This is a genomic window from Olleya sp. KKT75, from assembly GCF_055635485.1.
The window spans coordinates 1,030,244-1,087,914 of record NZ_CM145759.1 but is presented as its reverse complement, the minus strand read 5'-3'; the positions used below and the strand labels follow the sequence as shown (position 1 = coordinate 1,087,914).

Annotated in this window: 56 protein-coding genes (2 of these 56 running past the window's edge); 20 read left to right on the top strand and 36 right to left on the bottom strand. The window is 33.0% G+C overall.

Annotation, left to right across the window (positions count from 1 at the left end; translation table 11 throughout):
- The 4 genes in view from ACZ2G2_RS04890 to ACZ2G2_RS04875 are tightly spaced (at most 58 nt apart) and all read right to left on the bottom strand, a layout consistent with a single transcriptional unit that may run on beyond the window.
- A protein-coding gene (locus ACZ2G2_RS04890; protein WP_470394287.1) for a CHASE3 domain-containing protein crosses the window boundary here: on the bottom strand, nucleotides 1-252 show its beginning. The gene continues 1,533 nt to the left of window position 1, outside the view; the window shows 252 of its 1,785 coding nt (coding positions 1-252); the start codon lies at nucleotides 250-252; its stop codon lies beyond the left edge, outside the window.
- A 3-nt stretch (nucleotides 253-255) separates the two neighbouring features.
- Entirely contained in the window at nucleotides 256-702 is a 447-nt protein-coding gene (locus ACZ2G2_RS04885; protein WP_090841758.1) for a response regulator, read from the bottom strand.
- 1 nt (nucleotide 703) lies between these two features.
- Nucleotides 704-1,273: a helix-turn-helix domain-containing protein gene (locus ACZ2G2_RS04880; RefSeq protein ID WP_101203638.1), complete on the bottom strand. Its 570-nt coding sequence runs from the start codon at nucleotides 1,271-1,273 to the stop codon at nucleotides 704-706.
- Between the two features lie 58 nt (nucleotides 1,274-1,331).
- A complete protein-coding gene (locus ACZ2G2_RS04875; protein WP_282069292.1) occupies nucleotides 1,332-1,694 on the bottom strand; it encodes a hypothetical protein in 363 nt (120 codons plus the stop codon).
- 167 nt (nucleotides 1,695-1,861) lie between these two features.
- Here ACZ2G2_RS04875 and ACZ2G2_RS04870 point away from each other — a divergent pair, with 167 nt between their 5' ends.
- Nucleotides 1,862-3,028 carry a DUF3095 domain-containing protein gene (locus ACZ2G2_RS04870; RefSeq protein ID WP_470394284.1) on the top strand — a complete coding sequence of 389 codons (1,167 nt, stop codon included), beginning with the start codon at nucleotides 1,862-1,864 and terminating at the stop codon, nucleotides 3,026-3,028.
- Here ACZ2G2_RS04870 and ACZ2G2_RS04865 read toward each other — a convergent pair.
- Nucleotides 3,025-3,996, bottom strand: coding sequence for an endonuclease/exonuclease/phosphatase family protein (locus ACZ2G2_RS04865; RefSeq protein ID WP_090841749.1), 972 nt, complete (start codon nucleotides 3,994-3,996; stop codon nucleotides 3,025-3,027). The two genes, ACZ2G2_RS04870 and ACZ2G2_RS04865, sit on opposite strands and share 4 nt — an antisense overlap.
- A 77-nt stretch (nucleotides 3,997-4,073) precedes the next feature.
- On the opposite strand from ACZ2G2_RS04865, the gene hflX reads away from it, so the two are divergent.
- On the top strand, nucleotides 4,074-5,303 hold the full coding sequence (gene hflX / locus ACZ2G2_RS04860; protein ID WP_470394282.1) for a GTPase HflX: 1,230 nt from the start codon (nucleotides 4,074-4,076) through the stop codon (nucleotides 5,301-5,303).
- A gap of 212 nt (nucleotides 5,304-5,515) precedes the next feature.
- Here the strand turns inward: hflX and ACZ2G2_RS04855 are convergent, their stop codons facing one another.
- The 17 genes from ACZ2G2_RS04855 to ACZ2G2_RS04775 form a co-directional block, all read right to left on the bottom strand.
- A complete protein-coding gene (locus tag ACZ2G2_RS04855; RefSeq protein ID WP_470394281.1) occupies nucleotides 5,516-6,421 on the bottom strand; it encodes a DUF3078 domain-containing protein in 906 nt (301 codons plus the stop codon).
- A 117-nt stretch (nucleotides 6,422-6,538) separates the two neighbouring features.
- Nucleotides 6,539-7,042 carry a DUF2480 family protein gene (locus ACZ2G2_RS04850; RefSeq protein ID WP_282069288.1) on the bottom strand — a complete coding sequence of 168 codons (504 nt, stop codon included), beginning with the start codon at nucleotides 7,040-7,042 and terminating at the stop codon, nucleotides 6,539-6,541.
- Between the two features lie 19 nt (nucleotides 7,043-7,061).
- Nucleotides 7,062-8,897 carry an ABC transporter ATP-binding protein gene (locus ACZ2G2_RS04845; RefSeq protein WP_470394279.1) on the bottom strand — a complete coding sequence of 612 codons (1,836 nt, stop codon included), beginning with the start codon at nucleotides 8,895-8,897 and terminating at the stop codon, nucleotides 7,062-7,064.
- A 12-nt stretch (nucleotides 8,898-8,909) separates the two neighbouring features.
- A complete protein-coding gene (locus ACZ2G2_RS04840) occupies nucleotides 8,910-9,236 on the bottom strand; it encodes a DUF59 domain-containing protein (RefSeq protein ID WP_090841737.1) in 327 nt (108 codons plus the stop codon).
- A 61-nt stretch (nucleotides 9,237-9,297) separates the two neighbouring features.
- Nucleotides 9,298-9,723 (bottom strand): SufE family protein, encoded by a 426-nt coding sequence (locus ACZ2G2_RS04835; RefSeq protein WP_090841735.1) that lies wholly within the window; start codon nucleotides 9,721-9,723, stop codon nucleotides 9,298-9,300.
- Between the two features lie 103 nt (nucleotides 9,724-9,826).
- The gene (locus tag ACZ2G2_RS04830; RefSeq protein WP_470394278.1) at nucleotides 9,827-10,624 is read right to left on the bottom strand and encodes an META domain-containing protein; all 798 of its coding nucleotides are present in this window, start codon (nucleotides 10,622-10,624) and stop codon (nucleotides 9,827-9,829) included.
- 53 nt (nucleotides 10,625-10,677) lie between these two features.
- Nucleotides 10,678-11,892 (bottom strand): aminotransferase class V-fold PLP-dependent enzyme, encoded by a 1,215-nt coding sequence (locus ACZ2G2_RS04825; RefSeq protein WP_470394277.1) that lies wholly within the window; start codon nucleotides 11,890-11,892, stop codon nucleotides 10,678-10,680.
- Nucleotides 11,893-11,905: 13 nt separating this feature from the next.
- Nucleotides 11,906-12,220 (bottom strand): hypothetical protein, encoded by a 315-nt coding sequence (locus tag ACZ2G2_RS04820; RefSeq protein ID WP_090841729.1) that lies wholly within the window; start codon nucleotides 12,218-12,220, stop codon nucleotides 11,906-11,908.
- Between the two features lie 5 nt (nucleotides 12,221-12,225).
- Nucleotides 12,226-13,539, bottom strand: coding sequence for a Fe-S cluster assembly protein SufD (sufD, locus tag ACZ2G2_RS04815; protein WP_090841728.1), 1,314 nt, complete (start codon nucleotides 13,537-13,539; stop codon nucleotides 12,226-12,228).
- Between the two features lie 143 nt (nucleotides 13,540-13,682).
- Nucleotides 13,683-14,444: a Fe-S cluster assembly ATPase SufC gene (gene sufC, locus ACZ2G2_RS04810; RefSeq protein WP_090841725.1), complete on the bottom strand. Its 762-nt coding sequence runs from the start codon at nucleotides 14,442-14,444 to the stop codon at nucleotides 13,683-13,685.
- A 5-nt stretch (nucleotides 14,445-14,449) separates the two neighbouring features.
- Nucleotides 14,450-14,797 (bottom strand): hypothetical protein, encoded by a 348-nt coding sequence (locus tag ACZ2G2_RS04805; RefSeq protein WP_101203628.1) that lies wholly within the window; start codon nucleotides 14,795-14,797, stop codon nucleotides 14,450-14,452.
- A gap of 15 nt (nucleotides 14,798-14,812) precedes the next feature.
- On the bottom strand, nucleotides 14,813-16,261 hold the full coding sequence (sufB, locus tag ACZ2G2_RS04800; protein WP_090841721.1) for a Fe-S cluster assembly protein SufB: 1,449 nt from the start codon (nucleotides 16,259-16,261) through the stop codon (nucleotides 14,813-14,815).
- A 19-nt stretch (nucleotides 16,262-16,280) separates the two neighbouring features.
- Nucleotides 16,281-16,610: a HesB/IscA family protein gene (locus tag ACZ2G2_RS04795; RefSeq protein ID WP_090841719.1), complete on the bottom strand. Its 330-nt coding sequence runs from the start codon at nucleotides 16,608-16,610 to the stop codon at nucleotides 16,281-16,283.
- Nucleotides 16,611-16,718: 108 nt separating this feature from the next.
- Nucleotides 16,719-17,789, bottom strand: a complete 1,071-nt coding sequence (locus tag ACZ2G2_RS04790) for a cytochrome-c peroxidase (protein ID WP_470394273.1) — start codon at nucleotides 17,787-17,789, stop codon at nucleotides 16,719-16,721.
- 2 nt (nucleotides 17,790-17,791) lie between these two features.
- Entirely contained in the window at nucleotides 17,792-18,556 is a 765-nt protein-coding gene (locus ACZ2G2_RS04785; RefSeq protein ID WP_470394271.1) for an MbnP family protein, read from the bottom strand.
- Between the two features lie 4 nt (nucleotides 18,557-18,560).
- Entirely contained in the window at nucleotides 18,561-19,916 is a 1,356-nt protein-coding gene (locus ACZ2G2_RS04780) for a hypothetical protein (protein ID WP_470394270.1), read from the bottom strand.
- A gap of 59 nt (nucleotides 19,917-19,975) precedes the next feature.
- Nucleotides 19,976-21,535, bottom strand: coding sequence for a choice-of-anchor B family protein (locus ACZ2G2_RS04775; RefSeq protein WP_470394268.1), 1,560 nt, complete (start codon nucleotides 21,533-21,535; stop codon nucleotides 19,976-19,978).
- A gap of 173 nt (nucleotides 21,536-21,708) precedes the next feature.
- Between ACZ2G2_RS04775 and thiL the strand changes: the two genes are divergently transcribed.
- Complete coding sequence (thiL, locus tag ACZ2G2_RS04770) at nucleotides 21,709-22,758, top strand: thiamine-phosphate kinase (RefSeq protein ID WP_101203623.1); 1,050 nt, start codon at nucleotides 21,709-21,711, stop codon at nucleotides 22,756-22,758.
- Here thiL and ACZ2G2_RS04765 read toward each other — a convergent pair.
- Both ACZ2G2_RS04765 and ACZ2G2_RS04760 read right to left on the bottom strand, forming a co-directional pair.
- Nucleotides 22,755-23,033, bottom strand: coding sequence for a hypothetical protein (locus tag ACZ2G2_RS04765; RefSeq protein WP_470394267.1), 279 nt, complete (start codon nucleotides 23,031-23,033; stop codon nucleotides 22,755-22,757). The genes thiL and ACZ2G2_RS04765 overlap by 4 nt on opposite strands.
- Before the next feature lie 101 nt (nucleotides 23,034-23,134).
- Nucleotides 23,135-23,908 (bottom strand): alpha/beta fold hydrolase, encoded by a 774-nt coding sequence (locus ACZ2G2_RS04760; protein ID WP_470394266.1) that lies wholly within the window; start codon nucleotides 23,906-23,908, stop codon nucleotides 23,135-23,137.
- Nucleotides 23,909-24,001: 93 nt separating this feature from the next.
- On the opposite strand from ACZ2G2_RS04760, the gene ACZ2G2_RS04755 reads away from it, so the two are divergent.
- From ACZ2G2_RS04755 to ACZ2G2_RS04745, 3 genes are all read left to right on the top strand, one after another.
- Nucleotides 24,002-25,549 carry a serine hydrolase gene (locus ACZ2G2_RS04755; RefSeq protein WP_470394265.1) on the top strand — a complete coding sequence of 516 codons (1,548 nt, stop codon included), beginning with the start codon at nucleotides 24,002-24,004 and terminating at the stop codon, nucleotides 25,547-25,549.
- A gap of 2 nt (nucleotides 25,550-25,551) precedes the next feature.
- Entirely contained in the window at nucleotides 25,552-26,853 is a 1,302-nt protein-coding gene (gene brnQ, locus ACZ2G2_RS04750) for a branched-chain amino acid transport system II carrier protein (protein ID WP_470394264.1), read from the top strand.
- A gap of 92 nt (nucleotides 26,854-26,945) precedes the next feature.
- Nucleotides 26,946-27,968 carry an STM3941 family protein gene (locus ACZ2G2_RS04745; protein ID WP_470394263.1) on the top strand — a complete coding sequence of 341 codons (1,023 nt, stop codon included), beginning with the start codon at nucleotides 26,946-26,948 and terminating at the stop codon, nucleotides 27,966-27,968.
- Here ACZ2G2_RS04745 and ACZ2G2_RS04740 read toward each other — a convergent pair.
- Nucleotides 27,965-28,621 carry a hypothetical protein gene (locus ACZ2G2_RS04740; RefSeq protein ID WP_470394262.1) on the bottom strand — a complete coding sequence of 219 codons (657 nt, stop codon included), beginning with the start codon at nucleotides 28,619-28,621 and terminating at the stop codon, nucleotides 27,965-27,967. The two genes, ACZ2G2_RS04745 and ACZ2G2_RS04740, sit on opposite strands and share 4 nt — an antisense overlap.
- Nucleotides 28,622-28,724: 103 nt before the next feature.
- Between ACZ2G2_RS04740 and ACZ2G2_RS04735 the strand changes: the two genes are divergently transcribed.
- The gene (locus ACZ2G2_RS04735) at nucleotides 28,725-30,053 is read left to right on the top strand and encodes an aspartate kinase (protein ID WP_470394261.1); all 1,329 of its coding nucleotides are present in this window, start codon (nucleotides 28,725-28,727) and stop codon (nucleotides 30,051-30,053) included.
- 56 nt (nucleotides 30,054-30,109) lie between these two features.
- Here ACZ2G2_RS04735 and ACZ2G2_RS04730 read toward each other — a convergent pair whose 3' ends face one another.
- The 3 genes from ACZ2G2_RS04730 to ACZ2G2_RS04720 all read right to left on the bottom strand — a co-directional run bounded on the left by ACZ2G2_RS04730 (nucleotide 30,110) and on the right by ACZ2G2_RS04720 (nucleotide 32,776).
- Nucleotides 30,110-30,556: a hypothetical protein gene (locus tag ACZ2G2_RS04730; RefSeq protein WP_470394260.1), complete on the bottom strand. Its 447-nt coding sequence runs from the start codon at nucleotides 30,554-30,556 to the stop codon at nucleotides 30,110-30,112.
- Between the two features lie 188 nt (nucleotides 30,557-30,744).
- Complete coding sequence (locus ACZ2G2_RS04725) at nucleotides 30,745-31,395, bottom strand: peroxiredoxin-like family protein (protein WP_470394259.1); 651 nt, start codon at nucleotides 31,393-31,395, stop codon at nucleotides 30,745-30,747.
- Nucleotides 31,396-31,483: 88 nt separating this feature from the next.
- Nucleotides 31,484-32,776, bottom strand: coding sequence for an aminopeptidase P family protein (locus ACZ2G2_RS04720; protein WP_470394258.1), 1,293 nt, complete (start codon nucleotides 32,774-32,776; stop codon nucleotides 31,484-31,486).
- Between the two features lie 216 nt (nucleotides 32,777-32,992).
- Between ACZ2G2_RS04720 and ACZ2G2_RS04715 the strand changes: the two genes are divergently transcribed.
- The 6 genes from ACZ2G2_RS04715 to ACZ2G2_RS04690 all read left to right on the top strand — a co-directional run bounded on the left by ACZ2G2_RS04715 (nucleotide 32,993) and on the right by ACZ2G2_RS04690 (nucleotide 42,205).
- A complete protein-coding gene (locus ACZ2G2_RS04715) occupies nucleotides 32,993-35,803 on the top strand; it encodes a WD40/YVTN/BNR-like repeat-containing protein (protein ID WP_470394256.1) in 2,811 nt (936 codons plus the stop codon).
- Nucleotides 35,804-35,910: 107 nt separating this feature from the next.
- Nucleotides 35,911-36,597 carry a succinate dehydrogenase cytochrome b subunit gene (locus ACZ2G2_RS04710; RefSeq protein ID WP_272023721.1) on the top strand — a complete coding sequence of 229 codons (687 nt, stop codon included), beginning with the start codon at nucleotides 35,911-35,913 and terminating at the stop codon, nucleotides 36,595-36,597.
- 14 nt (nucleotides 36,598-36,611) lie between these two features.
- Nucleotides 36,612-38,609: a fumarate reductase/succinate dehydrogenase flavoprotein subunit gene (locus ACZ2G2_RS04705; protein WP_272023722.1), complete on the top strand. Its 1,998-nt coding sequence runs from the start codon at nucleotides 36,612-36,614 to the stop codon at nucleotides 38,607-38,609.
- A gap of 9 nt (nucleotides 38,610-38,618) precedes the next feature.
- Entirely contained in the window at nucleotides 38,619-39,365 is a 747-nt protein-coding gene (locus ACZ2G2_RS04700; protein WP_470394254.1) for a succinate dehydrogenase/fumarate reductase iron-sulfur subunit, read from the top strand.
- 108 nt (nucleotides 39,366-39,473) lie between these two features.
- Nucleotides 39,474-40,430: a M28 family peptidase gene (locus ACZ2G2_RS04695; protein ID WP_470394253.1), complete on the top strand. Its 957-nt coding sequence runs from the start codon at nucleotides 39,474-39,476 to the stop codon at nucleotides 40,428-40,430.
- A 5-nt stretch (nucleotides 40,431-40,435) separates the two neighbouring features.
- Nucleotides 40,436-42,205: a MutS-related protein gene (locus ACZ2G2_RS04690; RefSeq protein ID WP_470394251.1), complete on the top strand. Its 1,770-nt coding sequence runs from the start codon at nucleotides 40,436-40,438 to the stop codon at nucleotides 42,203-42,205.
- 50 nt (nucleotides 42,206-42,255) lie between these two features.
- Here ACZ2G2_RS04690 and ACZ2G2_RS04685 read toward each other — a convergent pair whose 3' ends face one another.
- Nucleotides 42,256-42,927, bottom strand: a complete 672-nt coding sequence (locus ACZ2G2_RS04685; RefSeq protein WP_470394249.1) for a hypothetical protein — start codon at nucleotides 42,925-42,927, stop codon at nucleotides 42,256-42,258.
- A gap of 186 nt (nucleotides 42,928-43,113) precedes the next feature.
- On the bottom strand, nucleotides 43,114-44,010 hold the full coding sequence (locus ACZ2G2_RS04680) for a thioredoxin domain-containing protein (RefSeq protein ID WP_470394248.1): 897 nt from the start codon (nucleotides 44,008-44,010) through the stop codon (nucleotides 43,114-43,116).
- 184 nt (nucleotides 44,011-44,194) lie between these two features.
- Between ACZ2G2_RS04680 and ACZ2G2_RS04675 the strand changes: the two genes are divergently transcribed.
- From ACZ2G2_RS04675 to ACZ2G2_RS04665, 3 genes are all read left to right on the top strand, one after another.
- On the top strand, nucleotides 44,195-45,166 hold the full coding sequence (locus ACZ2G2_RS04675) for a sensor histidine kinase (RefSeq protein WP_470394247.1): 972 nt from the start codon (nucleotides 44,195-44,197) through the stop codon (nucleotides 45,164-45,166).
- Nucleotides 45,163-45,867, top strand: a complete 705-nt coding sequence (locus ACZ2G2_RS04670) for a LytR/AlgR family response regulator transcription factor (protein ID WP_470394245.1) — start codon at nucleotides 45,163-45,165, stop codon at nucleotides 45,865-45,867. Before ACZ2G2_RS04675 ends, ACZ2G2_RS04670 begins: the two co-directional genes overlap by 4 nt.
- A gap of 83 nt (nucleotides 45,868-45,950) precedes the next feature.
- Nucleotides 45,951-46,730 carry a nitrilase family protein gene (locus ACZ2G2_RS04665; protein ID WP_470394243.1) on the top strand — a complete coding sequence of 260 codons (780 nt, stop codon included), beginning with the start codon at nucleotides 45,951-45,953 and terminating at the stop codon, nucleotides 46,728-46,730.
- Here the strand turns inward: ACZ2G2_RS04665 and ACZ2G2_RS04660 are convergent.
- Together ACZ2G2_RS04660 and ACZ2G2_RS04655 are read right to left on the bottom strand one after the other, a co-directional pair.
- Nucleotides 46,717-48,330, bottom strand: coding sequence for an Ig-like domain-containing domain (locus ACZ2G2_RS04660; RefSeq protein WP_470394241.1), 1,614 nt, complete (start codon nucleotides 48,328-48,330; stop codon nucleotides 46,717-46,719). The two genes, ACZ2G2_RS04665 and ACZ2G2_RS04660, sit on opposite strands and share 14 nt — an antisense overlap.
- 57 nt (nucleotides 48,331-48,387) lie before the next feature.
- Nucleotides 48,388-49,071 carry a ComF family protein gene (locus tag ACZ2G2_RS04655; RefSeq protein WP_470394239.1) on the bottom strand — a complete coding sequence of 228 codons (684 nt, stop codon included), beginning with the start codon at nucleotides 49,069-49,071 and terminating at the stop codon, nucleotides 48,388-48,390.
- 156 nt (nucleotides 49,072-49,227) lie between these two features.
- On the opposite strand from ACZ2G2_RS04655, the gene ACZ2G2_RS04650 reads away from it, so the two are divergent.
- The 4 genes from ACZ2G2_RS04650 to ACZ2G2_RS04635 all read left to right on the top strand — a co-directional run bounded on the left by ACZ2G2_RS04650 (nucleotide 49,228) and on the right by ACZ2G2_RS04635 (nucleotide 53,466).
- Nucleotides 49,228-50,136, top strand: coding sequence for a hypothetical protein (locus ACZ2G2_RS04650; RefSeq protein WP_470394237.1), 909 nt, complete (start codon nucleotides 49,228-49,230; stop codon nucleotides 50,134-50,136).
- Nucleotides 50,137-50,300: 164 nt separating this feature from the next.
- Nucleotides 50,301-51,206, top strand: a complete 906-nt coding sequence (locus ACZ2G2_RS04645; protein ID WP_470394235.1) for a hypothetical protein — start codon at nucleotides 50,301-50,303, stop codon at nucleotides 51,204-51,206.
- A 112-nt stretch (nucleotides 51,207-51,318) separates the two neighbouring features.
- Nucleotides 51,319-51,876: a class I SAM-dependent methyltransferase gene (locus ACZ2G2_RS04640; RefSeq protein WP_090841659.1), complete on the top strand. Its 558-nt coding sequence runs from the start codon at nucleotides 51,319-51,321 to the stop codon at nucleotides 51,874-51,876.
- 48 nt (nucleotides 51,877-51,924) lie between these two features.
- Complete coding sequence (locus ACZ2G2_RS04635) at nucleotides 51,925-53,466, top strand: glycine--tRNA ligase (protein ID WP_470394233.1); 1,542 nt, start codon at nucleotides 51,925-51,927, stop codon at nucleotides 53,464-53,466.
- A gap of 79 nt (nucleotides 53,467-53,545) precedes the next feature.
- Here ACZ2G2_RS04635 and ACZ2G2_RS04630 read toward each other — a convergent pair whose 3' ends face one another.
- The 4 genes from ACZ2G2_RS04630 to ACZ2G2_RS04615 form a co-directional block, all read right to left on the bottom strand.
- Nucleotides 53,546-54,127, bottom strand: a complete 582-nt coding sequence (locus ACZ2G2_RS04630) for a hypothetical protein (protein ID WP_090841655.1) — start codon at nucleotides 54,125-54,127, stop codon at nucleotides 53,546-53,548.
- 95 nt (nucleotides 54,128-54,222) lie between these two features.
- Nucleotides 54,223-56,199, bottom strand: a complete 1,977-nt coding sequence (locus ACZ2G2_RS04625; RefSeq protein WP_101203604.1) for a heavy metal translocating P-type ATPase — start codon at nucleotides 56,197-56,199, stop codon at nucleotides 54,223-54,225.
- A 21-nt stretch (nucleotides 56,200-56,220) separates the two neighbouring features.
- Nucleotides 56,221-57,366 carry an efflux RND transporter periplasmic adaptor subunit gene (locus ACZ2G2_RS04620; protein ID WP_470394231.1) on the bottom strand — a complete coding sequence of 382 codons (1,146 nt, stop codon included), beginning with the start codon at nucleotides 57,364-57,366 and terminating at the stop codon, nucleotides 56,221-56,223.
- A gap of 4 nt (nucleotides 57,367-57,370) precedes the next feature.
- Nucleotides 57,371-57,671 carry the end of a CusA/CzcA family heavy metal efflux RND transporter gene (locus ACZ2G2_RS04615; RefSeq protein WP_470394229.1) on the bottom strand. The gene runs 4,013 nt beyond the window's last position, so only the last 301 of its 4,314 coding nucleotides appear in the window; the start codon falls outside the window, past its right edge; it ends in the stop codon at nucleotides 57,371-57,373.

Here is a 57,671-nt window from a genome sequence, read left to right as displayed (position 1 = left end):
AATATAAGGTTCTAAAAAAACAGAGTCGTTAGTAATTATATAGCCACGTTGCCCTGTTTCGGCATCTTTTAAATAAGACAAAACCTGTTCTAGCTCGACATTTACCTTATATGTATGGGTAATCATCTCAGAAGATTTTGTAACCTCAGTAATACTTCTGTACGTTAAGGCACCAACAACAAGAATAACCAATGCGCTTATATAAAGCATGGTTCTTAAAAAGGAAATATTATTTGATAATGTTTTAATCATAGTTTAAAAACGAAGTAAAAAGTTGTCTTTATTCATGCTGTTAGTGTGGTATTGCCAGTTAATGGTAACAACTTCGGCTAATACTTTTTTTAGTGTTTTAAAATCACTTGGTTTTTTTATATAAATATTTGCGCCTTGTATAAAAGTGTTTTCAATGTCTTCTTCGGATGCTGAGGTCGAGTAAATTGCAATTGCAATATCTTTAAATTTAGGGTTTTGCTTGATTTCTTTTAAGCATTCTAAACCTGATTTTCTTGGCATATTTAAATCTAAAAACAATACGTTTGGTAGCAAAGCATCGTCACTATTTAAATAGTCCATTAAGTAGACACCGTCATTAAAAGTTTTAACTCTTGTGGTTATTTTAATGTCATCAAATGCATCGGTAAAAAACAACCTATCATCTTCGTCATCATCTGCTAGCGTAATGTTTATATAATCTTCCTGCATATTAGTCTGTCTTATTTTGTTGGTTTAAGGCTCTTCTTTTGGCAATAATTCGCTGAAAAGCGGATGGTGTAATTCCCGTTGTGTTTTTAAACTGTGTGCTTAAATGCGCTACGCTAGAATAGTTAAGTCTGAAAGCAATTTCAGTTAAACTAAATTCTTGTTTAATAATTAATTGTTTTGCGAATTCTATTTTTTGAAGAATTATAAAATTCTCAATAGAAGTATAGGTAACTTCAGAAAACAAGTTACTAAGATAGCCATAGCTATGTTCTAAAGTTTCGGCTAAATATACAGAGCTTTTTACGTTTACCACAACGTCTTCATTAAACACCATGTCAATAATAGTGTCTTTAATTTTCTGAACCAAAATACTTTTTTGATTCTCAACAATATCAATTTGATAATTTGCTAAAGCATTTTGCAGCTGGTCTTGTTTTTCTTTAGATAGTTTTTCTAAAACTTCTATTTCTCCAAAACCTACAGACTTATATTTAATACTATTATCATTTAGTATTTGCTCTAAAACTATTTGGCAAATGGCATTAAAATCGAATTTAAAAAACAATGTCATAGTAAATAATTAAGTTACAAAATAAAGATAATATTATAAAGATACTAAATTCTAATTTTTAGTTTTTAATAACAATTTTAGTGATTTTAGCTAAATTGTTAATAGTGTATTTGGTAAGGTCTTCGGTTGCTTTTTGATCTAAAACAAATACAGTGTCTTTGGCGGTAATTACTACATTTTGATTGCTATTGGTGTTGACAGTGTAGTTTGGGACCTTTACTTTTATATCAAAATAAGTGTCATTAATAGTAAGTCCTAAGGCTTGATTAATAGAAGTGTTTTTGTCTGTGTTGTTAGTGGGTTTTGTAGTATTTATTGGAGTTAAATGACTCACTATTTTCACCTCGTTATTTGTAGACATAATAATTAATGGCATTATGCAAAGGGTAGTAATTATTAAAAGGATTTTGTTGGGTTTCATAATTTTAGATTGTGATTAGTTAATGTCCAACAAAGGTATTGTGACATTATTTTTTTTAGTTACACAATTTTTTAGTGTTGTTATATAATTTGCAATGACATCTGATTATTGCGTTAATAACGTATCTTTAAAATCTGAGTGTTTATTTAATTAATGCTTATTGGTGTATGAAATCTGATTTAAATTTTTATAAAAAGATCTCTAAAAATAGTCTGCCCTTAACAGACCTTTTAAAGGATGAGAGCTTGTTTTCTAGTGTGCCTAAAAATTGGTCTATTGTTGTGACCGATATCGAAAACTCAACAGCAGCAGTAGCAAACGGGTTTCATAACGATGTTAATTTGTGTGCTACAGGTAGTATAATAACAGTTTTAAATACTATAAAAACAGTTAATAAAAAGATTGAAATCCCTTATTTTTTTGGAGGTGATGGATCCACATTTATTATGCCTAATACTATATTAACTCCCGTTTTAGAGGCTTTAAATAATTATAGTCAACATATAAAAAACACTTTAAATCTTAATTTAAGAGTAGGACATTTAGAGCTAGAAAAGGTTTATAACAATAATGTAACCTTAAGGATTACTAAGCTTAGACACAATAAATACCTTACAACTCCCGTGGTTTTAGGTAATGGTATAAAATATGCCGAAAACGTTATTAAAGACAATTTTAAAGCGTCTCATGGTGATACTAGTGTATTAGCGCTTAACCTAGAAGGTATGGAATGCCGATGGGACGAGATTTCCCCAAGTCAAACTGAGAAAAAAGTGATTTGTTTACTTGTAAATTGTAATGACGAAAAAAAGCAAGCCGAAATATACGGGACAATAATGAATGAGATTAACTATGTTTTTGGCGACTTAAACAATCGTAATCCAATTAACGCTTTAAAACTTAGGCTAAACACATCCATTGAAAAAATAAAAAAAGAAATGCATGTTAAGTTGGGTAAAAACAAAACCAGCTATTTATTAAACAATTGGTTAATTACTATTTTTGGAAAGTACTATTTTAAGTTGTTTAAAGCAGGTAAGCGTTATGTGTATAAAGTCAGCCAATTGTCTGATACCATTATGTTAGATGGGTCTATTAATACAGTAATTTCTGGTACTAATAAACAGGTTAGTAGGTTGCAAATATTGTTGGATGATTTAGAGTCAAACAATAAAATTATTTACGGATTACACACCACACACGCGTCTATTATGTCTTGTTACATTCAAGACCGTAAAGAAAAACACATCCATTTTGTAGATGGTACAGAAGGTGGGTATACTAGTGCAGCTATTATGTTTAAAGAAAAGCTTAAAAACAGAACCTTTAATTAGGTTAGTTTTTTCTTTAAAATCATGTACACCGGAAAATGATCACTATAACCGCCTTTGTAGTTTTTTCCAACATAAGTACGGTAAGGCGTGCCTTTATATTTACCATCTAATTGTTTTAAAAAGTCCGCATCGTAAATATCTGCTTTGACATATCTAAGACTTTTAGGTTTACTCTCAAAAAAGTTAGGCGTAAATAATATTTGATCAAATAAGTTCCATTCAGAGTGGTGACTTGTCGTCCCTCTGTCAATAGATATTAAAGTTTCCATTGGATTAAATAATCCCTGGTTTTCCATTAATAGTTCTATGCTTTTATCATTTGGATTATCATTAAAATCGCCCATAACAACAATTCTAGCATCCGGAATATTATCTTTTAAGGTACTAATAATAGCCTGTAAATTAGTAGAGGCTGTAAGTCTTTTGTGTTCGGTTTCATAACCTCCCGTGCGTCGTGATGGCCAATGGTTTATTAAAAAATGAATCGATTCACCTAAAAACAATCCAGACACTAGTAATATGTCTCGGGTATAATCAGAGCTGCCATCCTCATTTTTAAAACTAAACGTAAACACCTCAGAGTTGGTCACTTTAAACTTTTCGCTATCGTAAACAAAAGCGACATCAATACCGCGTTCATCTTTACTATTGTAATGCACAAATTGGTAGGCATATTCTTTTAGATGTTTGGAGTTAATTAAATCTTTTAAAACAGCTTCATTTTCTATTTCGGCCAAACCAATAATCGCAGGATGTGCTTTCGTTTCCTTTTTACCAATGTTAGAAATGGCATACCCAATTTTACGTAGCTTATTATTATAGCGTTTTATAGTCCAACGTTTTTCTGAGGTTGGAATAAAGTCTCTATCACGCGTTAAATCATCCTTATAAATATCAAATAGATTTTCTATATTATAAAAAGCAAATGTGTGCTGTAAGGTTTTTGTTTTAAAGATGTTAAATTTCAATAGTATAAATTTAGAAGCCTAAAAATAGCGAATTTATTATGGATACAATTGCGTAACTTTGTAGTATAATTATTTATATGTTAGAAAAAAAAGATATATCGCTTGAAAAAGCAGTTTTAATTGGTGTTGTAACTAAAGAACAAAACGAAGAGAAATCTAAGGAGTACCTTGATGAGCTTGAGTTTTTGACCTTTACAGCAGGTGGTGAAGTATCAGAACGATTCACCCAAAAAATGGAAATGCCTAACCCTAAAACATACATAGGGACAGGTAAAATGGAAGAGGTAAGACAGTATATTGAAGACAATCACATCGGGACTGCTATTTTTGATGACGAGTTATCGTCGTCTCAAGAGCGTAACATAAGTAAAATCCTAAACGTAAAAGTATTAGATCGTACCAATTTGATTCTGGATATTTTTGCACAGCGTGCACAAACTAGTTATGCCAGAACACAGGTAGAGCTAGCACAATGTCAATACCTATTACCAAGACTAAGAGGGATGTGGACACACCTTGAGCGTCAAAAAGGGGGTATTGGTATGCGTGGACCTGGAGAGACAGAAATCGAAACAGATAGACGTATTGTCCGTGATAGGATATCCTTGCTTAAAGACAAGATAAAGACTATTGACAAGCAAATGTCAGTACAACGTGGTAATCGTGGTAAGATGGTCAGAGTGGCTTTAGTTGGATATACCAACGTTGGTAAATCTACTTTGATGAATACTGTTAGCAAGTCTGAGGTCTTTGCCGAAAACAAATTATTTGCAACCCTTGATACAACTGTTAGAAAAGTAGTCATTCAAAATCTACCTTTTTTATTAACGGATACCGTAGGGTTTATCCGCAAGTTACCAACACAATTAGTAGACAGTTTTAAAAGTACCTTGGATGAGGTTAGAGAAGCAGATCTATTATTGCATGTTGTCGATATTTCGCATCCAAATTTTGAAGACCATATTGAGTCTGTAAACAAAGTTTTGGGCGAAATTGACAGTGCAGACAAGCCAATAATAATGGTGTTTAATAAAATAGATGCTTACCAGGCCAAACCATTTGACGAGACGGATTTAATTGCTGAGCGTACCGGAGAACATTACTCTTTAGCAGAATGGAAAAAAACATGGATGAGCAGAGTAGGAGAGCATAACGCACTATTTATTTCTGCCTTAAACAAACGTAATTTAGAAGATTTCAAAAAACGTATTTATGATGAGGTTAGAGAAATACACGTGACGCGTTTCCCTTACAACCATTTCTTATATCCAGATTACGATTACGATAACTTAGACGAGGAAGAGTAGTATAATATGGGCGTTACCCTAAAAAGGGTCAGGCTGTCCGTTATATCTTTTTTGTATTATGTTTAACCTAATTAATAAGTACAAAGGTAGTAGTAAAACTACACCTAATTTAGAGTATTAAAGTTTACAAAAAAGGATGCCACTTCCATCCTTAACGCATAAAAAAAAGCACCTTAAAAAGGTGCTTTTTTTATTATGTATTGTAATTACTATTATAATTGGTAGTTTAAACCAACTAACCAGTAAGATTGTAATTTATTATCAGCACCAGATAAAGTTGTTAACTGTGCGTTTGCAGCTTCTTGCTTGTTGCTTCTTAAACCAAAGTCAAAACCAACACCAATCATTTTCCATAAGTTGTAACCAAAACTGTTTATCCAAGTAAAGTTAGATAAATCTCCATCTTCGTAAGATTGGAAAGTAGAGAAGTTAGATTTAAAGCTAATTGCTCCAATTTGACGTGTATAGTCAGCAACTATTTTTGCTCCTAAAGACGATTGAAAAACAGCATCGTTTTTAGCAAATACAAAGTTGTAGTTTAAAGGGTGTGCAACAACTATTAAGTTTTCAATAGGTGTCCAAGTTAAACCAACACCAACATCTAAATATCCTGGGTCGTTAAAGTTGTCTATAAATGTAGTTCTGTATTCTGCTAATCCAGATACAGCTAAATTTTTAGCAATGTTTCTTCCGTATAGAGAAGAGATGTTAAAAACATCAGTAGTAGCATTAAATTTGTCGCTATCTGTAGCGTCATCTTTGTTATCTAATTTTACCCATCCTAAGTTTACGTTAAGATTGTTTCTCCAGAAAAACTTTTCTTCAATTAAGTTAGCAAAACCGTTAACAGTTACACCAATACTTCCAGAAGAGTTATTCGCTGCATCTTGAGAGTACCAGTTGCTAAATTCAGAAAGACTTCCTCCAATAGTACCAAAAGCACCTTTTCTCCATCCTGGTAAAGCATCTATTTGTGCTTGTAAAGCATTAGCTTCCGCTTGAGCTGCATCAGCAACAGATTGCTTTTCTACTTTTTGAGCGTGTAATTCTTCTTTTGTTTGGGCATTCATAGAAACCATTCCTAATAATAATGCACCTGTTAAAAATATTTTTTTCATAATTCTTATAGTTTTAGTAAATCGGTTGCAAATATACGGTTTAGAACTAATAACTCTAAAAATAACAAAAAAATACAAACAACTAATAATCAGTTAGTTGTATTTTTAAAGAAGTTGTTAACGTTTAAATAATGGCACAAAAGAACACGCCTCGCCGTACATGATGTTTTTAGCGTAAGGTTTAAGCTTATTTGTTATCATAACATAAGCGTTTATAGGCACTGGCAGCTTACTGCAGCCTTTAATAATAACCGGCTTATCCTGGTAAATAGTACCATCAATTGCACTAATTATGTCTTGGTAAATAGCAGTCTCTAAATCCTCAAGTGTACCAATATGGCTCTTTTCGACAAAAGGCTGTAAATTTACGACCAGTAACATAAAAGCCCAATCCGGAATGATCGCATCGGCGCTACATGTGATAGCTACGTACTGATTTTGATACTGACTCCAGTCATGATTTTTGATGTAATTTCTAAAATCTTGCTCTTTTAAAACCAATTCTTGAAACAACCAATCCTTAATATCTAGCACAACACGTTTTCCTTTTGGATAATAATCCTCAAGGTCAATAGTTACTAGTTTGCTATTCGCAACGCGATTAATAATCTCTTCAGCCATAATTTAAAAATAAGTAATATTATTGGTAACCTTCTGCTTGTAGTTTAAATAAGTCGGCATATAATGACTGGTTAGCCATTAACGCTTCATGTGTACCCATTTCTAGTACACGACCTTCGTCTAGTACTAAAATCTTGTCTGCTTGTCTTACAGTGCTAAATCTGTGCGAAATGATAATACTGGTTTTGTCTTTTGTTAAACCTATAAAACGATCAAAAACATCGCTTTCCGCTTTAGCATCTAATGCAGAGGTAGGCTCGTCCAAAATCATCACTTTAGCATCTTTCATATACGCTCTAGCTAATGCTACTTTTTGCCATTGCCCACCAGACAATTCTTGTCCTTTAGCAAAACGTTTTCCTAGTTGTTGGTCGTAACCTTTTTTAAGTTCTGACACCACTTGGTTAGCTAAACTTAGCTCGGCTGCATTTTCAATCTTTTCTTGATTGTTTATTTCTTTAATATCGCCAATAGCTATGTTTTCTCTAACGGTAAATTCGTATTTAAAAAAGTCTTGAAAAATCACACCAAAAAAAGCTTGATATTTTGCTTTGTTAAATCTATTAATATTAACGCCATCTAATAATATTTCGCCAGACGTAGGTTCGTAAAAACGTAATAATAACTTAGTTAATGTTGTTTTACCAGCACCATTTTGACCAACAAAGGCTAATTTTTCTCCTGCTTTAATTTTAAAGCTAATCCCTTTTAATATTTTGTTGTCAGATTCTGGATAAGAAAATTCCACATTTTTAAATTCAAACCCTTCAGTTATCGTTTCTGGTAGTGGCATATCCTCGTTATGTTTTGGTTTTATTGAAATATCAATAAAATCAAAATAGTCTTTTAAATATAATGCGCTTTCTGATATACGTGTAAACTTAGAAAAGAAGTCTTGTAAGTTTCTTGTTAATCTATTAAAAGCACCCGATAAAAAGGTTAATTCTCCTAAAGTAATAACGCCAGAAATAACACGATAAATTATAAACACATACGCACCATAATAACTTAAGGTTCCCAAAACATTAAAGACAAAACCTAAAGCAGATCTTTTTATTGCTAGTTTTTTGTTGAGGTCGTAATATTCTTGAGATAGGTTTTTAAAACGGTCTACTACAAAGTCTGTTAGACCAAATAGTTTAATTTCTTTTGCTGTTTTATCATTTGCTCCTATAAATCTTAAGTAATCTAATTCTCTTCGTTCTGCAGTCCAACCTCTAGCTAAAGAGTATTGTTGTTGACTAAAATAGATTTCATTTATAAAAGACGGAATAATACTTAATACTAAAAGGATAATTAGATAGGGTTCAAAGTATATTAAACCGGCAACAAGTGTTGCAATGGATATTAGGCTTTGTACTTCTCCTAATGCATTTGACATTAAACCAACACGACTAGTGGTTTGTGTTCTGGCACGCTCTAATTTATCGTAAAATTCAGAATCTTCAAGTAGACTAATATCTATTTGATTGGTTTTTTTTATGATTCTTACAGAGGTGTCAATAGAGTAGGCGTCACCTAATAAGCTATCCGTCAATTGTATGGCGCGACTAATTAAATCGGACAATACAATTAAACCAAACTCGATACCAACATAGGTCCAAAGTTGTGTAAGGTCCGAAGCATCTAATTTGGTTTGTATTATAATTTCGTCAATTATTATTTTACCAATCCATAGAATAATAACTGGTAAAACAGCACCAATAAGTCTGCAAAAAGCAGAGCCTAAAAATAGTTTTTTATTGGTGTTCCAGATTTCTTTAAAAAATCTAGGGATATAAATTAAAGCGCTAAAAGATTTTTTGAGATTGGTTTTATTACCTTCTTTTAGCGATTTTGGTGCTTGTCTAGCCATTGTGTTTTGGCATTAAAGCATACCAAGCTCTAGTTTAGCTTCTTCACTCATTAAATCTTGCGTCCATGGTGGATCAAAAGTAATTTCTACTTCGGCATCCTTAACATCGTTTAAAGATTTTACTTTTTCTTCTACCTCTAAAGGTAACGTTTCGGCAACAGGACAGTTAGGTGTTGTTAATGTCATTAAGATTTTTACATCATAATCTTCGTTAACAAAAACATCGTAAATTAATCCTAATTCGTAAATGTCTACTGGTATTTCTGGATCAAAAATGGTTTTTAAAACCTTTACTATTTTTTCTCCTAATTCTGCTGTATCTATTGTAGTCTCGCTCATTTTATACTTTTTCATTTCCTTTTAAAAAGAAAATTTGTTTTTTTAATTCCGCTTAAGCGAATTAATTTAATTGTGTTTGATATGCTATGGCATACATTTTTATCTGTTTGATCATACTTACTAAACCGTTAGCTCGTGTTGGAGATAAATGTTCTTTTAAGCCAATCTCGTCGATAAAATCTGTGTTTGCGTCTAGGATATCTTTTGGGTGCTGATTAGAAAATACGCGTATTAAAATAGCAATAATACCCTTAGTTATAATGGCATCACTATCAGCTGTAAATTCTATTTGATCATCATTAAGCTCTGCATGTACCCAAACTTTACTTTGGCAACCCTTGATTATATTGGATTCTGTTTTGTATTCTGGAGCTATAAGCGGTAATGATTTTCCTAAATCGATCATGTATTGATAACGCTCTTCCCAGTCTTCAAACATGGAAAATTCATCAATAATCTCGTCTTGTATTTCTTTTATAGTCTGCATTTTCAATATAATTTCGATTACAAAATTAATCAATATTCACTGATTAATTACTAAAGAAGTCTTAAAGATAATTTTGAAAATTTTACGCTTCTTGTTTAGCTTGCTATTTGGTTAGTGCGAAAATCTTGTTTACTAGTACTGCGATTGCTGCTGGAGGATTTCCTGCATCAAAAGAGGGCGTACTATATTGCTTACCATTAACTATGATGGTTAAACTTGCTGCTGCTGCACCGTCATATTGATGCGCTTTGCTTGGTGGGTCAAGCTTTTCAAGAGTTTCTATATCTATACTATCTGTTAAATCTTGTAATGTTGACCAGTCTGCTTTACTACAGGTTTTAACTGTTGCTTTTTCTGATCTATTAAATTGTGATTTTATAGTGTTTTGATCTATTTCTATTAACGTATAACTACCTCTAGTTGATGCGGAGTATCTAAATGACATTCCGTTATCTTGTTTTTGTGTATCTGCAGTATCCGATGCTTGCATACCGTTAAGTAGTTCTTTTTTATTGTGTAATAACGTTATGGCGTTACCATCTACTTTGTAGTTAGTAGTTTCTTGTAGTGTTTTTAGAAAGTTGGTTTCGATTGTGTTTTCTGCTTCTGGACACATTTTTTTAGTAGATCCTAATTGGCTAAAAGTGATTTGGTCTCCATCCACTGCATATGTACCGAAAAAATTATTACATCCAGAAAAACCATATACACGATTTGTAGCATTGTCAAAGCCTATTGATAATTTAGAATTAGTTGTTGCTTTACCTTCTAGAGTAGTTACACTGTAAGTTCCGTTAAGTGGTGTTGCTGACATATCTTGAGTTAAGCTACTTTTTGTGTCTTGAGTTGATCCACAACTGTTAAGAAGAATAGAAAAAAGTAAAATAGTAATTGTTTTCATAGAAGTAATATTTTGGTATTTGATTATAATATTACAAAAAAGAAGCCAAACTATTAAGATAACATCATTTTTGCTTTTTTAACACCTTCAACTAAAGCGTCAATTTCGGATTTTGTATTGTAAAAGGCAAAAGATGCTCTGACTGTGCCAGGAATCTTATAAAATGCCATAATTGGTTGTGCACAATGGTGACCAGTACGTACAGCAATACCCATTTTATCTAGTAAAGTACCAACATCGTAAGGATGTATACCTTCTAAATTAAAAGATATAACTGAAGTTTTGTTTTTTGAGGTCCCGTAAATTTTTAGACCATCAATAGCTTCTAGTTGTTTTGTACCATAGTCTAGTAACTCGTGCTCATAATCTGCTATTGCATCAAATCCGATAGCATTCATGTAATCCAATGCAGCACCAAAAGCTATTCCACCACAAATATTGGGTGTTCCTGCTTCAAATTTATGAGGTAAACCAGCATATGTTGTTTTTTCAAACGTGACTTGGTCAATCATTTCTCCACCACCTTGATAGGGTTGCATTTTATTAAGCCATGCTTCTTTACCATATAGCATTCCAATACCTGTCGGTCCACAAATTTTGTGAGCAGAAGTTACATAAAAATCAGCATCCAAAGATTGCACATCAGGTTTGATATGTGGACAAGCTTGTGCCCCATCTATCAATACTGCAGCACCAACTTTATGTGCTTGATCAATAATACTTTTTATAGGGTTTATTGTTCCTAAAGCATTTGATATATGATTAACAAAAACAAGTTTTGTTTTATTTGAAAGTAATTTAGAGTACGCGTCCATATCCAACTCGCCTTCCAAAGTCATCGGAATAACCTTTAGGATAGCGCCTGTTTTTTCGCATAACATTTGCCAAGGGACAATATTACTGTGGTGCTCTAGAGCAGATACAATAAGCTCGTCATCTTTTTGTAATAGTGTAGCAAAACCATTAGCAACTAAATTTATACTATGCGTTGTTCCTGACGTAAATATTATTTCGTGTGCTTTTTCAGCATTAAAATGATGTTGTATTGTCAGTCTTGCTTCTTCGTATTTATCAGTTGCTTCTTGACTTAGTGCATGTACGCCTCTATGTATATTTGCATTATAGTTAGAATAATAATCTACTATTACATCTATAACTTGTTGTGGTGTTTGTGATGTGGCAGCATTATCAAAATACACCAACGGTTTACCATTTACTTGTCTTTTAAGTATTGGAAAGTCTTGACGTATTTTATTGATATCTAACATAATTGGTAATAAATTAAAACGCTTTTGATATGGCTTTAAACAGCATAATAAATAATGACACGCAAATAGCAAGTGTTACTATTAGCGCTAAAGCAACTTGATAAGTTTTTATGTTACCTTTTGCTAGTAAATTAGTCAGGTTTTTAAAAACAAAAACCGAAAGTACCAATAACATATAAGTACATGATAATCCAACAAAAGTTAATAATATACCATCAAAAAAACCACCTTTAGTCATGTAAAAAAGACCTCCGGTAACAATTGCAATTAGCAAGCAAATGCTAATTAATTTGATGAAAACTTTATTCGAAATGTTTAAAATATCCATATTTTTTACAAATCAAAACCAATGTTAACACCTAATTTTGTTGCTATAATTTTTGTGATACGTTGTTTTAATTCTGGAATTTTTACAGATTTTAAAACGTTGTTACTAAACGCATACATTAATAATCCTTTAGCTTCTTTTTCAGGAATACCTCTAGATTTCATGTAAAATAAAGCGCTTTCGTCTAATTGTCCAATCGTACACCCATGAGAACATTTTACATCATCTGCAAAAATCTCAAGTTGAGGTTTAGAGTTTATTGTTGACTTGTCGCTTAACAATATGTTGTTGTTAGATTGAAACGCATTTGTTTTTTGTGCTTCTTTATTAACAATTACTTTACCGTTAAAAACACCAGTTGAACTATCGTTAAAGATCCCTTTGTAATCTTGGTGGCTTTCGCAATTTGGCTCTATATGATGTACTAATGTATTGTGATCAACGTGTTGTTTGTCTCCAATAATAGTTACACCGTTTAATGTAGAGTCCATGTGCTCTCCATTTTGGTAAAAGTTAAGGTTGTTACGCGTTAATTTTCCTCCAAAACTAAACGTATGAACAGACACGTGACTTTCGCGTTTTTGATCAACAAATGTGCTATCAATTAAAGACGCATTTTTATTATCGTTTTGTATTTTGTAATAATCTACAATAGCACGTTTGTTTGCAGCAATCTCTGTAACCGAGTTAGTTAAAACTGGATTGTCTGTAACACTTTGGTGACGTTCTATTATTTGTACATGTGCATTTTCTTCAACAACAATTAAGTTACGTGGTTGTAATAACAACGTCGACTCATTTCCTGTAGAGAAATGTAATATTTGTATTGGTTTTGCAACCACTTTATTTTTAGGAATGTGTATGTAAGCCCCTTCTTTAGAAAACGCAGTGTTTAAAGATGATAGTCCATCTTTTGTAGCAATTTTATTAAAGTAATTGTCTATTACCAACTGGTATTTAGGCTTGCTTAAGGCAGCTGACATTAAACACACATCAAGTCCGTCATGAGTCGTTTCTGATAAGTGTGACGAGTATTTTCCGTCAATAAACACAATCTTGTAAGTGTCTATGTCGTGGATAAAGTATTTTTTTATATCATTATACTCTAATGCGTTTTCTTGCTTTGGAAACACGCTGTAATCGTGTTTTAAAACACTATTTAATGATGTGTATTTCCAAGCTTCGTCTTTTTTAGTAGGAAAACCTTCTGTTTCAAACGTTTTTATTGCTTCGCTTCTAATGTCATGTATTTTAGAATCTATATCTACATGATTTTCGAATGCTATAAAAGAGGATACTAATTTATCTTTTAAACTCATATTGTTCAGTTTTCAGCTACAGCTTGCTTTTATTAATATTATAATAAAGACAACGTTTGGCTGGGTACTATTTATTGATTTTGAAACTATAAAATATTGTGTAGTTAGTTTAGTTTGTCTTTGAAAACTAATACTGATTACTACTAATTATTTTTAGCGTCTTCTTCTTCTTTAATCCAGTCATAACCTTTTTCTTCTAACTCATGCGCTAGTTCTTTTCCTCCGGATTTAACAATTTTTCCATTGTATAAAACGTGAACAAAATCAGGTACGATATAATCTAATAAACGTTGGTAGTGTGTAATAACTATTACAGCATTATCCTTGCTTTTTAGTTTGTTGACTCCGTTAGCTACAATACGTAAAGCATCGATATCTAATCCAGAATCAGTTTCATCAAGAATAGCTAATTTTGGCTCTAACATTGCCATTTGAAAAATCTCGTTACGTTTCTTTTCTCCTCCAGAAAACCCTTCGTTTAAAGAACGTGACAAAAATTTACGATCAATTTCTAAAAGCTCAGATTTTTCACGGATTAATTGCAGCATTTCTTTAGCTGGCATATCCTCTAAACCTTTTGCTTTTCTAGTTTGGTTAATTGCAGTTTTCATAAAGTTAGTAACACTAACTCCAGGAATTTCTACTGGATATTGAAAAGATAAAAACACACCTTTATGTGCACGCTCTTCAGCAGCTAAGTCTTCGATGTCTTCATTGTCTAAAAGAATGTTACCATCCGTTACTTCGTATTCTTCTTTTCCTGCAATTACAGAAGCTAAAGTACTTTTTCCAGAACCATTTGGTCCCATGATAGCATGTACTTCTCCTGCTTTTACTTCAAGATTAATTCCTTTTAATATGGACTTGTCTTCAACACTTGCGTGTAGGTTGTTTATCTTTAACATATTACTTATTTTCCTAGTTTGATAACGTCGTTTTTATTTTGAGCTAAAGCTTTTACGCTGATAACTTTATTTATTTTTAGCTTATATGGCCAGCCTTCTTCTTGGTCTCCCTTCGGAACTAACTCGCCTATCACCTCAATTTCCACCATGTCTGTTGGTGCTTGTTGAAAGGCTTTAGCTTGGGTAATAATTTGGTCGACCTTATTATTTAAGATCACACCATGAATTACATTTCCCATTTGAAAAACAGCAGCATCTTGATAATATACAAAGCCGCCTGTATAGGTTTGTTCTTCGTTTGTTTTACAGCTAATACAAGCGATAAACATAAAAAGAATTGCTAATTTTTTCATTTCAATTACTATTTATTAACCTACAGATCCTTCTAAAGAAATTTCCAATAATTTTTGTGCTTCTACAGCAAACTCCATTGGTAACTTATTTAAAACATCTTTACTAAAACCATTTACAATTAAAGCAATTGCTTTTTCTGTATCAATACCACGTTGGTTACAGTAAAATATTTGATCTTCTCCAATTTTACTTGTAGTTGCTTCGTGCTCTATTTGAGCCGTTTTGTTTTTAGCTTCTATATATGGAAATGTATGTGCACCACACTCATTACCCATTAATAAACTATCACATTGCGAGAAGTTACGCGCATTGTCTGCACGACTTCCTATTTGTACTAATCCTCTGTATGAGTTATGTGATTTTCCTGCAGATATACCTTTAGAAATAATAGTTGATTTGGTGTTTTTACCCAAATGAATCATTTTCGTTCCTGTATCTGCTTGTTGGTAGTTGTTAGTTACTGCAATCGAGTAAAATTCTCCTACAGAGTTATCACCTTTTAAAATACAAGATGGGTATTTCCAAGTTACAGCACTTCCTGTTTCTACTTGAGTCCAAGAGATTTTTGCGTTTTTCTCGCATAATCCACGTTTTGTAACAAAGTTGTAAACACCACCTTTACCTTCTGCACTTCCAGGGTACCAGTTTTGAACGGTTGAGTATTTTATCTCAGCATCATCCATTGCAATCAGCTCTACAACTGCTGCGTGTAATTGGTTCTCGTCACGACTAGGTGCTGTACAACCTTCTAGGTAAGAGACATAACTACCTTCGTCCGCAATTAAAAGTGTGCGTTCAAACTGCCCTGTTCCTCCTTGGTTAATTCTGAAGTATGTTGATAATTCCATAGGACATCTAACACCTTTTGGAATATAACAGAACGATCCATCACTAAAAACAGCACTGTTTAAGGCTGCGTAAAAATTGTCTGTTGTTGGAACAATACTTCCTATATATTTTCTAACTAATTCTGGATGCTCTTTTATAGCCTCAGAAATACTCATAAAAATGATACCTTTTTCTGACAACGTTTTTTTGAATGTTGTTGCTACTGAAACTGAATCTACTACAATATCCATTGCAACGTTATTCATCTTCTTTTGCTCATCAACAGAGATTCCTAATTTTTTATACATCGCTAATAGATCTGGATCTACGTCGTCTAATGTTTTATTAGGATCAACTGCTACAGGAGCAGAGTAATAAGCTATGGCTTGAAAATCTGGTTTTTTGTAGTTTACATTTGCCCAATCTGGCTCTTTCATTGTTTTCCAAACTTTGAAAGCTTCTAATCTCCATTCTGTCATCCATTCTGGCTCATCCTTTTTCTTAGAAATAGCACGAACGATGTCTTCATTTAAACCAATAGGGAATGTTTCAGATTCTATATCTGTAAAAAAACCATATTCGTATTCTTTGGTTTTTAATTCTTCTCTAAGGTCGTCCTCTGTATACTTTGACATATTTTGTCTGTAAGTTTAATTATAATGAAAAACTTTCTCCGCATCCACAAGTACGGTTGGCGTTTGGATTATTAAACACAAAACCTGTTCCGTTTAATCCGCCTGAATATTCTAAAGTGGTACCAATTAGGTACAAGAAACTCTTTTTGTCAACAATGATTTTTACATCATTATCTTCAAAAACTTTATCCTCATCTTCTTTTTCTTTGTCAAATTTTAAATCATAAGACAAACCAGAACAACCACCACTTTTCACACCTACGCGAACGTAGTCTGTGGTTGCATTATAGCCATCATCAGTCATCAATTCGATAACCTTTTTTTTAGCTGTGTCAGAAACTTTTATCATACCTGTTAATTAGAATTTATCTAAATAGAGTGCAAAGATACAACATCAGTCGCTTTTTTCAATAGCAACTAACATTATATTAGCATATGGTTTTATAGGTTTTTCTTATTACTGAATAAAATCGGGATTGTTAATGAAGCTTGGATCTGATAATGATAAAAGAAAGGCTTTTAAATCGGCTTTGTCTTGGGGGTTTAAATTAACACCGCCTTGATTAACTTTTTTCATCAATGGATCGATGGTAGAAGAGGTTGTCAGTCCTGTGCTGTAGTGGTTAATTACGTCATCTAAAGTTGCAAATCTACCATCATGCATGTAAGGTGCTGTGTAAGCTAAATTACGTAGTGATGGGGATCTAAATTTACCATTATCGTTTGGGTTTCCTGTTACTGCTCCAAAACCTAAATCTGAAAAAGTAGCGTCTAAACCGTTATTATGAAATTGGTTGTCTGTCCACAATGGGTTGTTTGGATTGCCATGACAGTGGAAGCAGTCGCCACGTTCCTCATCCATAAAAATAGCTAACCCGTTTTCTTCTTGAGGTGTTAATGCTACTGTGCCATTAGAAAATTTGTCAAACTTAGAATTTCCGGAAATTAAAGTGCGTTCAAATTGTGCAATTGCTTTTGTTACAAGTTGTCTAGTTATAATCGCAGTACCAAAAGCTTGCTCAAATAATAAAGGATACTGGTCGTGGTTGTTTAGTTTTGCTTCAATTGGTTCCCAGCTGTCATTACCTAATTCGTTAGCATCAATTACAGGTTCTAAAGCTTGATTTTCTAGTCCTAAAGCGTGACCATCCCAAAAGTATTTATCATCAAAATTCCATGCTAAATTAAATAAAGGCATGCTGTTTCTGTTACCAGGAATCCCTGTTACACCGCTACTAAATTGGTTTGGGTCTGTAAAGGCATTTTGTGGTAAATGACAACTGGCGCAGGCTTTTGTGTTGTTAACTGAAAGTATGTTGTCAAAAAATAAGCGTTTACCTAAGGCGACACCTTCAACAGTTAGTGGGTTGCTTAGCGGTACAATCGGGTCTATTAATTTTTCTATAAATAGTTGAGGTATTTCTAATTGATAGGGAATTGGAATATAAGCATCGTCTTGGTTTGTGTCTTCTGAAGCGCATCCAAAAAACACAAATATTACAAAACTAAAGACTATCCAATTTTTCATAATTATTCTGTGATTTCGCCTAAACTAAAAGCACTCATTATATTTTGCTGCATCATTTTTTGTGCATCGTAATTTGGCATTAATGGTGTGTCTAATACGTTTAAATCCCATGTGTTTGGGTTTTTAAACAATTCGGCAATATTCATTTTAACTTCAATAGTTGTATTGTTTGAAATGGTTATTGGTGTGTCAAATGTGATGATCGCAAAATTGTCTTCAAAAACACCATCGCTAACTCTTGCTGTTCCGTTATGAAAATTAAAAGGTGAAGGACTTGCAGTGTCTACATTGTACATGCCATCAAATTGTAAAAAATGATAACCACCACCTAGCATTGCTGGCCAATTCCATGATTCTGAATTTAAATCTTGGTATATTCCATCGGTATTATCTTCTGCGTTAAAACCCCATACAAATTTTAGATTGTACGTACCAGAGGGGATTGTGTTAGTTTCTGGTGTAAAGTTGTATGTTGTGTCTTCAGATAAATCAGTAAACTTGTAACCATCAAATACGTACGTTTCTCCAGTAAGATTAGTTAGTTCAAACCTAGAGGTTAAATACCTAAATCTATTGATGTTTATAACTTCGCCATTAGTATTTGTAACGGTTTCGGTTTCTAAATTAGTGCTGTTTATAGTTGTTTCGTCCCAATTGTGTGTAAAGTTAAAAGTGACTCCTGGTGCTATAATGGTGTTGTCATCATTATCCTCGTTACAAGCAAAAATTAATAATGCTATGGTTAAAAGGGAAACAATTTTTTTCATGTTTTTAATTAATTTCAATTAGTAATAAGTCTGTAAAACCTTTGTTTTCAGTAATATCTCCGTCATTGCTGCTGGATTCTCCGACTGCTATTATTTTTCCGTTATTTAATTCGGTTACACCATAAGCAAAATCGACGTTAGTACCACCAACAGTTTTTTGCCATTTTAAGTTTCCTGAGTTGTCAATTTTAAAGACCCAAGCATCATTTTGACCTTGGTTGGTAGTTAAGTCTCCCGACGCGCTTCTTGAGCTTCCACTAATAATAAAGCCATCATCGTTAGTTGTAGCGATATCGCGTCCAACATCAAAACCTTCGCCTCCGTAAGTTTTCTCCCAAAGTAATTCGCCATTAGGCGACACTTTAATTACCCATACGTCTGCAGCGCCGGAATTAGAGCTAACATCAGTATTGTCTCCTCTGGTGTCTCCAATAATTAGATAGTTTCCGTCTGTGGTATTAATCACTGCTCTAGCTTCGTCAATTTCTGTAGTTCCAAAAGATTTTTCCCATAAGGTTTCTCCTGTATTTGACGTTTTAATAATCCAAAAATCATAAGAACCTATATTGTTGCTAATGTCTGTGTCTTCGCTATCAGAAGATCCAATTATAATAAAGCTATCGTCGTTAGTTTGAATAGCGTCATATGCGGTATCCGAAAAGAAGCCCCCAAAGTATTTACTCCATTGGATGTTTCCTGTAGGGTCTAGTTTTAAAGCCCAGTAGTCGCCGCCTGCATGTTGTACTTGGTTGGATCTTGTATTACCAGCGCCTCCAGATGATGTCACATCTAAAACACCCGTTATAAAATAACCACCATCATTAGTTTGTATAATGGCGTGTCCAGTATCTATTCCAGAATAGCCATAGGTTTTTTCCCAAAGTAGGTTGCCTTGGGCGTCTAGTTTTATAATCCAAAAATCTTCTTGTCCATTGTTTGATGTAACATCACCATCAGTACTATACGTAAACCCAATTATAGCGTAGCCACCATCTTGAGTTTGGATGATGTCATGGCCTCTTTCGTCATTGGTGCCTCCAAAAGTTTTAGTCCATTCTAAAGTTAAATCTTCGTTATATTTTAAAACCCAAACATCGTAGCTTTCATCAGTCTTTGTGGTAACATCTCCATCCATGGATTGTGTGAATCCTAGAACAATACATCCACCATCTGTCGTTTTTGCTACTGCTTGACCGCTTTCGTTTTTTGATCCTCCTAGTGTTGTGGCAGTCTCTAAGTTACCTTGGGCTAATGTATTTGTGGCGGGTTCTATTTCTTCTAAGGTTTCATCTTTACAAGAGAAAAACAGGACACTAATAGCGGTTAAGGTTATAGCGACTATATTTTTTAATTTAAACATCTGTGAATTGCTTTTTCTAACTATTAAAAGGCTTTGGTTTTTATCCTCTAAGTTTTTGTCTATTTGTTGACTACTAGCTTTTTAGTAGTCGTATTGTTTATTTTTACTAAGTATAATCCATTAGATAAATGCGTTGTTGGTAAAACGATACTGTCTTGATTAATATTGTTTTTAGAAAAAAGCTTTTTACCAATCACATTATACACTTCTACAGAAGTAATAGTTTGACCTTTACTAGCTGTTAATTTTGAATTGGTTTTAGCTGGGTTTGGTACCAAACTAAATTTAGAGTCTAAGTTAAAGTCTTTGATACTTAATGGATTGTTGCTTGCTCTTACCACAAAAAGACCTCTTTCAATATCACTAATAATTATATTACCGCTCTCAAAATAAGGGTAGATACTCCAAGCACCATTAAAATTAGCACTATTGCTAGCCGGGTAAGTGTCAAAATAACCGGTTTCAGAATTGCTGTTATTAGCAGAAATAAGTGTAGGAATGTCTAATACACGCATCCCAGCTCTATAATTTGCTAAATAAAAGGTGTCGTCTTTAACATAACCATTATGGTCTATTGCTGCTATTGAAGCTTCGTAAGTAGTTGATAAAACAGGGTTGTCTAAATCTAACATATCAAACACGAAAGTACGTGTGCCAAATCCAAAATTTTGTTCGTCTGTTTCATCTCCGAAAATAAAATACCTGTGATCGTCAGTAAACCAACCTTGGTGTGCATAACCGGGATTTGGATACGTTATTTCTGAAATAAACTGAGGGTTGTTTTTATCGGTAACATCTAAAAGTACGACTCTGTCATTTGATCCACCATTGCTGGCTAATAATATTTCTCTACCTATATAACTAGAGACTCCGATTACTGTTGGACTGGTTACATTGTTATCTGTTCCGTTGTATGTAATAACTTGTGCATCGTGTGTGTAACCTTTTCCTGAATAGCTACCAACTATGGTTGGCGATAATGGCGTTGTGATATCTACAAAAACAGGTCCGCCACTGGCAGCGCCACCACAGCCTACTAAATAAGCTATGCCTTCAGACTCGTTAATTACAATATTATGGCAACTACCAATATTAATTCCGTTGTCGCCAGTAAATACTTTTACATTTCCGTCTGTTGAACTATTAGTAAAAGTTAAATCGTCATTTACACCAGATCGCAATGTAGTTAAATCAAAAATTTGCATTCCGTGACCACCAACACCATCAGCAACAATATACGCGTGATTATTATAAACTTTAATGTCTCTCCAGAAAGAGGTGTTTCCGTTTGCGGTTTCTATTCGTCCCAGAAAAACAGGGTTAATTGGGTCGCTAATATCTACAAAAGCGGTGCTGTTTGTTGTCCCGATTATGGCATATTCTTTTCCATCTAAAGGGTCCGTCCAGCCCCATAAATCACTACCTTCTTCGTTACCCAATGTTGTTGCTAATGTCGAAATTGGTATGCGCGATAACAAGTCATAGCCATTACAAGGATAGCTGGTTTCTACACCATTTATTGTTTGTGTTGCAAACCCATTAACACAAGGACTTTGTGCTAGTGTTAATTGCGTAGTACATAAAAGGAGTATAAATAGTAATTTTTTTGAAATAGACATTGGTTGAGGTATTCTTAATTTTTAATAACAAATTTAATGGAAATAGTAGCGAAATGCGTTTTTCACGTGTTAAAATGTTAAATTTTTAATAAAAATAAATTTGTTTTTTGAATATTAAGACAATTTAGAATTTTTTAGAGCTACTATTAAATTAAGCTTAGTATTTTTGCAGTATGATAGAAGATAAAAATCAACAACGTACGGACTTAAGCCAATTAGGAGAATTTGGTTTAATTGATCATTTAGCAAAGCATTTTGAGGTGACCCAACAATCTACTATTAAAGCCATTGGTGACGATGCAGCTGTAATGGAGTTTGGTGATAACAGAGTGGTTGTAAGTACAGACTTTTTAGTAGAAGGTGTACATTTTGATTTAAGCTATATGCCTTTAAAGCATTTGGGTTATAAGGCTGTAGTTGTTAATTTGTCTGATGTTTATGCTATGAATGCAGAAGCAACACAGATTACTGTATCTATTGCGGTGTCTAATCGTTTTCCTTTAGAAGCGATTGAAGAGTTGTATGCAGGAATAGAAACTGCCTGTAAAATTTATAATGTTGATTTGGTAGGAGGTGATACGACGTCATCAACCTCTGGATTAATTATTTCTGTAACAGCTATTGGTCAAGTTAAAAAAGGCGATGAGGTTTACAGAAGTGGTGCAAAACCTAACGACTTGTTAGTGGTGTCTGGAGATATAGGTGGTGCTTATTTAGGACTTCAAGTGTTAGAACGCGAAAAAGAAGTCTTTAAAGTTAACCCAAATAGTCAACCAGATTTAGATGCGTATACTTATATAATAGAGCGTCAATTAAAACCTGAAGCTAGAAAAGATATTGTAAAACTATTGCAAGAATTAGAGGTTAAGCCAACGTCTATGATTGATATTAGTGATGGTTTATCTTCAGAGATATTACATTTGTGCAAGGCAAGTAAGGTGGGTTGTGATTTATACGAAGATAAATTACCATTAGACCCTCAAGTAATCTCTACAAGTGAGGAGTTTAATATGGATAGCACAACCATTGCTTTAAGTGGAGGTGAAGATTATGAGCTATTAATGACGATCTCTCAAGAAGATTTTCCAAAAATTAAAGCGAATCCAAATTTAACCGTGATTGGTTTTATTACAGATGAAGCTTCTGGAGCACACTTAGTAACTAGAGGTGATCAAAAAATTGCATTAACAGCGCAAGGTTGGAATAGCTTTGATAAAGACTAAGACGATAGTTTTAATGGTGCATTTTTTAGTGCTTGTGTAGCAAAACGTTTTTGCTTGTTTTTGTGTATGCGCTTTAGTACATAATTAATTTCTCTATATTTTGGTGTTAACTCTGTTAAGTTTCCTTTACTATTAGTAGTCATTTCTTTTTTGCAATGACAACATTGGTATTCTTTAACGTGATAAGTAATTTTTTTACTGACCTGAAAATTGTGTCCGAATACGGAGCAGTATAATTTTCCTTTAAGAGATTGTTTTTGTGGTACTTTGTGCATGATTCGTTTTTTTGTTAGATTTTATACATTTTGTAAAAATCTGATATATAGCGTTTACCGAAAGTAGGATAAAAAACCAATTAAACGTCAAAAAGCACTATTTATTCGATGAAACGCATTATTACTTGTAGGAATTCTTCTTTGTTTTCGATGTGAGACATGTGTCCACCTTCTAAAATAGTAACCGTAACACCATTTAATTTTTCTAATTGATGCAGATCTGTTTTAGATAAAATGGGATCGTTTTTACCAGCAATAATTAGTTTTTTGCAGTTTAAATTTTCTAATGTTTTAGTTCTGTCAGTTCTAATTTTCATGCCTTCTTGTGTGGCAACGTAACCTTGAAGTGGTGTTTTTAGAGCTTCGGTTTTAATATTTTCAATAGCGTCTTCAAAACGAATTCTATTGTCTTCAAAAAATAAATTACTAATAGACATGCTAACTAAGTTTTTGTAGTTAGTCTTTGCGACTTTTAAGGCTCGGTTTCTAAGTATGATGCGTTCTTGGCTGTCTGCAAAAGGTGTCGAGTTCATTAAACACAGTCCCTCAATAGTATTCGGCTTTTTTTCGGCGAAAGCCAAAGCAACATAACCACCAAGCGAGTGGCCAACTAGCGTAGTACTTGTAATGTTTAAGTGGGTAAGTACTGCATCTACTGCATCTGCAAAGTCTTCCATGGTGTGCACGTAACCTAAAGCGTCTGTTAAACCATGTCCTAACAAATCTATAGTAATGACCTGATGTGTGCGTTCTAGATTGGTAACGGTATCCTTCCACATCGTACTGTTTTCTAAAAAACCGTGTAATAAGGTGACTGTTTTACCTTGTCCAGAAACAGAATAAGAAATGGATATACCTTTGTAAGTTAAAATCATAGCCTGCAAAGATAAGATTTGTACTGTTTTTAGTAAGTTGTTTTGATTAACTATTTACTATATTTGATTGCCTAGATTATAAACTATCAAATTATGAGATTAAAACCTTTCCTTTATACTATAGCTTTTTTTACAAGCATGACTTTGTCTGCTCAAATTGAAGAGGCTAAACTAGATCAACTTGTTGAGAGCACTTTAAAAACCTTTAACGTTCCAGGGATTTCCGTTGGTGTAATTAAAGACGGAAAAGTGGTGTATGCTAAAGGTCATGGTGTGCGCGCTATGTCTAATAAAAAAGAGATGGATAATAGCACTTTAGTTGGTGTGGCTTCTAACAGTAAAGGATTTACTTGTTTTGCATTAGCAATGCTTGTGGATCAAGGTAAGCTTAATTGGGATGATAAAGTAAGACTGCATATTCCTGAATTTAAATTAAAAGATGCTTGGGTAACGGAGCAGTTTACGGTTAGAGATTTGGTTACGCATAGAAGCGGAATGGGACTTGGTGCAGGAGATTTAATGTTTTTTCCGGAAGCCGATTTTAATGTTAGTGATGTGCTTAAAAATGTTGGTCATTTAGAAGCCGAGAGCTCTTTTAGAAGTCAATTTGCCTACAATAACAACATGTTTATTATTGCAGGAGAGGTTTTAAAACGAGTTAGTGGATTGTCTTGGGAAGAATTTATTGAAACTAAAATAATGAAACCGGTTGGGATGACTAACAGTAAAGCATCTTATAATCGTGTGACAGATAAGTCTAATATTATTGAAGCCCATACGCTTGCTGATGGTAAATTGGTTCAGATTCCGCATGATTGGAGTCCGTTAGCAAATCCAGCAGGAGGGATTATGAGTAACGTGGACGATATGTTAACTTGGGCACAGTTTTTAATGAATGATGCTGTGACTGCAGAAGGCGAGCGTTTGTTAAGTGAAAAACAATTCCATGAGCTTTGGCAATTACAGACGCCTTTAAAAGTAAGTGCTAACGATAGTTATAATTCAAACTTTAAAGGCTACGGTTTAGGTTGGTTTTTAACCGATGTAAAAGGTGGTTATAAGCAAGTATATCACACTGGTGGATTATTAGGAACGGTAACGCAATTTACTATGATTCCGGATTTAGATTTAGCAATTGTGGTATTAACTAATCAGATGAATGGGGCTGCTTTTACAACGATAACTAATACTATTAAAGATAGTTATTTAGGCTACGAAGATCGTAATTGGTTAGATAAATTAGGAAGAAACAATACCGAGTGGTATACATATAATGACAGTTTAAAAACAGTAGTTTTTGATCAAGTAGCTAAAATGAAAAACAGTGCTATTATTCCAAAAGCGGATGCTATTGTAGGAGCATATAAAGATGTATGGTTTGGAAAGGTTAGTATTACGCAAAGCGGAACTGATTTAAGGTTGCTTTCAGATAAATCTCAAACACTAAAAGGAAGTTTATTACCTTATAATGCCACAACATTTATTGTTAAATGGGATAATAGAAGTTACGATGCAGATTGCTATGTGCAATTTAGCTTTGACGAAACAGGTAAGGCAGTAAGTGCTACCTTAAAGCCTATTGCACCTGTAACAGATTTTAGCTTTGATTTTGAAGACTTAAAACTAATTAAACAAGACTAATTTTGAATAGAACAAAAGATCTTCTAATAACAAGCTTTGCTTTGTTTTCTCTGTTTTTTGGTGCAGGAAATTTATTATTACCACCGCTTTTAGGATATAATGCAGGTGAGAATTGGTTTTGGGTAACCTTAGGCTTTATTATTACAGCAGTGGCAATTCCTATTATAGGTATTTATGCGCATGCTAAATTACAAGGGACGTTATATGATTTCGGAAAAAAAGTATCTCCAACTTTTAGTTTTATTTATTGCATACTAATTTATTTAATAGCGGTTGCTATTCCGTCGCCACGTACCGCAGCAGCAACGCATGAGATAGCGATACATCCAAATTTTGGAACCTCGCCTTTATTAACAAGTAGTATATACTTTATTTTAGTGCTGATTTTTGCCTTAAACCGTTCTAAGATTTTAAATATAATAGGTAAGTATTTGACGCCTTTTATTGTTATTATTTTATTACTGGTTATTGGTATCGGATTATATTCTACACAAATGATTACTAATCCAACAACAATGGATACACCAATTGTATCTGGTATTTTGGAAGGGTATCAAACCTTTGACGCGATTGCGGCAGTAGTAGTAGGAGCCGTAATTATAATTTCTATTAATTTAAAAACAGAGGCTTCTTTTGAAGCTAAAAAGGACCTGATTAAAAAATCAGGATTAATTGCGGGTTTTGGTTTGTTTATAATTTACGCTGGTCTTATTGCGGTTGGTGCTTCTTATGGTGCAGAAATAGACATAAACAGTAGTTTAAATAGCGATATGCAACGTGCTAACTTATTAACTGGGATTAGTGTTAAAGCGCTTGGTGCTTTTGGGTATTCGGTTTTAAGTGTATTAATTGCTTTGGCATGTTTTACAACAGCTGTTGGTATTGTTACTGGAACAGCAGATTATTTTAAAGGCTTAATTAATAACTCTCAAATCGTTTATGTAGTAACTGCTACAATTGCGAGTGTCTTTGGTGTTGTGGTTGGGCAGTTAGATTTTAATACTATTATAGTGTTTGCGTTACCAGTATTATTGTTTATTTATCCTATCACAATTGTGTTAATTTTATTGAATGCCATTCCAGATAAATATGCTTCTAAATTGGTGTTTAGAGTGGTGGTTTTGTTGACTTTTATTTTTAGTATTCCTGATGTTATTGGGTTTTTAAGTCCTTCGGAAACTTTAACTAATATTATACATTATATACCTTTTGCAAAACATAGTTTAGGTTGGGTGTTGCCAGCTTGTATTGGGTTTTTATTTGCTAATGTGGTTTTAAAAAAATCAAGAACTCTAGCTGTTTAAGGGCTTTGACGGGTAAATGTCGGGTTTAAAACGGTCTAAAAATTTTATAAAATAGTTTAATGAGAGTAGATTTGCTTAAAAATATTTATATCATGAAGCAGCCAAAATTAGGTGAGAAGATCTCTCAATTAAGAAAACAAAAAGGACTAACACAGGAAGAGTTAATAGAAAAATGTAATATAAGTGTTAGAACAATTCAACGTATTGAATCAGGGGAAGTAACACCAAGAAGTTATACGCTTAAAACAATATTAAATGTATTAGATTATGACTTAAGTCAGATTCAGGACGAAGATGATCAATCTTCATCTTCAGGTAAATCTTCAGAAACTTTTAAAGCAAATTGGTTTCAAGAAAGTCAAGAGAAATATTTTGTTATAATTGCACCTTTTTTATTGTTTTCGTTTACTTATCTAACTCTTAGTATTTTTAGAATAGAAGACTTTTTTCTTAAAAATCTAGTGATATTTATTTTGATTACAGGTTTTTTTTCATATTTTACTTTTGCTTTTTCTGCAGGATATTTTGAAAGAAGAAAAAAACATATTTTAGAAAAACAGTTAGAGAATAAAGAGGTTGTTAGTGTTAGCCATAGTGTGTTGAAATTATTAGGGGTGCTAATTTTATGGTTTGCAATGTTAATTGCTAGTTTAGTGCATATTTGTTTTTTAGGTGATAGCGCTTTATGGAATTATTCTGATTTGGATTGGTCGTATATTTTAAGTGATGTTTTGACGGTTCTACTATGTGTTTACTTTCTGAATAAAATAATAACTAAAGTTTTTGTAAGAAAATTTGGATTAGTAATAGACGAGAATGGTGTTACTGACAATTGTTCTGAATTATCAGCCGGGTTTGTGTCTTGGTCTGATATTAAAAAAATAGAAGTAAGATCTTTACTTATAAACCAAAAAGCTATTATTTTAGTGTTGAAAAACCCCGAGGAATTTGTAAACAAATATGAGTCAGGATCATTAAAAGGAAGAATAGCTGATGCTAGTTATAAAAGATTTGATTCTCCAATTCAATTAAAGACAACGTACTTAGACATTAGACCTAGTCAATTATATCTAGTCTTAAATAGTAAGCTTGAAGAATATATAAAAAACGATTAATTCTTCAAGTTTTTAATAACCGAAAACGCTTTATCAACCACGTGATCTTCTACTAATACTGTAAATTCATTTGTGGTGGAAACAACTTCGTATAACGGAATGTTTTCCCAAGCCAAACGCTTAAATATTTGATAATATAGCCCTGATATTTTAGAGTTGTCTTTTGGTAATCTGATACTGATTGCGGATAAGTTTTCTTGTAATCCAATCTGTTTTTCGTTAATAAAACATTTTGATATTTTCTTGTTTTCAGAATTGGATATAATAATATTACTTTCAAAAATTCCTCGGGTAAACGCGTAGAATATATCTTTATTAGCTTCGACTTGATCTAAAATTTTGGTGTGACTTTGTATTAGGGTTTCAGAATTCTGAAATGTAAAGTCACTTAAATTTGATCGGACAGTAATATCTCCTAAATTTTGTAGCGTACTTTTTAGTTTTAAAGAATGTCGTAACGTATTTGGGGTATTGTATCTGCGTAAAGCCATCATAATAGCTCCAGATTTTACGGGTTTACGTAACATGGCGCTAATTGGTGCGTTCAACTCTTCGGCTAACGCAGAGTAGTTAATGATGCTTCTAGACAATGCTTCTTCTAAAAACGGTTGCGTTATTAATATGTCTTCTACGCAAGAGGCTATAGTTTTCATCCTGTTAACTATTTAACAATTTGTGTAAAAATAGTACAATTTTTTCATTTTTATGGCTATCTCTTAGTCTCTAAGTAATTTAGCCTTATAAAATTTAAATATTATGTTAGTACTAAAGTTTGGAGGAACATCTGTAGGGTCTATTGAAAACATGATTAATGTTAAAAACATTATTAACAATGGGCAACAAAAAGTAGTGGTTTTATCAGCAATGTCTGGGACAACTAATGCTTTAGTAAAAATTACAGATTATATAAAAAACCATAAGTCTGATGATGCTTTGATTGTTATTGATGCACTTAGAAACACGTACAACAAGACTATAAAAAAATTAATTACTAATCCGGAGTTGCATAAAGCAGTCTTTGTTTATGTTAATGATGTGTTTAATACGCTAGAATCATTGGTTAATAGATTGTATGACGACATATTATATAATCAAATTGTATCGCAAGGCGAATTGTTATCCACGTTTATTTTTAGTCACTATTTACAGCAAGAAAATATAAATGCAGTGTTGTTACCGGCTTTAGATTTTATGCGTATTGACAAATCTAACGAACCTGATAATTATTACATTCAGCAGAATTTAAACCGTATTTTAAAAGAAACAGCGCAAGCAGATATTTATATCACACAAGGTTTTATAAGTCGTGATGCTGAAGGTAATATTGCTAATTTACAACGCGGAGGAAGCGATTATACAGCAACTATAATTGGGTCTGTTTTAAAGGCGGAAGAAGTGCAAATTTGGACAGATATTGATGGTTTTCATAATAACGATCCACGTTTTGTAGATAATACAACCGCTATTTCTAATTTGTCTTTTGATGAGTCTGCAGAGTTGGCTTATTTTGGAGCTAAAATATTGCACCCGCAAACGGTTATGCCTGTGCGTGCATTGGATATTCCGGTGCGATTAAAAAACACAATGGCTCCAGAAGCACACGGTACGTTGATTACTAATCAAGTCCATGGAGAAGGGATAAAAGCAATTGCTGCAAAAGATAATATTACAGCTATAAAAATAAAATCTGCTAGAATGTTATTGGCACATGGTTTTTTAAAGAAGGTTTTTGAGATTTTTGAGCGTTACGAAACGTCCATAGATATGATTACAACATCAGAAATCGCAGTGTCTTTAACTATTGATAATACCACGCATTTAGATAGTATAGTTGAAGAGTTAGAGCGCTTTTCTGTAGTTGAGGTTGATAATTATATGAGTATTGTCTGTTTGGTTGGTCATGCCATTATATTTCATCCAGATACGCCTAATCTATTTCAGATTTTACAAGATGTTACTGTGCGTATGATTTCTTACGGCGGAAGTAATAACAACATCTCACTACTAATAAATACAAGTGATAAAAATGAAACCTTGAAAAAGCTACAGCGTTATGTTTTTGAGAGTCATACCGTTTTGGTTTAAAATGAGAAAAAGCAAGCTTTAGGGCTTGCTTTTTTTTTAAGACATGTAATATTTTGTTACAAGTTGTCGCTTTCTAATTCTATAATGTGCTCTCTACTTCCCGCTCCGTTTATGTTTTCTGCATTAATAGCTATTATGGCGTTACCCGTGTAGTCCGCATTAAATTTTATTGTTACAATTGATTTAGCAATTTCTCCATAAATAGAATTTTCTATATTCAAAATTTCGATATTGCCAGATTCTATAGTCCATAAAAACAGGGTGTTGGAGGGGTTGTCGTTTTTTGAATAAAAGGTTGAAGCAAAAGTGATGATTTCATTAGGTAGTGCGGAGTCAGTTCCGTTCAAACATATTGATACTGATGTATTATCTTCAATTTCTATTCCACAGTCACTTACGCTTTTTGTATTTTCAATTATAGGGTCTGCATCATCACTGCGGGAACAAGACATTGCTAATGTTGTAGATATAACTAGTAGTAAATAGATGGTTTTATTTCTCATAATATGTTTGTTTTTAATTAGTACGCTTTTCTTATAGTCTTAAAAAAACAAAAAGGTTGCGTCTAATTTTAATTTAAATTACAATTGTTTATTCCAAAAAAATCATAGGTTTAATAAAAACAGCATTTTTAATACAAAGAAATTATCTGAGAAAGAGCATTATAATTGGTTTAATGAAACTATTTTTTTTAAGACAATTTTTTCAAAGCTTCAATTATTTCATCTGGTTCAGATCGCGTTCGGTAATCTACATTAACATAGTTCCATTTAACTATTCCGTCCTTTGCTATTATAAAGGTGGCAGGAATTGGAAGTATGCTGCTATTACCATTGTTAATTTTTTTCAAATCAAGATTTCGATCTACACGCATATGCTCCATTAAAAATTCTGGGACTTCCCAAGCAACACCATATTGTGTGGCAATTCTAGCATCTTGGTCAGACAATACAATAAATTCCATGTCATTAATTTCATTTTTTGTCAATGATCCGTCTGGCACTTCAGGGCTAATAGCTACTAAAGTTGCGCCTAAAGCTTTAATGGTACTTAATTTAGCTTGCAAAGCTCTAAGTTGTAAGTTGCAATACGGGCACCAACTACCACGATAAAAGGTAATAACAACCGGACCTTTATCTAGTAAGTTTGCCAGGCTTACTTCTTGTCCTTCAGGATTTGGCAACTTAAAATCAGGAGCTTTATGCCCAACTTTTATTGCGTTTTTTCCGTCTTCAAAGTCTTTTGCTTTACTAATAATAGCATCAACACCTTTCATGAATTCGGGATTATTTTGTCTGCCTGATGCAATTTTAGCATCAGTTTGTTCTTTAAGTGTTTTCATTTGTTTTGTCTGTTTATAAAAACTAGGTGTTAGTGTAATAAAGAAAAGCGAACCTTGCGCTCGCTTTTCTTTATAAAAATTACAACTTTTACTTATTCATTATATCCTCAATTTCCTCAATTTCAATAGGGATGTCTCTCATTAAATTAAAAGGAGCTCCAGATTTTTGGATAACCACATCGTCTTCTAATCTAATACCAAAACCTTCTGCCGGAATGTAGATTCCAGGTTCTACTGTAAATACATTGTTAGCTTGCATTGGCTCAGTTAAAATACCATAATCATGCGTGTCTAATCCCATATGGTGAGAGGTTCCGTGCATGAAGTATTTTTTATAAGCAGGCCAGTCTGGATTTTCATTTTGCACATCTGCTTTGTCAAGTAAGCCTAGACCTAAAAGTTCGCTAGTCATTAATTTACCAACTTCAATATGGTAATCTGCCCAAATAGTTCCGGGAACTAGTAGTTTAGTTGCTTCATTTTTTACTCTTAAAACAGCATTGTAAACCGCTTTTTGTCTGTCGTTATATTTACCAGAGACAGGAATAGTACGTGTCATATCACTTGCGTAATTGGCATATTTTGCTCCTGCATCAATCAATATTAAATCTCCAGCTTTACATTCTTGGTTGTTTTCTATATAGTGCAATACGTTGGCGTTGTTTCCAGAACCAATAATTGGCGTGTAAGCAAAACCATCAGAGCGGTTGTTTAAAAACTCATGCATAAACTCGGCTTCAATATTATATTCCATAACGCCGGGTTTTACAAAACTTAACACACGTCTAAAACCTTTATTTGTTATATCGCAAGCCGTTTGGATTAAGTCTAATTCTATTTGGTCTTTTACAGATCTTAAACGTTGTAAAATAGGATTACTCTTAGCAACGGTATGTGCTGGGTATTTATTTCTGATCCAAGTTGTAAAACGGTCTTCTCTTGTCTCCGTTTCTACGTTAGCTCTGTAATGCTCGTTTGTGTTGATGTAAACTGTTTCGGCTTGTGTCATCATTTCAAACACTACTTTTTCTAAGTCTTGTAACCAGTAAACTGTTTTAATTCCGCTAGTTGTTAATGCAGCGTCTTTAGTTAATTTTTCGCCTTCCCAAACAGCAATATGTGCGTTAGTTTCTTTTAAAAATAAAACTTCTCTGTTTTTAGGATTTGGACAGTCCGGAAATAAAACTAAAATACTTTCTTCTTGATCAACACCACTTAAATAAAAGATATCACGGTGTTGCTCAAAAGGTAAAGTGCTATCTGCACTAACTGGGTAAATATCATTTGAGTTAAAAAAAGCAATACTTTTCGGCTTCATTTGAGACGCAAAGTTTTTACGGTTTTTTACAAAAAGTGAGGCGTCTATTTTATGGTATTTCATAATAGGATAAGATTATTTTTTATTTCGACGTAAGTCAAAATAGTATAGATATTTTATAATTATTTTTTTCCGTCAAGCGGAAAGTATAAGTAGTCGTAAAAGTAATAACTTTAAGAGAGATAACTTATAAATGTTTCTTAAAATCTGGTGCGTTTTGGGTTTTTACTTTGGCAATATTACTTTTATCAGTATCTTCAAAACTTATAATAATCAACCATGAAACTAAGATTTATATTATCCCTATTTATTGTTTGTTCGGTTAGCGCGCAACAAGATTTACTAACTCAAAAAGCACTATTGCAAACCAACTCAATAGTTAAAAATGTAGCGTTCCAAAACATTGGGCCAACGGTTATGAGTGGGCGTGTTGTGGATTTAGCAGTAAACCCCGAAGACCCTACGGAGTTTTATGTTGGGTATGCTTCTGGTGGTGTTTGGCATACAACTAATAATGGGACGACGTTTGTGCCTATTTTAGATAGTTCTCAAACACAAAATGTGGGTGATATTGCAGTGCATTGGCAATCTAAAACTATATGGGTTGGTACGGGAGAGAATAATGCGTCTAGATCTTCATATTCTGGTGTCGGGATGTTAAAATCTACAGATAACGGAAAAACGTGGCAGCATGTTGGGTTGTCAAATTCGCAGCATATTGGTCGTATTTTAATTAATCCAAATAATGTTAACGAAGTAACGGTTGGTGTAACGGGTGCTTTGTATTCTAGCTCTGAAGATAGAGGGGTTTATAAAACTAAAGATGGCGGTGATACTTGGACTAAGACGTTATATGTTGATGATGTCAGTGGGATTATTGACATGCAGCATGTTTCTGGCGATTATAACACCATGTTTGCAACCTCATGGACTAAGGATAGAAAAGCGTGGAACTTTGATGGAAGCGGAAATAACTCAGCAATCTATAAAAGTACAGACGCAGGAGAGTCTTGGGTAAGAGTGTCTACAAAAAACAGTGGGTTTCCTACAGGTGATGGTGTTGGTAGAATTGGATTGGCTATTTACGATAATAATATTATTTATGCGATTCATGATAGCCAATTTAGAAGACCGTCAAGCGGAAATAAAACAAATACAAGAGGTCTACAAAAGAACGATTTTAAAACCATGACTACGTATGAGTTTTTAAGTTTAGAAGATAAGAAACTGAACAGTTTTTTGAAGACCAATGGGTTTCAAGAAAAGTACAGAGCCGAAAATGTAAAACAAATGGTGCGTAGCGGAAACGTGAAACCAATTGATTTAGCACATTATTTAGAGGATGCCAATTCTATGTTGTTTGATACGCCGGTTATTGGAGCGGAGGTTTATAAAAGTATAGATGGTGGTAAAACATGGTCTAAAACACATACCGATTATCTGGATGATTTGTACTATAGTTATGGTTACTATTTTGGGCATGTTTATGTGTCTCCTGCAGATCAAAATGATATTTATGTGTATGGTGTGCCTATTTTAAAATCTAAAGATGGTGGAAAAACATTTACGTCTATAAGTGCAGAAAATGTGCATGCAGATCATCACGCGCTTTGGATAAATCCTAAAAACCCTGATCATTTAATTAATGGTAATGATGGTGGTGTTAATATAACTTACGATGATGGTGTTAATTGGATAAAAAATAATTCGCCTTCTGTTGGACAATTTTATGCTATAAATGTGGACAATCAAAAACCATATCGTGTGTATGGCGGTTTGCAGGATAATGGTGTTTGGGTTGGTGCAAATAATGCTCCGGAAGACAAGAGTTGGCATCAAAGTGGAGAGTATCCATGGAGAAGTATAATGGGAGGTGATGGTATGCAAATTGAGATTGATAATCGTAACCCAGACATTGTTTACACGGGATACCAATTTGGTAATTATTTTAGATTAAATAGGGATACGGGAGAACAAACATACATCCAACCAAAGCATGAGTTAGGAGAAAAGCCATACCGTTTTAATTGGCAAACACCAATACATTTATCACGTCATAATCAGGATATTTTATATTTAGGTGGTAATAAGTTGATGCGATCTTTAGATCAGGGTAATACTTGGAAAGCGATAAGTAAAGACTTAACACAAGGTGGAAAAAAAGGAAATGTAGCTTACGGTACAATCGCGACTATAAGCGAGTCCCCTTTTGAGTTTGGTTTAATGTACGTGGGTAGTGATGATGGGTTAATACATGTTACAAAAAATCAAGGCGCAACATGGGAAAACATCTCCGGTAATTTGCCTAATGATTTATGGGTGACACGTGTCGTGGCTTCTAAGCATAAAAAAGAACGTGTTTATGCGACATTAAATGGTTATAGATTTGACGATTTTGCAACGTATGTGTACATGAGCGATGATTATGGTCAAACTTGGAAGTCAATAAGTGCTAACATTCCTACTTCGCCAGTAAATGTGATTGTAGAGGATCAAGTTAAAGACAATATTCTATATTTAGGAACTGATAACGGGGCTTATGTAAGTTTTAATAATGGAGGGCAATGGGAAGCGTTTTCTAAAAACTTGCCTGCTGTCGCTGTTCATGATATTAAAATGCACAAAGAAAGTAACGATTTGTTGTTAGGTACGCACGGACGTGGAATTTATAAAACAAACGTGGCTGCTTTGCAAAAGTTTGATTCTCAAATGACTCAAAATAGTAAAATGACCATTTTTGATTTGGATGCCATTAGATATTATTCACGTTGGGGCAACTCTTGGAGTAAATGGATGCGACCGTTTGAACCAAGCACAACAATTCAAGTGTTTAGTGATGTCTCTGGTAACAAAGAAGTTGAGGTCTTGACGGAAAGCGGTAAGGAAGTGCAACGTTTTTCTGTAATGCTAAATAAAGGGTTTAATTTTATTGATTACGATCTGACGATTAATGAAAAAGGAAGAAAATTTTTAATGAAAGAAAATACGGCTATTGATATTAATAAAGCTAAAAATGGCAAATACTATCTGGTTAAAGGACAATATAAAATTAAAATTGAAGGTGTAGAAAAAAACTTTGAAGTAGAGTAGCGGGTTGTTACTTAAACCCATTCTAAATAGTACAAAAAAGTTTTAAAATTTGTTAGTATATCGCTTGTGGCTTATCTTTGTATAACAAATAATTAACTTCAACTATAATGAGCGGAATTTTAAATTCTTCAATAGGAAGAAAGTTTGCGATGGCACTTTCAGCATTCTTTCTAATGTTTTTTTTACTTCAACATTTTTCAATAAACATACTATCGGTATTTAGTCCAGATACTTTTAACGAGGTATCTCACTTTATGGGAACTTTTCCGTTAGTGCAATATGTATTACAACCTGTATTAATTTTTGGTGTTGTGTTTCACTTTGTAATGGGATTTGTTTTAGAAATTAAAAACAACAAAGCAAGACAAATTAGTTATGCAAAAAACAATGGAGGAGCAAATTCTTCTTGGATGAGCAGAAACATGATTTGGAGTGGTGCTGCAATTTTAGCATTTGTTTGCCTTCACTTTTACGATTTCTGGTTTCCAGAATTAAACACCAAATTTATTGTTGGTGACATGTCAGGTCTTATGGATCCAAACAATGCAGAAAGTGGGTTTAGATACTACGAAGAGCTACAACACAAATTTGTAGATTTATGGAGAGTAGCACTTTATGTGATTGCTTTTGTATTCTTAGCACTACACTTATTACACGGTTTTGATTCGGCTTTTCAGTCTGTTGGAGCAAATAACAAATACACAAAAGGATTAAAAAGATTTAGTAAAATCTACGCAATCGGGATTCCATTAGGATTCATTTTTATTGCTGTTTTTCACTTTTTAAACCACTAAAAAATATAGTTACTATGAGTTTAGATTCAAAAGTACCTCAAGGTCCAATTAAAGATAAGTGGACAGATTATAAAAATCATATCGACTTAGTAAACCCTGCTAACAAGCGTAACATTGATGTTATTGTTGTTGGTACAGGATTAGCTGGTGGATCTGCTGCTGCAACTTTAGCAGAGCTAGGATATAACGTAAAAGCATTTTGCTTTCAAGATTCTCCAAGACGTGCGCATTCAATTGCGGCACAAGGAGGAATTAACGCAGCAAAAAATTACCAAGGTGATGGTGACTCAACTTACAGATTATTTTACGATACTGTAAAAGGAGGAGATTACCGTTCTCGTGAAGCAAACGTATACCGTTTGGCTGAGGTATCTGCAAATATAATTGACCAATGTGTTGCTCAAGGGGTTCCTTTTGCACGTGAGTATGGTGGATTATTAGATAACCGTTCATTTGGTGGTGTATTAGTATCACGTACTTTTTACGCAGCTGGACAGACAGGACAACAATTATTATTAGGAGCGTATTCTGCTATGAACCGTCAAATTGGTCGTGGTAAAATCAAAATGTACAACCGTCACGAAATGTTAGACGTTGTTAAGGTTGATGGAAAAGCTCGTGGAATTATAACACGTAACTTAATTACTGGAGAAATTGAAAGACATTCAGCACATGCTGTAGTTCTTGGAACTGGTGGTTATGGTAACGTTTTCTTCTTATCAACTAACGCGATGGGAAGTAATGTAACAGCAGCATGGAAAGCACACAAACGTGGGGCTTACTTTGCAAACCCTTGTTACACACAAATTCACCCAACATGTATCCCGGTTTCTGGAGATCATCAGTCTAAACTAACGTTAATGTCTGAGTCTTTACGTAATGATGGACGTATTTGGGTGCCAAAACACATGAAAGATGTTGAGGCTATTAAAGCTGGTACATTAAAGCCTGTACAATTAGCTGAAGAAGATAGAGATTACTACCTAGAGCGTCGTTATCCTGCATTCGGAAACTTAGTACCTCGTGATGTTGCCTCTCGTGCAGCAAAAGAACGTTGTGATGCTGGTTTTGGAGTTAATGCAACTGGAGAAGCTGTATTCTTAGATTTTGCTTCGGCAATTCAACGTTATGGTAAAGAAGCTGCTCACGTTAAAGGTTTAGACGAAAACGATGCTGCACTTGTTAAAAAATTAGGACAAGAAGTAATCAAGAATAAATACGGAAACTTATTCCAAATGTATGAGAAGATCGTAGATCAAGATCCATACAATACACCAATGATGATTTATCCAGCAGTACACTATACAATGGGTGGTGTTTGGGTTGATTATAACTTAATGACAACTGTTCCTGGATTATATGCAATTGGAGAAGCAAACTTCTCTGATCATGGTGCTAACCGTTTAGGTGCCTCTGCTTTAATGCAAGGTCTTGCAGATGGATATTTTGTGTTACCTTATACTATTGGAGATTACTTGTCTGATGATATTAGAACAGGTCCAATTTCTACAGATACAAAAGAATTTGTTGAAGCTGAAGCTGAAGTAAGAAAGAATATCGATCATTTAATAAATAACAACGGGACACATTCTGTTGATTATTTCCACAAGCGTTTAGGTAAAATCATGTGGAATAAATGTGGAATGGCTAGAAACGCAGAGGATTTAAAGTCTGCAATTACTGAGATTTCTGAACTTAGAGCAGAATTTTGGAAAGACGTACGTGTGCCAGGAACACAGAATGAATTTAACGAAGAACTAGCTAAAGCAGGTCGTGTAGCAGATTTCCTTGAATTGGGAGAGCTGTTTGCTAAAGATGCTTTACAACGTGAAGAGTCTGCAGGTGGTCACTTTAGAGAAGAGTATCAAACACCTGAAGGTGAAGCGATGCGTCGCAAAGAGTTTCAATACGTATCAGCTTGGGAATACAAAGGAGAACCAAAAGATGCTATACTTCATAAAGAAGAATTAGCATATGAGAATATTGAAGTAAAAGAAAGAAGTTATAAATAAAGAAAAGCTATGAATTTAACGTTAAAAATTTGGCGTCAAGCAAACGCTAACGATAAGGGGAAAATGGTTGATTATCCAATCAGCAATATATCTCCGGATATGTCTTTTCTAGAAATGTTAGACGTTTTAAATAACGAATTAATAGAAAAAGGTGAGTCGCCAGTATCTTTCGATCACGATTGTCGTGAAGGAATTTGTGGGTCATGCTCATTATATATTAATGGTGAAGCACATGGTCCTGACCGTTTAATTACAACATGTCAGTTACACATGCGTACGTTTAAAGATGGTGAGATTATAACTATTGAGCCTTGGAGAGCTAGTGCTTTTCCTGTAATTAAGGATTTAGTTGTAGACAGAACAGCATTTGATCGTATACAACATGCAGGTGGATTTATTTCTGTAAATACATCTGGAAACACAATTGATGCTAACACGATACCTGTAAATAAACAAGACGCAGATGACGCTTTTTCAGCAGCAACTTGTATTGGTTGTGGTGCTTGTGTAGCCTCTTGTAAAAACTCTTCTGCAATGTTATTTGTTGGTGCTAAAGTATCACAATTTGCATTATTACCTCAAGGTAAAGTAGAAGCTACAGAGCGTGTTTTAAACATGGTTAAACAAATGGATGAAGAAGGTTTTGGTAATTGTACCAACACTGGAGCATGTGAGGTGGAATGTCCTAAAGGAATTTCTTTAGAGAATATTGCACGTATGAATCGTGAGTATTTATCTGCAAGTTTAAAAGGATAAAAAGACATAATTGTCACTCTTGGCATTAGCTTAGAGTCTTAAATAAATAAAAACCCAAGCGATAAGCTTGGGTTTTTTAGTTACTTTTATAATGTAAATATCCCTTATATGAAATCTATATATCTTTTACTTTTAGTACTAATAGTTAGCTGTAAATCTGATAACAAAGCAACGCGAGACATAGCGGTAACTGATGTTTCTAAAACTAGCAATGCTAATCAAGTTACTGTGGATTATAAGTTTGATACCACTGCGTTATTAGATAATGTAAAAGAATTATCTTCAGACACCTATCAAGGTCGCAGAACTGGAACCAAAGGTGGCGAGCTAGCAAGAGCATTTGTAATTAAACAATTTATTGCACGTGGTGTTACTCCATTAGTGCCAGATTATACGCAACCTTTTACATTTAAAACAACTAAAAGCTACGATGCGGTTAATATTTTAGGGTTAATAAAAGGAACAGAAAACACTGATAAATACATTGTATTATCTGCGCATTATGATCATGAAGGCGTTAAAAACGGAAAGATATATAATGGTGCAGATGACGATGCATCAGGTATTAGTGCATTGTTCGCTTTCGCGGAATTTTTTGCCAAGTATCCGCCAAAACATAATGTTATTTTAGCAGCTTTTGATGCTGAAGAATTAGGTTTAAAAGGGGCTTATCATTTTGTTGAAGACAATACTATCCAAAAAAGAAATATCGTATTGAATCTTAATATGGATATGATTAGTAGAAGTGAAGACAAGCAGTTATTTGCTGTCGGGAGTCACCATTATCCAATTTTAAAACCAATCATAGCTAATTTTAAAGATATTGGAACTACAGATTTAATAATAGGGCACGAAGGTGTTACAAAGGGAGATGATTGGACCTATTCAAGTGATCATGCAGCGTTTCATAAAGCTAAGATCCCTTTTATTTATTTTGGAGTAGCAGACCATAAAGATTATCACAAGCCAACAGATGATTTTGAAAACATTGATCAACAATTTTATAAGGATGCAGTACAAACTATTATAACTGTGTTTACTCAATTTGATAATTTAGATTTTTAATATAAATGACGGATTCTAATTCTTATTACAACAGTAATATTGTAAACTACACAACAGAAGTTTCTAAGCTTTACAAACAGCTAACCTCGTTAAGTATTGCTAGACTTTTAGTGTTTCTAACCACTGCGGTTGGGGCCTATTTTACGTTTGGTAATTGGGGCTTGTTTTCTGTTATTATAATACTTGGCATTGTCTTGTTTATATTTTTATTATCGCGATATACCAATATTAAATCCGTTTACAATTTAAAAAAAGAGCTAATCACAATTAATCAGGATGAGCTAAAGATTGCTTCTGGAGATTTTTTTGAAAAACCGGATGGTCTGACGTTTCAGGAGGCTAACCATAATTATGCTTTAGATATTGATTTATTTGGTAGAGGTAGTTTCTTTCAATTTATAAATAGAACAGCAATAGAGGAAGGTTCGGAAAAGTTAGCAACTAGTTTAAAAGCTAACGTCACAGGTGATATTGTACTTAGGCAAGACGCTATTAAAGAGTTAGCTAACAAATCAGATTGGAGACAGCAATTTCAAGCTAATGCTAGTTTAATTAAAGTAGAGACCAAAGGAGCTACAATTCTAAAGTTTTTAAAAGCGCACGAGTCCATATTACCTAAACACATAAAGATATTGCCTTTAGTAGTTTCAGTATTGACTATTATAATTATTGGTTTAGCAATTGCTAAAATAACACCTCCAATTACTATTGGGTATTGGTTATTTGTCGGCTTGTTTGTTACTGGACGTTATGTCAAAAAAATAAATGGGCTGAGTGCTAATGCAGATAAAATGCGAGACACTTTTCGTCAATACACCTCTTTGTTAAAAGCTATCGAAACCGAAACATTTACGTCACAATTACTAATTAGCAAGCAGGCTCAAATTCAATTAAAAGACAAAAAAGCGTCTCAGATTTTAAAAGAACTATCAAAAGCAATGGACGCTTTAGATAACAGGAGTAATTTAATCTCGGCTATTTTTGGGAATGGGTATTTTTTAACTGACATAAAGCATACGTATACAATAGAACAGTGGTTAGAAAATTATAAAGACAAAGTTGAAGATTGGTTTGAAGTCGTTGCTTTTTTTGATGCTTATAACAGTTTAGGAAACTATGCTTTTAATCATCAAGAATATGTCTATCCTCAAATAGTAGATAAAAATGAAGATACTAAAGTCACGCAATTAGGACATCCTTTATTAAAATCTGCCAAACGTGTGGATAATGATTTTGAAATAAAAAACAAGCAGTTTTTTATTATTACTGGTGCAAATATGGCAGGGAAAAGTACGTTTTTGCGCACAGTGTCTTTACATATTGTTATGGCTAATGTTGGTTTGCCAGTTTGTGCAACAGCATCGATGTATAGTCCTGTAAAATTAATTACAAGCATGCGTACCAGCGATTCTTTAACGGATGACAGTAGTTACTTCTTCTCAGAGTTAACACGCTTAAAATACATCGTAGATGCTATTAAGCAGGATAATTACTTTATTATTTTAGACGAAATCCTAAAAGGAACAAATAGTACAGATAAAGCTATTGGGTCGCGCAAGTTTGTCGAAAAATTAGTGGCCAGTCATGCTACCGGGATAATTGCTACACACGATCTAAGTTTATGCGAAATTGAAGAGCATTTGTCAGAAGTAAAAAACCACTATTTTGATGCGCAAATCATTGACGATGAATTGTATTTTGATTACACCTTTAAAAAAGGGATTTGTCAAAATATGAATGCTAGTTTCTTACTTAAAAAGATGGAGATTGTGTAGGTCTTTATAAATAATAACATGTCACTTATAAAGTGTTTTTGTCAAGTAGTTTAATCAATTAACCTAATTATTATTGGCGGGACCTTGCATACTCTTGCAGGTAGATTTGATTTTATTTGAATTTCAAATAGTTGTATTTGACTACCTCTTTTTACTTTAAGAATTTCTTTGATTAAAGCGGTAGACTTTATTTTATTTCCAAACACTTTTTTTGTAGGCTTTCCTGGCAGTTTTATTTTGAAACTTATAATTTCAGTTTTTAATCCATCTATTAACAAGTCTGGAAAATTATAAGACACAACACCTTCGCTTAATTCCTTCTTTGTTAGTTTTAGATCACATTGTTTACAATGTTTACTGTTAAATTGACTAATACCTGAGCTAATGTCTCTTATTTCAAATTTTTTAATAACATTATAAGGGATGTCGTTCAGGTCTTTTCCGGTAACGGTAATAATTGTTTCTTTTCCACTTCTAGGTGCTAGTTTATAATTCCCTAAATCATCAATTTTCACTAAGCCCTCTCCCGTTGCCTGATAAGGTAGGTTGTTTTCAATTTTGATGCGTATTGGGTTTTGAATTCCTCTGTATACAATATGCTGGTCGTTAAATGTAGTATAGATTTCTATTTTTGGAGAAGACTTTTCAGTAAAAGAATTGTTATTAATATAACCATTAATTGAAAACCATATAACAAGTATCAGAGTTGAAGTCAATTTCATAATTACTTAGTCGGCTTTATTAAAGATTTGGTTAGATTAAAGATAACTAAAAGTAAGAACCTTTATTGTTTAATGTATTAATATAAAAAAATGGTATAACCAACTTGTACTATTTACTTTCCTGACTGATTTAATCAAATAAAAACTCCCTCTGCATTAGAAGGAGTTTTTGTAATATTATGGGCACTATTGTTTCATTTCTAATTTGATTTTATCCAACATCTCCAATGCGTTTTTATCTTCAGGCTTAAATTGGAGTACTTTATTGTAGTTTTTTGTAGCTTCCTTATAGTTTTTAGTCATATAAAAAGCTTCGCCTAAACTATCAAAAACGTTGGGGTTATTAGGGAACATTTTAGTGTTTAAATCAAAAAGATACAATGCTTTGTAAAATTGCTTGTCCTTTAAATGCCAGTATCCCAATGTATTTAATTCTTTGCTTCCTTCTGAGTAGTCTGGGAAATACGTTAAAAAGTTAGATTCTAACGCAATCAAGTCTTCTAATGGTTTTTCATTCAAGTTGTAAAATGTAATGTTAGCAACATAATACTTAGCAAAATAACGTTGGTTAGTGACTATTTTCTCAATGTCGCGTTCTAAAGTTTCAACAGGATGCTCTACTATTCTATTAATTTCTTTTCCATTTTTATAAAAAATAAAAGTTGGTACACGATGGATGTTAAATCCTTTTTCTTCTCCATTAGGTCCTTTTTTGTAGCTTTCTTTTGTGTTGTCTAAAGCAAAGACCTCTAAGTTGTCCATATTAAAATTAGCTAATTCTAGTACTTTATAAAAACGTGGAACTTCTTTTTTACTATCCCCACACCAAGTACCTAAAAAGACTTTAATGGTGTAGTTGTTTAGCGAGTCTTTAAAGGTGTTTATTAGTTTTTCGTTAGCTATATACTCGTCATGATTTTTATTAAACCACGTTTTATAACCGTCTTTTAAAAGACCATCTTTATTAATCTTTCCTAATAACTTTGGCTGTCCCTTGCCATCCAAAACTTCAGTATTTATTGTTTGGGCAATTGTGGTGGTAAGGGTTACTAAAAAAAGGGCAATGGATACAAATAATTTCATAAGTGTTGTTTTTGATTGATATACTCAAATCTATCTTTAATTTTAATTGATTAGTAATTATTTAAACCAACAACACACTTAAGCTTATAAACAACACACTTTTTGCAGTTTGCATTGCTTTTAATGGTTTTTGTACTTTGTTTTTTGATGGTTTTAGCTTTTTGGTTTACTTTCAAGCTAAATTATGATAAACTTAAAAAAACATACGTCGCAAATCTTAGTACATCTGCTGTTTTGGATGCTATTTGTATTTGTGTCTTTATTTATCTTTTCCAGATATTATTGGGCCGAAAACCCATTTTTGCAATATTTATCCATTTTAGGTGTCATTGTATATGTTAACCATTTTGTGTTATTACCCTTTTTTGTAAAACGAAAATGGTATAAATGGTATGGCTTAGTTTTTATAGCAATATCTTTTTTTGCTACGCAATTGTATTGTAATGTCTTTGCACAATGTGGTTGTTCTATAATGAAATGCTTAAGTGACTACCTTTGGCAGACATTGGTGCCATTAATATTTTTCTCTTTTATTTGGATGTTATTTCGGTTTTTGGACGAGCAAAGTCAAAAGGAATACATGATACAACAGCATGAGAAAATGGAATTAAAGTTTTTGAAATCTCAAATAAACCCACATGTCTTGTTTAATAATTTGAATACTATTTATTCGTATTCAATAGAAAAACCAAACGAAACACCTGAGCTTATTTTGATGTTGTCAGACAATTTGAAGCATGTCTTATATGAGAGTAATGCTCAGTTTGTCGATTTAAATAAGGAACTTCAATTTTTAGATAATTATATTAAGTTTCAGAAGATAAGAACAGAAGGTGTTAAGCATATCAAGTATACTACTAATGTAAAATCAGATTACATTAAAATTGGACCTTTATTGTTAATTACCATTATTGAAAATGCATTTAAACACAGTACATTACATAGCACTATTTTTATACAAATTACTGAAGAAGAAAGCACGTTGATTTGTACGTGTATCAACGATTTTGAACATAATAATACGGATGATAACCACTCTAAAATTGGATTCAAAAATCTAAAAAAACGATTGGATTTGTTGTATCCTAATAAGCATCAGTTACAAATTGAAAAGACAGACCAGTTTAAAGTAATTTTAACCTTAGATCTATCATGACCTGTATAATTATTGAAGACGAAATACCTGCCCAGAATTTACTTAAAAACTATTTAAGTAAATTACCTAATGTGCAATTGTTAGGTACATTTCAATCTGCTATTCAGGCTCATAATTACTTTAAAACAAGCACAGCAGATGTTGTGTTTTTGGATGTTAATTTACCAGACATATCTGGTTTAGATTTTATAAAAACGGTAAAAAATCCACCTGCAATTATAATGACAACTGCTTATCCAGATTATGCAGTGAGCTGTTTTGAGTTAGATACAATTGTCGATTATTTAGTGAAACCTTTTGGTTTTGATCGTTTTTTAAAAGCTGTAAACAAAGCGGAAGACAGAGCAAATAACAACATAGATGTTAATACAGTAGATACTAAAGTGGTTGAGGATTCTATTTTCTTGAATGTGGATAAAACACTACATAAAATTGTATTAAGTGAAATTTTGTATTTAGAATCTGACAGAAACTATATTACTGTAGTTACTAAAACACAAAAACTGTCTTATATAGATTCTCTTAAAAATTGGGTTGAAAAACTACCGAAGCAAGACTTTATTCAAATTCACAAATCATATATAATTAACGCTACTTACGTGAGTAAAATATCAGGAAATGAGGTCTTTATTAATACGCAGCGTTTGCCTATTGGAAGAACTTATAAAGCGGATTTGCTTAAAAAATTAAGAATTGTTTAATGGGTATCTATTAGTTGTAATTTCTGTTTACTTTTAGAGTAAAGTTAATCGCGTAGTCATAACAAGATCTTAAATCATACAAATTGGATAATAAATTAAACGTAGCAATTATTCAGGCTAACTTGGCTTGGGAAAACCCAATTGAGAATAGGCTAAACTTCACACAAAAAATTGAAAGCTTAACCAATACTGTTAATCTTATTGTGTTGCCAGAAATGTTTACTTCTGGATTTACAATGTCTCCGCAATTGGTTGCAGAAACTATGGAAGGTGCTACCGTGCAATGGATGTTAGCTTTGGCTAAACAGAAAATGGCTGCTATTGTTGGTAGTATAGTTATTGAAGATAGCGGGCAATACTATAATCGATTGGTGTTTGTACATCCCGATGGTAAAATAGATAGTTATAACAAGCGTCACACCTTTACTCTAGCAGGAGAAGACAAGGTGTATGCTAAAGGTGACCAAGTAGTGATAGTCGATTACAAGGGGTTTAAAATAAAACCTTTGGTATGTTATGATTTGCGTTTTCCTGTATGGGCTAGAATACAAGACAATTTTGATATACTATTATACGTAGCTAATTGGCCAACAAAACGTATTACCGCTTGGGATACTTTGTTGCAGGCTAGAGCAATTGAAAACATGTGCTATTGCATTGGTGTAAATAGGGTTGGTTTAGACGCTAATAATTACGAATATCCAGGACATTCTGCTGCTTATAATGTGTTAGGAAATATGCTTACTAACTTAAAGCCAAATACAGAAGGTGTAACAGAAGTCGTGTTGTCTAAATCTCATGTGGACAACACTAGAAACAAACTTAGATTTTTAGAAGATAAAGATGTATTTAGTTTAGAGTAAAATCTATAGTAACTTCCCAGCCTGATCTAATTTCTTCTACTTTTTTAGCATAACTTACACGTTCTGCTTGTTGCTTTTTAAGAAAGTTTCCTGAATCGTATTTTCCATTTTTATTGGTATCGTAGATAACTCTAACATAGTATTCTCCTGGTTTTAAAAAGAAAAAATCTAATGGTTTTGGCGTTTTGGCATATTGCTCATATTTTACTTCACCTGTTTTGTTTAAAAACTGAACGATTAGCGGGTAAGTTGCATTTTTTAGAATAACCCTGGCATTACCAAGACCAGATTCTTTAACGGTTCTTAAATTAAAATTTAAAGTGTCATTAGGTAAGTTGTAAAAGTCCGTAATTGTACTTGGTAGTAATTGGATCTTGTATAAATTGTCTTCCGTTTTATCAAAGTCGACCTCTATTGTGTTTTGTAAAGTATCTAATTTAGTAGTGAAACTAACCTTTGTAGAATCTTTGTCTAATATGGTTATTTTGCTTTTGTCAAATTTTGATATCGGAATATTAGCCGATAGCTTTAAGGTTTCAAAAAAGTCAATATTACTACTTGGACTAGCTTTTACTAGTAATGAGTCGCGTTTGTTATCTTTTATTCTAACTGTAAAAGTGTCTATTTTAGTTCTGTTAGTTACTTTAAATACTAATGAGTCCACCTCTAATTTTGGTTTGTAAAAATAGTTTAGTGTATCTGTTTTTTCATCTTTAAAATAACTGTAACTATAGTCTTTAGGCGCGTCAGACAATAAATCAATTGTCATGTCTTTGTAGTCTTCACCTTCAAAACCAAATGCTATTTTTTCGCCAGAAACTAAACGAGCACTTTCTGCTTTATAGTCTATTTCTTCTTTAAATATTTTTAATTCGTAAAACGCAGAAGTATCTGCAGATACGGTTATAAATTCTTCGTAAAAACCAATTTCGTCTGATTTTTGGTCAAACTTATTATTGGAATTATTATCCTTTAAGGCAATAAGCTTGTAAGCTCCTGCTTTTAAGTTTTCTAGTTTAAAATTAGTGGTGCTATCTAAAGTGTTAGTAATGTATTTTGGATTTTCTTTATATACAATAGAATCTGTGTAAGTCGAATCTGCTTCGTATAAATGAATAGAGATAAAAGGGTCTGTTGTTCTTTTTATTGCATCCATAACGCTTCCTTTTACAGATAACGAATCTATGTAATCTCCTGTTGAAAACACATACCTATAATAAGGATAAGGGTTTTCTTCGTTATTATCCACAATACTATTACCAAAGTTAATGGCGTAAGTTGTGTTAGGCGCTAACGTGTCAAGAATCTTGATTTTGATGTACTCACTTGGACTTCCTAAAGGTGTAATGTCCGGTTTTGTGTTCATTGGAGGCGATATAACCAGTTGTTTGGTTAGATCTTTTGTTTTAATATATTCGTCAAAATATATTTTAATCTCTTTACTATTAAAATTTGTCGAGAAGTTAGCAGGCTCAGAATATCTGATTTTAGGAGGTGTAACATCTTTTTCTCCTCCAGTAATATTACCTCTATTGGCGCAATTAATAAAAGTAAGCGCTAAAACGCAATAAAAACAAAAATTTAAGAGACGGTTTTGCATATGATTTTAAATGTGGTTACAAATTAACAACATATTTATGTTTTAACGAAAAATGCACTAGGCTATTGCCATTGTAGCGACACTTATTTTTACATTTTCAGCTTTTTTTAATTCTATTATACAAGCCTCTAATGTGTTTCCGGTGGTAATAATATCATCCACCAATAAGATGTGTTTGTTTTTAAGTTGTGACAATTGTGTTACTGCAAAGGTTTCGTTATTTAATTGCCATCGTTCCAGTCTTTTTTTAGAAGCTTGAGAGCTTGCAGTTGTTGTTACCTTAATTAAAAGATCATCATTATAAATGGTTTGCAAGGCTTGGGCAATTTTTTTACCAAATTCTGCACATTGATTATAGCCTCTTTTTTTTATCTTTTTTGGATGTAATGGCACAGGGATAACCAAGTCTATAGTTTTGTAATCGGGACATTGTTTTAGTTCCTCTCCCAGCCATTCGCCTAGAAAACTACTTACTTCTTCATTTTTTCCGTATTTAAGTTGGTGGAGTAGGTGTTGTACAATACCTTTTTTTTCAAACCTTAGTAAAGCTGTAGCTGCTTCTATTTGTGCCCTACCGTAAAACACGTTTTTTACAAAGGGGTCTTTAGAGGTGTGATAATCTGTGGTTGGCAAGACGTGTCTACAGGTGGTGCATAAAAAGGATTCATTATCGGATAGGAGGCTTTTACACGCGTTGCAGACCTTTGGGAAAAATAAATCAGCTAAGGCTTTAAAGCTCATAAAATATTGGTTTAACGCGGGTTGTAACTTAGATGAAGTGCATATAAATCCTTTTAAAAACTTTCAAAATTACTTTAGCACGGATTTTAATCAAGTTATCGAAAAATTATTACATATAGATATATTAGCAATAGTTTTGTATCAAATATTAAACTAATGATTATAAAATCCCAAATCTATAATCTAAGGTTAGTTATTGTTGCGCTATCAACATTAATGTGCGCTTTAGGTTATTACGCTCATAATAATTATTCGTCTTTAAACGAGTATCATGAGTTTCTAATTGACGAAAATGCTATGGTAGAATCAGAGCTTAGTCAAATGGTAGCTAGCTACGATTCATTGCGTTTTGATAATAGAGATTTGCAAACTAAATTGGATAATTCTAGAATTAGAATTGCACGCATCTTAGATTCTGTTAAATATCTAAAACCAGATGTTTATTTAGTGTCTCACTACAAGAAGCAATTGCAAGTCTTAAAAAATGAAAACAATAGTATTTTAGCTTTAGTTGAGAAATTAAACGCTGAAAACGAATTTTTAAAACAAGAAGCCATCCGTGTAGGCGCAGAGCTTGATCAAACTATTTCATTTTCTGAGCATTTAGAAAGCAAAAACTCAACTTTATCTATTATTAACAGTAAGTACCAAGAAAAGATAAATAAGGCTAAGGTCTTAAGTGTTTCCAGTATTGCTGTGCAAGGTGTTAGGCGCGTGACTAACAGCGGGGATATTAAAAGTACTACCACAGCAAGACGAGCAAAACAAATTAATGTGTGTTTTACTATTCCTGAAAATAAGTTTACAGTAAAAGGTAAAAAGGAACTTTATGTACAAATAGTAGATCCTTTAAATAATGTTGTTGGAGATCAAGGGGTGTTTAATACAGGAGCATCCTCTTTAATTTACAGTAAGAAAATAATGGTGGACTATAAAAACAAAAACTTAGAGCAGTGTTTGTTTGTTAAACCATCTGAGGATCAGTCTTTACAAAAAGGCGATTACTATGTTACTGTGTACCATAAAAGTAGATTAATTGGTAAAACAACAATGACCCTTAAATAATATTAAAACCGTACGAAAACTCTTATTTTAAAGGGGTTTGAAAATTATATTGAAGTCTTTTTTTTAGCTTAAAAGGTTACTTTAACAATTTTTTCACCTCTTCATCGGTATTTAACAGTAAACCATATTTTAAATCAATAATTTTATTTGTAATTAATTTATACATGATAGTTATCCCTCATACTTACAACTATAGATTAGTAATTGGTTGCTTGGTTATTGCTTTGGTGTCTTTAGGTACTTTTAGCTATTTTAACTTAGATAAGTTAGAAAGTTATAACACTTATGTCATTCAAGAAAAAAAACTTTTAGAGATTGAATTATCAGAAATGATAGTACGTTATGACGAAGTTGAAGTTAATAGTGTTGTGCTAAATGACAAACTTGAACAGTCTAAATTTAAAATAGAACGTATTTTAGATTCCATAAGAGTATTAAAACCAAGTGCATCTTTATTATCTGTTTATAGATCTAAAATTAAACTTCTGCAAAAAGAAAAAGCAGAGGTCCTAGCTTTAGTGTCTAAACTTGAAAACGAAAACCAACGCTTATCCATAAAAACAGCCAAAGTTGAAGAGGATCTTCACGGAGCTAGAAGCATAACTAATGCTTTAAAATCTGAGAACAAAGATTTAGCTTTTAATAATACGCAACTTTCTAAAAAAATTGAAGCTGCTAGCCATTTAGAGATAGGTAAGCTTAATGCAAAAGCTGTAAAACGTATTACCAAAAAACGTATTGTAGGGACTAATAAGTCTTATAAGTCTAATAAGCTTCATGTAACGTTTACTGTATCTAAAAATAAGTTTGTTAACGAAGGTAAAAAGGATATTTACATACAAATTTTAAGTCCTAGTAACAATGTTGTTGCAGATCAAGGGTCTGTATCTTTTGGTAAACAATCTTTAATTTATAGTAAAAAAATCATTTTGGATTATAAAAATGAAGACATAAACCTAGATGCAATAATTACTACAGATGTTGATCAGCCTTTAACTAAAGGTGTGTATTTTGTAAATATTTTCCACGATAACACTAGGCTTGGAAGTACTTCTGTAACACTTAAATAGCATTAAATATTATACAAATAAAACCGTTACATTCGTAATGGTTTTATTTTTGCGTTTACACGAATAAATAAAAATCATATATTCGTTAAAATTATCTCTAAAAAATCCTTTTTTGAACAAAATCAACTTTTTAAAAGAATCACTTAAAAGTTTAAAAACTTCTGGGACATTGTTTCCTAGTTCTAGATTCTTGGCGTCAAAATTATTGAAGAGTATAGATTTTGAAACAACAAAATTAGTAGTAGAGTTTGGACCTGGAAATGGGATTATAACTAAAGAGATTTTAGCAAGATTAAAACCGGATGCTACTTTAATTACTTTTGAAATAAATGATAGTTTTTATAAGGCTTTGCTTAAAATTGAAGATTCAAGATTAATTGTGTCTAACCAATCCGCTGATAAAGTATTAGAGGTGATTAAACAACATGGTTTTTCATCTACAGATTACATTGTTTCTAGTTTGCCATTAACTAATATTCCTAAGCCAATTTCGGCTGTTATTTTAGATAGCGCTTACAAAAGTTTAAATCCAAAAGGGTATTTCTTTCAATACCAATATAGTCTTACCTATTATTCTGCATTAAAAGAAATTTTTAAGGGCAACGTAGATTTAGGTTTCGAGCCTTTAAACGTTCCTCCAGCTTTTGTTTATACTTGTCAAAAAGACTAATCATTTTTTGGTTGTACACTTTTATTTATCGTTTATCTTTGTACTATTATGGCAAACAACGACGATCAATTTAAAAAAGTAATCTCTCACGCAAAGGAGTATGGTTACGTATTCCAAAGTAGTGAAATCTACGATGGACTTAGCGCAGTTTACGACTACGCTCAAAACGGAGCAGAATTAAAGAAAAACATACGCGACTACTGGTGGAAAGCAATGGTGCAAATGCACGACAATATTGTAGGTATTGATGCTGCAATATTTATGCATCCAACCACTTGGAAGGCATCGGGACACGTAGATGCATTTAGCGACCCTTTAATTGACAACAAAGATTCTAAAAAACGTTATAGAGCTGATGTTTTGGTAGAGGATTACTGCCTTAAAATAGAAGCAAAAATAGATAAAGAAGTTGCTAAAGCTGCAAAACGTTTTGGAGAAACTTTTAATAAAGAAGAATTTTTAGCAACTAACGGTAGAGTTTTAGGATATCAAGAAAAAATTGATACTATCTTAAAACGTTTAGGAAAATCTTTAGAGGCTGAAGATTTAGCAGATGTTAAAGCGTTAATAGAAGAGTTAGAAATAGCTTGTCCTTTAAGCGGAAGCAGAAACTGGACGGATGTTAAGCAGTTTAACTTAATGTTTGGTACCAAACTTGGTGCAACAGCAGAGACTGCAATGGATTTATATTTACGTCCAGAAACAGCACAAGGTATATTTGTAAACTTCTTGAATGTTCAAAAAACAGGAAGAATGAAAATTCCTTTTGGTATCGCGCAAACAGGTAAAGCGTTTAGAAATGAGATTGTTGCAAGACAATTTATTTTTAGAATGCGTGAGTTTGAACAAATGGAAATGCAATTTTTTATCAAACCTGGGACTCAGAAAAAATGGTTTGAACATTGGAAAGAAACTAGAATTAAATGGCACCTTTCTCTTGGAATGGGGCAAGATAATTACCGTTTCCATGATCACGAAAAATTGGCCCATTATGCTGATGCAGCTACAGACATCGAGTTTAAATTCCCTTTTGGTTTTAAAGAATTAGAAGGAATACATTCTCGTACAGATTTTGATTTAAAACAACACGAAGAATTTTCTGGTAAAAAACTACAATACTTTGACCACGAAGACAACGCAAGTTATACACCATATGTTTTAGAAACGTCTATTGGTTTAGACCGTATGTTTTTAGCAGTATTTTCTAATGCTTTAGTTGAAGAAGAATTAGATAACAATACAACAAGAACTGTATTGAAATTACCAGCGGTTTTAGCGCCAGTAAAAGCAGCTATTTTTCCTTTAGTAAAAAAGGATGGTTTACCAGAAGTAGCAAAACAAATTGTTGAAGATCTTAAATGGGACTTTAATGTGTTTTATGACGAAAAAGATGCGGTTGGTAAACGTTACAGACGTCAAGATGCTAATGGTACACCATTTTGTATTACAGTAGACCACGACACTTTAACGGATAATACGGTTACTATTAGACATAGAGACACAATGGAGCAAAAACGTGTTGCTATCTCAGATCTTAAAGACATCATCAAAAAAGAAGTTGATGTAAAAGAGTGGCTAATGAAGATGTAATAGCTTTCAAAAGTAGATATAATAAAAAATAAAAAGCCCAAACTAATTAGTTTGGGCTTTTTATTTTTTAATTTAAATGTTAGAATCTAATTCCAAAATTAATTCCAAATCTTGGCTCAACATTATCCAAGTAATCATCATCAATACTACCAAGATTTCTTGCTATTTCTCCGTTAATTCCCAACGTAAAAGTGTCATTAAACACCCATTTATGACCAATACCAAAGCCTAAAGAAAAACCGTCTACATCATACGTATATTCTTCTTCTACATTAGTGTCACTAATATAGTCGTAATAGTAGTAATCTTCTACAGTTACAGTTCCTGTTCTAAGTTTGGCTTGCGGATAAAAGTAAAAACCAGCATGATCTTTTTTCTTTGAAAAATAGATAACATATGCTGCTTTAAGACTAATAGCATCAGAGTCTTTTATATATCCAGTATCATAGTAAGCATAAGTGTCAAAAAACGTTGCTCCAATAAAAAGCGACTGATTTTTTTCTAAATAACGTTCGTAATTAACGTTAAATGATCCTGCGACTACTAAGTCAAATAAATTTGATGAAATTTCATTTTTTTTTGTAGTTGTTTCAATGTCTTTTTGAGCAAATCCATAAAAGGATGTTAATAATAAAACGAATAATAAATGTGTTTTTTTCATAAATTAGGTTGATTGATTAAAGCGTATAACTTATCAAAAGCTATACCATTATTAGATGTTAAATGTAGTAAAAGGTTGCGTAAGTAAATACGGTTTTATAAATGTTCTTTATAACCTAGTAAACGTAAAGCATTCAAAACAACCACTATGGTTGATCCTTCATGAAATAATACAGCTAATCCAATATTAGTTAATCCAAGAATTGTAACAGGAACAAGTATAGCGACAACGCTTAGGCTAATAAAAATGTTTTCTTTAATAATGCGTTTAGACGCTCTACTTAACCCAATAACAAAAGGTAGATTTTCTATTTTATCAGACATTAACGCAACGTCTGCAGTTTCTAAAGCCACATCGCTTCCTGCTGCTCCCATAGCAATACTAACGGTGCTTAATGCCATTGCTGGTGCATCATTTACGCCATCTCCAATCATGGCGATTTTCCCGTCTGTTGCTAACAAATCTTTAATAGCTTTGACTTTATCTTCTGGTAATAAATTTCCTTTTGCTTCTGTTAAACCTATTTGTTTTGCAATGGCATCACCAACATTTTGATGATCTCCTGTTAGCATAATCATACGTTTAATACCAATTGCTTTTAGCCTTTTTAATGTGCTTTCTGCAGTTTGTCTTGGTGTATCCATAACGCTTATTATACCTATTACTTTGTTTTTTAAAGCAACCAACATAACGGTATGACCATGTTTTAAAAGGCTTTCCATTTTTGTGATTACAGAATCTTCAAAAATGACACCTTCATCTTGCATTAATTTTAGATTACCAATAAACACTTTGGCATTATTGTAAGAGGCTGTAACTCCTTTTCCTTGTATGGCTTCAATATTTTTAGCAACGCCTTTAAAACGTATGTTATGTAGCTTTTCAATGTCCTTTGCTATTGCTTTTGCTAGTGGATGATTGCTTAAACTTTCGACTTCTAAAACAATTTGTAGAAATTCATTTTCATCAAAATTATTTAAAGCAATCACATTGGTTAATTTTGGCTTTCCTTCAGTTAACGTTCCTGTTTTATCAAACGCAATTGTGGTAATGCTCCCTAAATCTTCTAACGCTTTTCCGCCTTTAATTAAAACCCCTTTTTGTGCTGCTCTTGCAATTCCGCTAAGGACTGCACTTGGTGTAGATATGGCCAAAGCACAAGGACTTGCTGCTACCAAAACGGTTATGGCTCTGTATAAACTTTCGTTAAACGTTTCGTCAATAATTAAGTAGGCAAAGCAGAGTAAAACAACCACTATGATTACTATTGGGACATACCATTTTTCAAACTTTTTGGTTAAGCGTTGGGTTGGCGATTTTTGTGTTTCTACCTCACTCACCATTTTAATTAATCGTGCCACTGTTGAGTCGTGACTAAGTTTTAATACATGTACTTCAATGGTGCTATCTCCATTTATAGTACCTGTAAATGCAATATGTTTTTTATCGATGTGTTTAAATTCCGGTAAATTATCTAAAGTTGCAATTGCTGTTTTATCAACAGGCATGCTTTCTCCAGTAATTGGTGCCTGATTTATACTGCTGTTTCCACTAATTATTACACCATCTGCAGCAATTTTAGTACTTGGTTTTATAACAATAATATCACCAATTTTTAAATTTTCAATTGGGGTTTCAATAAGCTGATTTCCATTTTTAACTATTGCTGTTTTTGGAGATAAATCACTTAATGCTTCAATAGATTTTTTAGCTTTATTCATAGCGTAATGCTCTAACGCGTGACCTAAACTAAATAAAAATAGAAGCAAAGCACCTTCTGCCCAACTGCCAATGTATGCAGCTCCAATAGCAGCAGCAATCATTAAAAAATCGATATCAAATTGGCCTTTTGGTATTTTTTTTAATGCTTCAATAAAAATGAAATAACCACCAAAAAAGTATGAAACCATGTAGCTTATTAATGATGCCCAAGCTGGTAAATCGGTTAGTTTTTCAATAGTAAATCCAGTTATTAAAAAAATACCGCAAAGTATAGCGAAGTATAGTTCTGTTTTTTTTCCAAAAATCAAATTATGACTGTGGTTGTGTCCGTTGTTATTATGGTTTTCCATAGTAGTTGTTTTAAATCTTAATTAATGATTATGCCCACCGTCACTCTCATTTAATAGCATACTATTTCCTTTTACTAGAATTTGTTTGTCTTTTAAAAGGCTAGTGTTTAAAATTTCAACAGTATTTTCTGTTTGCTTTCCAAGCTCTAATTTAACTTTTTCTAAATGAAACTCGTCTCCATGTGCTTCTTCTAAAACTAAAACATAAAAGTCATTTCCAACTTCAATAATAGCTTCTTTATGCAGTCCAATACTTTTGAAGCTATCAATAATAATATCAGCATCAACAAACATCCCAACAATAAAATGCTCTTTGTCATTATCTACGTGTCCATGTACTTTTACGCGTCTAGTTTGCTCGTCAATTGTAGTTCCAACAAGATGGACTTCTGCTTCAAAGGTTTTATCTGAAGCTTCTGGAATTTTGAATGTAATTTTTTGATCTTTCTTAATTTGCATAATGTCTTTTTCGAAGACCGATAATTCTAAATGAATGTGGTCAATATCTACAATTTCCATGATAACATCGCTAGGCGAAACATAGGTTCCGTTGCTAACATTAACCTTAGTAACGTGACCAGAAATTGGGGCGTATAAATTTATAGTCGAAGTTATGCGTCCTTGTTCTACATTACTCGGATTGATATTTAGCATTTGTAATTTTTTGCGTAGTCCATTATAATGGGCACGGTTACTTTTATAAGCACTTTCAGCTTTTAGGTAGTTTTTTTCTGAAGTAATTTTTTCTTCAAACAATGTTTTTTGTCTGTTAAATTCAGATTTTAAGTAATTTAATTGCTCTGAAACTTCTAAATAATTTTGCTGCAGCTCAACAAATTCTGGATTTTTCAGAGTGACTAATAATTGTCCTTTTTTTACTTGATCCCCGATTAATAATGGTGTTTTTGTAATATAACCACCGCTAAAAGTAGTGATGCTTGATTTGTTGTGTGGCGGTACATCAATCATCCCGTTTACTTTTACGGTTTCATTAAAAGCATATTCCGCTAACGTTCCAAATGCCATTTTTTCGCCTTCAAACTGTGCTTTTGTAATGGTTATTTCGTCATTATGTGTTTCCGTTTCAGGAACTATTTCTGCTTTTTTTTCTGAATTTCCGCAGGCTACTAAAACCAGTGAAAATAATAGGATATATATCTTGTTCATCTCTTTATAGTGTTAAGTGATTGATGGTGATTACGGTTTGGTTGTATTGATTTAATTGTTCTAAATAGCTAATCTGAATATCTTTTGCAGTCTCTAAACTCTGTATGTATTGAAAGAAATCAATTTCACCTTCTTTAAAAGTTCTATTTGCTGTTTTTATTATTTCTTCGGAAAGGGTTTTACCTTGCGTTTCGTAATAATTAATAGCGTCTTCATATTGTTGAAGCTTTGCCAGTAACGATTGATATTCTGCATTTAATTTAGCCTGATAATCTTGTTTTTGTTCGGCAATAATATCTTGTGCA

Bases quoted from the DNA above. Each gene is read 5' to 3' on its own strand.
- ACZ2G2_RS04885 (WP_090841758.1), bottom strand. From the start codon at position 702: ATGCAGGAAGATTATATAAACATTACGCTAGCAGATGATGACGAAGAT.
- ACZ2G2_RS04880 (WP_101203638.1), bottom strand. From the start codon at position 1,273: ATGACATTGTTTTTTAAATTCGATTTTAATGCCATTTGCCAAATAGTT.
- ACZ2G2_RS04875 (WP_282069292.1), bottom strand. From the start codon at position 1,694: ATGAAACCCAACAAAATCCTTTTAATAATTACTACCCTTTGCATAATG.
- ACZ2G2_RS04870 (WP_470394284.1), top strand. From the start codon at position 1,862: ATGAAATCTGATTTAAATTTTTATAAAAAGATCTCTAAAAATAGTCTG.
- hflX (WP_470394282.1), top strand. From the start codon at position 4,074: ATGTTAGAAAAAAAAGATATATCGCTTGAAAAAGCAGTTTTAATTGGT.
- ACZ2G2_RS04855 (WP_470394281.1), bottom strand. From the start codon at position 6,421: ATGAAAAAAATATTTTTAACAGGTGCATTATTATTAGGAATGGTTTCT.
- ACZ2G2_RS04850 (WP_282069288.1), bottom strand. From the start codon at position 7,042: ATGGCTGAAGAGATTATTAATCGCGTTGCGAATAGCAAACTAGTAACT.
- ACZ2G2_RS04845 (WP_470394279.1), bottom strand. From the start codon at position 8,897: ATGGCTAGACAAGCACCAAAATCGCTAAAAGAAGGTAATAAAACCAAT.
- ACZ2G2_RS04840 (WP_090841737.1), bottom strand. From the start codon at position 9,236: ATGAGCGAGACTACAATAGATACAGCAGAATTAGGAGAAAAAATAGTA.
- ACZ2G2_RS04835 (WP_090841735.1), bottom strand. From the start codon at position 9,723: ATGCAGACTATAAAAGAAATACAAGACGAGATTATTGATGAATTTTCC.
- ACZ2G2_RS04830 (WP_470394278.1), bottom strand. From the start codon at position 10,624: ATGAAAACAATTACTATTTTACTTTTTTCTATTCTTCTTAACAGTTGT.
- ACZ2G2_RS04825 (WP_470394277.1), bottom strand. From the start codon at position 11,892: ATGTTAGATATCAATAAAATACGTCAAGACTTTCCAATACTTAAAAGA.
- ACZ2G2_RS04820 (WP_090841729.1), bottom strand. From the start codon at position 12,220: ATGGATATTTTAAACATTTCGAATAAAGTTTTCATCAAATTAATTAGC.
- sufD (WP_090841728.1), bottom strand. From the start codon at position 13,539: ATGAGTTTAAAAGATAAATTAGTATCCTCTTTTATAGCATTCGAAAAT.
- sufC (WP_090841725.1), bottom strand. From the start codon at position 14,444: ATGTTAAAGATAAACAACCTACACGCAAGTGTTGAAGACAAGTCCATA.
- ACZ2G2_RS04805 (WP_101203628.1), bottom strand. From the start codon at position 14,797: ATGAAAAAATTAGCAATTCTTTTTATGTTTATCGCTTGTATTAGCTGT.
- sufB (WP_090841721.1), bottom strand. From the start codon at position 16,261: ATGTCAAAGTATACAGAGGACGACCTTAGAGAAGAATTAAAAACCAAA.
- ACZ2G2_RS04795 (WP_090841719.1), bottom strand. From the start codon at position 16,610: ATGATAAAAGTTTCTGACACAGCTAAAAAAAAGGTTATCGAATTGATG.
- ACZ2G2_RS04790 (WP_470394273.1), bottom strand. From the start codon at position 17,789: ATGAAAAATTGGATAGTCTTTAGTTTTGTAATATTTGTGTTTTTTGGA.
- ACZ2G2_RS04785 (WP_470394271.1), bottom strand. From the start codon at position 18,556: ATGAAAAAAATTGTTTCCCTTTTAACCATAGCATTATTAATTTTTGCT.
- ACZ2G2_RS04780 (WP_470394270.1), bottom strand. From the start codon at position 19,916: ATGTTTAAATTAAAAAATATAGTCGCTATAACCTTAACCGCTATTAGT.
- ACZ2G2_RS04775 (WP_470394268.1), bottom strand. From the start codon at position 21,535: ATGTCTATTTCAAAAAAATTACTATTTATACTCCTTTTATGTACTACG.
- thiL (WP_101203623.1), top strand. From the start codon at position 21,709: ATGATAGAAGATAAAAATCAACAACGTACGGACTTAAGCCAATTAGGA.
- ACZ2G2_RS04765 (WP_470394267.1), bottom strand. From the start codon at position 23,033: ATGCACAAAGTACCACAAAAACAATCTCTTAAAGGAAAATTATACTGC.
- ACZ2G2_RS04760 (WP_470394266.1), bottom strand. From the start codon at position 23,908: ATGATTTTAACTTACAAAGGTATATCCATTTCTTATTCTGTTTCTGGA.
- ACZ2G2_RS04755 (WP_470394265.1), top strand. From the start codon at position 24,002: ATGAGATTAAAACCTTTCCTTTATACTATAGCTTTTTTTACAAGCATG.
- ACZ2G2_RS04745 (WP_470394263.1), top strand. From the start codon at position 26,946: ATGAAGCAGCCAAAATTAGGTGAGAAGATCTCTCAATTAAGAAAACAA.
- ACZ2G2_RS04740 (WP_470394262.1), bottom strand. From the start codon at position 28,621: ATGAAAACTATAGCCTCTTGCGTAGAAGACATATTAATAACGCAACCG.
- ACZ2G2_RS04735 (WP_470394261.1), top strand. From the start codon at position 28,725: ATGTTAGTACTAAAGTTTGGAGGAACATCTGTAGGGTCTATTGAAAAC.
- ACZ2G2_RS04730 (WP_470394260.1), bottom strand. From the start codon at position 30,556: ATGAGAAATAAAACCATCTATTTACTACTAGTTATATCTACAACATTA.
- ACZ2G2_RS04725 (WP_470394259.1), bottom strand. From the start codon at position 31,395: ATGAAAACACTTAAAGAACAAACTGATGCTAAAATTGCATCAGGCAGA.
- ACZ2G2_RS04720 (WP_470394258.1), bottom strand. From the start codon at position 32,776: ATGAAATACCATAAAATAGACGCCTCACTTTTTGTAAAAAACCGTAAA.
- ACZ2G2_RS04715 (WP_470394256.1), top strand. From the start codon at position 32,993: ATGAAACTAAGATTTATATTATCCCTATTTATTGTTTGTTCGGTTAGC.
- ACZ2G2_RS04710 (WP_272023721.1), top strand. From the start codon at position 35,911: ATGAGCGGAATTTTAAATTCTTCAATAGGAAGAAAGTTTGCGATGGCA.
- ACZ2G2_RS04705 (WP_272023722.1), top strand. From the start codon at position 36,612: ATGAGTTTAGATTCAAAAGTACCTCAAGGTCCAATTAAAGATAAGTGG.
- ACZ2G2_RS04700 (WP_470394254.1), top strand. From the start codon at position 38,619: ATGAATTTAACGTTAAAAATTTGGCGTCAAGCAAACGCTAACGATAAG.
- ACZ2G2_RS04695 (WP_470394253.1), top strand. From the start codon at position 39,474: ATGAAATCTATATATCTTTTACTTTTAGTACTAATAGTTAGCTGTAAA.
- ACZ2G2_RS04690 (WP_470394251.1), top strand. From the start codon at position 40,436: ATGACGGATTCTAATTCTTATTACAACAGTAATATTGTAAACTACACA.
- ACZ2G2_RS04685 (WP_470394249.1), bottom strand. From the start codon at position 42,927: ATGAAATTGACTTCAACTCTGATACTTGTTATATGGTTTTCAATTAAT.
- ACZ2G2_RS04680 (WP_470394248.1), bottom strand. From the start codon at position 44,010: ATGAAATTATTTGTATCCATTGCCCTTTTTTTAGTAACCCTTACCACC.
- ACZ2G2_RS04675 (WP_470394247.1), top strand. From the start codon at position 44,195: ATGATAAACTTAAAAAAACATACGTCGCAAATCTTAGTACATCTGCTG.
- ACZ2G2_RS04670 (WP_470394245.1), top strand. From the start codon at position 45,163: ATGACCTGTATAATTATTGAAGACGAAATACCTGCCCAGAATTTACTT.
- ACZ2G2_RS04660 (WP_470394241.1), bottom strand. From the start codon at position 48,330: ATGCAAAACCGTCTCTTAAATTTTTGTTTTTATTGCGTTTTAGCGCTT.
- ACZ2G2_RS04655 (WP_470394239.1), bottom strand. From the start codon at position 49,071: ATGAGCTTTAAAGCCTTAGCTGATTTATTTTTCCCAAAGGTCTGCAAC.
- ACZ2G2_RS04650 (WP_470394237.1), top strand. From the start codon at position 49,228: ATGATTATAAAATCCCAAATCTATAATCTAAGGTTAGTTATTGTTGCG.
- ACZ2G2_RS04645 (WP_470394235.1), top strand. From the start codon at position 50,301: ATGATAGTTATCCCTCATACTTACAACTATAGATTAGTAATTGGTTGC.
- ACZ2G2_RS04635 (WP_470394233.1), top strand. From the start codon at position 51,925: ATGGCAAACAACGACGATCAATTTAAAAAAGTAATCTCTCACGCAAAG.
- ACZ2G2_RS04630 (WP_090841655.1), bottom strand. From the start codon at position 54,127: ATGAAAAAAACACATTTATTATTCGTTTTATTATTAACATCCTTTTAT.
- ACZ2G2_RS04625 (WP_101203604.1), bottom strand. From the start codon at position 56,199: ATGGAAAACCATAATAACAACGGACACAACCACAGTCATAATTTGATT.
- ACZ2G2_RS04620 (WP_470394231.1), bottom strand. From the start codon at position 57,366: ATGAACAAGATATATATCCTATTATTTTCACTGGTTTTAGTAGCCTGC.